Annotated in this window: 50 protein-coding genes and 2 pseudogenes (1 of these 52 cut by a window edge); 21 read left to right on the forward strand and 31 right to left on the reverse strand. The window is 56.5% G+C overall.

Annotated elements, in window-relative coordinates:
* Positions 1-128, reverse strand: the beginning of a protein-coding gene (rpe, locus tag VRY85_RS01675; protein ID WP_414596857.1) for a ribulose-phosphate 3-epimerase. The gene continues 571 nt to the left of window position 1, outside the view; 128 of the gene's 699 nt are visible here — the first part of the coding sequence; it begins with the start codon at positions 126-128; its stop codon lies beyond the left edge, outside the window.
* A 34-nt stretch (positions 129-162) separates the two neighbouring features.
* Between rpe and VRY85_RS01680 the strand changes: the two genes are divergently transcribed.
* The 3 genes from VRY85_RS01680 to VRY85_RS01690 are packed head-to-tail and all read left to right on the forward strand — an operon-like array spanning position 163 to position 3,536.
* Positions 163-1,539, forward strand: coding sequence for a murein transglycosylase A (locus tag VRY85_RS01680; protein WP_414596858.1), 1,377 nt, complete (start codon positions 163-165; stop codon positions 1,537-1,539).
* Positions 1,536-2,705, forward strand: a complete 1,170-nt coding sequence (locus VRY85_RS01685) for an FAD-dependent monooxygenase (protein WP_414596859.1) — start codon at positions 1,536-1,538, stop codon at positions 2,703-2,705. Before VRY85_RS01680 ends, VRY85_RS01685 begins: the two co-directional genes overlap by 4 nt.
* Before the next feature lie 45 nt (positions 2,706-2,750).
* Positions 2,751-3,536 (forward strand): DsbC family protein, encoded by a 786-nt coding sequence (locus tag VRY85_RS01690; RefSeq protein WP_414596860.1) that lies wholly within the window; start codon positions 2,751-2,753, stop codon positions 3,534-3,536.
* Positions 3,537-3,582: 46 nt separating this feature from the next.
* Here VRY85_RS01690 and VRY85_RS01695 read toward each other — a convergent pair whose 3' ends face one another.
* A complete protein-coding gene (locus VRY85_RS01695) occupies positions 3,583-4,290 on the reverse strand; it encodes a tellurite resistance TerB family protein (RefSeq protein ID WP_414596861.1) in 708 nt (235 codons plus the stop codon).
* A 21-nt stretch (positions 4,291-4,311) separates the two neighbouring features.
* Positions 4,312-5,007 (reverse strand): GntR family transcriptional regulator, encoded by a 696-nt coding sequence (locus tag VRY85_RS01700; RefSeq protein WP_414596862.1) that lies wholly within the window; start codon positions 5,005-5,007, stop codon positions 4,312-4,314.
* 152 nt (positions 5,008-5,159) lie between these two features.
* Between VRY85_RS01700 and VRY85_RS01705 the strand changes: the two genes are divergently transcribed.
* Positions 5,160-6,512 (forward strand): FAD-dependent oxidoreductase, encoded by a 1,353-nt coding sequence (locus tag VRY85_RS01705; RefSeq protein WP_414596863.1) that lies wholly within the window; start codon positions 5,160-5,162, stop codon positions 6,510-6,512.
* A 75-nt stretch (positions 6,513-6,587) separates the two neighbouring features.
* Here VRY85_RS01705 and VRY85_RS01710 read toward each other — a convergent pair whose 3' ends face one another.
* Complete coding sequence (locus tag VRY85_RS01710; RefSeq protein ID WP_414596864.1) at positions 6,588-8,111, reverse strand: CoA-acylating methylmalonate-semialdehyde dehydrogenase; 1,524 nt, start codon at positions 8,109-8,111, stop codon at positions 6,588-6,590.
* A gap of 168 nt (positions 8,112-8,279) precedes the next feature.
* On the opposite strand from VRY85_RS01710, the gene VRY85_RS01715 reads away from it, so the two are divergent.
* Positions 8,280-9,212, forward strand: a complete 933-nt coding sequence (locus VRY85_RS01715) for a LysR substrate-binding domain-containing protein (protein WP_414596865.1) — start codon at positions 8,280-8,282, stop codon at positions 9,210-9,212.
* A 105-nt stretch (positions 9,213-9,317) separates the two neighbouring features.
* A complete protein-coding gene (locus VRY85_RS01720; protein WP_414596866.1) occupies positions 9,318-10,508 on the forward strand; it encodes a multidrug effflux MFS transporter in 1,191 nt (396 codons plus the stop codon).
* A gap of 96 nt (positions 10,509-10,604) precedes the next feature.
* Here VRY85_RS01720 and VRY85_RS01725 read toward each other — a convergent pair whose 3' ends face one another.
* On the reverse strand, positions 10,605-11,306 hold the full coding sequence (locus VRY85_RS01725) for a nitroreductase (RefSeq protein ID WP_414596867.1): 702 nt from the start codon (positions 11,304-11,306) through the stop codon (positions 10,605-10,607).
* A gap of 63 nt (positions 11,307-11,369) precedes the next feature.
* Positions 11,370-12,317 carry a LysR substrate-binding domain-containing protein gene (locus tag VRY85_RS01730; protein ID WP_414596868.1) on the reverse strand — a complete coding sequence of 316 codons (948 nt, stop codon included), beginning with the start codon at positions 12,315-12,317 and terminating at the stop codon, positions 11,370-11,372.
* Positions 12,318-12,450: 133 nt separating this feature from the next.
* Here VRY85_RS01730 and VRY85_RS01735 point away from each other — a divergent pair, with 133 nt between their 5' ends.
* From VRY85_RS01735 to VRY85_RS01745, 3 genes are all read left to right on the forward strand, one after another.
* Entirely contained in the window at positions 12,451-13,443 is a 993-nt protein-coding gene (locus VRY85_RS01735; protein ID WP_414596869.1) for a Bug family tripartite tricarboxylate transporter substrate binding protein, read from the forward strand.
* Between the two features lie 32 nt (positions 13,444-13,475).
* A complete protein-coding gene (locus VRY85_RS01740) occupies positions 13,476-15,032 on the forward strand; it encodes an acetolactate synthase large subunit (protein ID WP_414596917.1) in 1,557 nt (518 codons plus the stop codon).
* 102 nt (positions 15,033-15,134) lie between these two features.
* Entirely contained in the window at positions 15,135-16,157 is a 1,023-nt protein-coding gene (locus tag VRY85_RS01745; RefSeq protein ID WP_414596870.1) for an META domain-containing protein, read from the forward strand.
* 109 nt (positions 16,158-16,266) lie between these two features.
* Here VRY85_RS01745 and VRY85_RS01750 read toward each other — a convergent pair whose 3' ends face one another.
* Positions 16,267-17,604 carry an MATE family efflux transporter gene (locus tag VRY85_RS01750; protein WP_414596871.1) on the reverse strand — a complete coding sequence of 446 codons (1,338 nt, stop codon included), beginning with the start codon at positions 17,602-17,604 and terminating at the stop codon, positions 16,267-16,269.
* A 219-nt stretch (positions 17,605-17,823) separates the two neighbouring features.
* Between VRY85_RS01750 and VRY85_RS01755 the strand changes: the two genes are divergently transcribed.
* Complete coding sequence (locus tag VRY85_RS01755; RefSeq protein ID WP_414596872.1) at positions 17,824-19,350, forward strand: amidase; 1,527 nt, start codon at positions 17,824-17,826, stop codon at positions 19,348-19,350.
* A gap of 116 nt (positions 19,351-19,466) precedes the next feature.
* Here the strand turns inward: VRY85_RS01755 and VRY85_RS01760 are convergent, their stop codons facing one another.
* From VRY85_RS01760 to VRY85_RS01835, 16 genes are all read right to left on the reverse strand, one after another.
* Positions 19,467-20,216 carry a class I SAM-dependent methyltransferase gene (locus VRY85_RS01760; protein WP_414596873.1) on the reverse strand — a complete coding sequence of 250 codons (750 nt, stop codon included), beginning with the start codon at positions 20,214-20,216 and terminating at the stop codon, positions 19,467-19,469.
* 139 nt (positions 20,217-20,355) lie between these two features.
* Positions 20,356-20,679, reverse strand: coding sequence for a hypothetical protein (locus VRY85_RS01765; protein WP_414596874.1), 324 nt, complete (start codon positions 20,677-20,679; stop codon positions 20,356-20,358).
* Between the two features lie 225 nt (positions 20,680-20,904).
* Complete coding sequence (locus VRY85_RS01770) at positions 20,905-22,143, reverse strand: hypothetical protein (protein WP_414596875.1); 1,239 nt, start codon at positions 22,141-22,143, stop codon at positions 20,905-20,907.
* A gap of 11 nt (positions 22,144-22,154) precedes the next feature.
* Positions 22,155-23,573: a DUF6844 domain-containing protein gene (locus tag VRY85_RS01775; protein WP_414596876.1), complete on the reverse strand. Its 1,419-nt coding sequence runs from the start codon at positions 23,571-23,573 to the stop codon at positions 22,155-22,157.
* Positions 23,574-23,579: 6 nt separating this feature from the next.
* Positions 23,580-24,200, reverse strand: coding sequence for a penicillin-binding protein activator LpoB (locus tag VRY85_RS01780; RefSeq protein ID WP_414596877.1), 621 nt, complete (start codon positions 24,198-24,200; stop codon positions 23,580-23,582).
* 20 nt (positions 24,201-24,220) lie between these two features.
* Positions 24,221-24,658, reverse strand: a complete 438-nt coding sequence (locus VRY85_RS01785; protein WP_414596878.1) for a hypothetical protein — start codon at positions 24,656-24,658, stop codon at positions 24,221-24,223.
* Positions 24,645-26,141 (reverse strand): COG3014 family protein, encoded by a 1,497-nt coding sequence (locus VRY85_RS01790; RefSeq protein WP_414596879.1) that lies wholly within the window; start codon positions 26,139-26,141, stop codon positions 24,645-24,647. The genes VRY85_RS01785 and VRY85_RS01790 overlap by 14 nt, the downstream gene beginning before the upstream one ends.
* Before the next feature lie 97 nt (positions 26,142-26,238).
* On the reverse strand, positions 26,239-29,547 hold the full coding sequence (locus tag VRY85_RS01795; protein WP_414596880.1) for a PAS domain S-box protein: 3,309 nt from the start codon (positions 29,545-29,547) through the stop codon (positions 26,239-26,241).
* 120 nt (positions 29,548-29,667) lie between these two features.
* The gene (locus VRY85_RS01800; RefSeq protein ID WP_414596881.1) at positions 29,668-30,054 is read right to left on the reverse strand and encodes a response regulator; all 387 of its coding nucleotides are present in this window, start codon (positions 30,052-30,054) and stop codon (positions 29,668-29,670) included.
* Positions 30,051-32,024, reverse strand: a complete 1,974-nt coding sequence (locus VRY85_RS01805; protein ID WP_414596882.1) for a methyl-accepting chemotaxis protein — start codon at positions 32,022-32,024, stop codon at positions 30,051-30,053. Before VRY85_RS01805 ends, VRY85_RS01800 begins: the two co-directional genes overlap by 4 nt.
* 299 nt (positions 32,025-32,323) lie before the next feature.
* The gene (locus VRY85_RS01810) at positions 32,324-33,328 is read right to left on the reverse strand and encodes a Bug family tripartite tricarboxylate transporter substrate binding protein (protein WP_414596883.1); all 1,005 of its coding nucleotides are present in this window, start codon (positions 33,326-33,328) and stop codon (positions 32,324-32,326) included.
* Positions 33,329-33,421: 93 nt separating this feature from the next.
* Complete coding sequence (locus VRY85_RS01815; protein WP_414596884.1) at positions 33,422-34,582, reverse strand: CMD domain-containing protein; 1,161 nt, start codon at positions 34,580-34,582, stop codon at positions 33,422-33,424.
* Between the two features lie 26 nt (positions 34,583-34,608).
* The gene (locus VRY85_RS01820) at positions 34,609-36,066 is read right to left on the reverse strand and encodes an FAD-dependent oxidoreductase (RefSeq protein ID WP_414596885.1); all 1,458 of its coding nucleotides are present in this window, start codon (positions 36,064-36,066) and stop codon (positions 34,609-34,611) included.
* Positions 36,067-36,188: 122 nt separating this feature from the next.
* Entirely contained in the window at positions 36,189-36,899 is a 711-nt protein-coding gene (locus tag VRY85_RS01825; protein WP_414596886.1) for a Crp/Fnr family transcriptional regulator, read from the reverse strand.
* A 137-nt stretch (positions 36,900-37,036) separates the two neighbouring features.
* The gene (locus tag VRY85_RS01830; protein WP_414596887.1) at positions 37,037-38,941 is read right to left on the reverse strand and encodes a heavy metal translocating P-type ATPase; all 1,905 of its coding nucleotides are present in this window, start codon (positions 38,939-38,941) and stop codon (positions 37,037-37,039) included.
* Positions 38,942-39,013: 72 nt separating this feature from the next.
* Entirely contained in the window at positions 39,014-39,235 is a 222-nt protein-coding gene (locus VRY85_RS01835; RefSeq protein ID WP_414596888.1) for a heavy-metal-associated domain-containing protein, read from the reverse strand.
* A 286-nt stretch (positions 39,236-39,521) separates the two neighbouring features.
* On the opposite strand from VRY85_RS01835, the gene VRY85_RS01840 reads away from it, so the two are divergent.
* The 5 genes and pseudogenes from VRY85_RS01840 (at position 39,522) to VRY85_RS01860 (ending at position 43,639) form a co-directional block, all read left to right on the forward strand.
* The gene (locus VRY85_RS01840) at positions 39,522-40,022 is read left to right on the forward strand and encodes a hypothetical protein (RefSeq protein ID WP_414596889.1); all 501 of its coding nucleotides are present in this window, start codon (positions 39,522-39,524) and stop codon (positions 40,020-40,022) included.
* Positions 40,023-40,281: 259 nt separating this feature from the next.
* Entirely contained in the window at positions 40,282-41,481 is a 1,200-nt protein-coding gene (locus tag VRY85_RS01845; protein ID WP_414596890.1) for an MFS transporter, read from the forward strand.
* Positions 41,478-41,555, forward strand: a pseudogene (locus VRY85_RS01850) (transcriptional regulator); the annotation flags it as partial. The gene VRY85_RS01845 and the pseudogene VRY85_RS01850, both read left to right, overlap by 4 nt.
* 9 nt (positions 41,556-41,564) lie before the next feature.
* On the forward strand, positions 41,565-42,851 hold the full coding sequence (locus VRY85_RS01855; protein WP_414596891.1) for an arsenic transporter: 1,287 nt from the start codon (positions 41,565-41,567) through the stop codon (positions 42,849-42,851).
* A 119-nt stretch (positions 42,852-42,970) separates the two neighbouring features.
* Positions 42,971-43,639: an RNA polymerase sigma factor gene (locus VRY85_RS01860; RefSeq protein ID WP_414596918.1), complete on the forward strand. Its 669-nt coding sequence runs from the start codon at positions 42,971-42,973 to the stop codon at positions 43,637-43,639.
* Positions 43,640-43,645: 6 nt separating this feature from the next.
* Here the strand turns inward: VRY85_RS01860 and VRY85_RS01865 are convergent, their stop codons facing one another.
* The 3 genes from VRY85_RS01865 to VRY85_RS01875 all read right to left on the reverse strand — a co-directional run bounded on the left by VRY85_RS01865 (position 43,646) and on the right by VRY85_RS01875 (position 45,597).
* Positions 43,646-44,176, reverse strand: coding sequence for a plastocyanin/azurin family copper-binding protein (locus tag VRY85_RS01865; RefSeq protein WP_414596892.1), 531 nt, complete (start codon positions 44,174-44,176; stop codon positions 43,646-43,648).
* On the reverse strand, positions 44,173-44,598 hold the full coding sequence (locus tag VRY85_RS01870; RefSeq protein ID WP_414596893.1) for a DUF5602 domain-containing protein: 426 nt from the start codon (positions 44,596-44,598) through the stop codon (positions 44,173-44,175). The genes VRY85_RS01865 and VRY85_RS01870 overlap by 4 nt, the downstream gene beginning before the upstream one ends.
* A gap of 231 nt (positions 44,599-44,829) precedes the next feature.
* Entirely contained in the window at positions 44,830-45,597 is a 768-nt protein-coding gene (locus VRY85_RS01875; RefSeq protein WP_414596894.1) for an IclR family transcriptional regulator, read from the reverse strand.
* Positions 45,598-45,674: 77 nt separating this feature from the next.
* Here VRY85_RS01875 and VRY85_RS01880 point away from each other — a divergent pair, with 77 nt between their 5' ends.
* A complete protein-coding gene (locus VRY85_RS01880; protein ID WP_414596895.1) occupies positions 45,675-46,880 on the forward strand; it encodes a M20 family metallopeptidase in 1,206 nt (401 codons plus the stop codon).
* Between the two features lie 32 nt (positions 46,881-46,912).
* Positions 46,913-47,929, forward strand: coding sequence for a tripartite tricarboxylate transporter substrate binding protein (locus VRY85_RS01885; protein ID WP_414596896.1), 1,017 nt, complete (start codon positions 46,913-46,915; stop codon positions 47,927-47,929).
* Positions 47,930-48,055: 126 nt separating this feature from the next.
* Here the strand turns inward: VRY85_RS01885 and VRY85_RS01890 are convergent, their stop codons facing one another.
* A complete protein-coding gene (locus VRY85_RS01890; RefSeq protein WP_414596919.1) occupies positions 48,056-48,499 on the reverse strand; it encodes a DUF2061 domain-containing protein in 444 nt (147 codons plus the stop codon).
* Positions 48,500-49,191: 692 nt separating this feature from the next.
* Between VRY85_RS01890 and VRY85_RS01895 the strand changes: the two genes are divergently transcribed.
* Together VRY85_RS01895 and VRY85_RS01900 are read left to right on the forward strand one after the other, a co-directional pair.
* Positions 49,192-49,617 (forward strand): sugar dehydrogenase complex small subunit, encoded by a 426-nt coding sequence (locus tag VRY85_RS01895; RefSeq protein WP_414596897.1) that lies wholly within the window; start codon positions 49,192-49,194, stop codon positions 49,615-49,617.
* A gap of 11 nt (positions 49,618-49,628) precedes the next feature.
* Positions 49,629-51,257, forward strand: a complete 1,629-nt coding sequence (locus VRY85_RS01900; protein WP_414596898.1) for a GMC family oxidoreductase — start codon at positions 49,629-49,631, stop codon at positions 51,255-51,257.
* A gap of 35 nt (positions 51,258-51,292) precedes the next feature.
* On the opposite strand, the gene VRY85_RS01905 is transcribed toward VRY85_RS01900, so the two are convergent.
* From VRY85_RS01905 to VRY85_RS01915, 3 genes and pseudogenes are all read right to left on the reverse strand, one after another.
* Entirely contained in the window at positions 51,293-52,048 is a 756-nt protein-coding gene (locus VRY85_RS01905) for a type IV toxin-antitoxin system AbiEi family antitoxin domain-containing protein (protein WP_414596899.1), read from the reverse strand.
* Between the two features lie 670 nt (positions 52,049-52,718).
* A pseudogene (locus VRY85_RS01910) lies at positions 52,719-52,829 on the reverse strand (transposase); the annotation flags it as partial.
* A gap of 528 nt (positions 52,830-53,357) precedes the next feature.
* The gene (locus VRY85_RS01915; RefSeq protein WP_414596900.1) at positions 53,358-53,606 is read right to left on the reverse strand and encodes a hypothetical protein; all 249 of its coding nucleotides are present in this window, start codon (positions 53,604-53,606) and stop codon (positions 53,358-53,360) included.
* A gap of 113 nt (positions 53,607-53,719) precedes the next feature.
* Between VRY85_RS01915 and trkA the strand changes: the two genes are divergently transcribed.
* Complete coding sequence (gene trkA / locus VRY85_RS01920; RefSeq protein ID WP_414596901.1) at positions 53,720-55,105, forward strand: Trk system potassium transporter TrkA; 1,386 nt, start codon at positions 53,720-53,722, stop codon at positions 55,103-55,105.
* A 100-nt stretch (positions 55,106-55,205) separates the two neighbouring features.
* A complete protein-coding gene (locus tag VRY85_RS01925) occupies positions 55,206-56,603 on the forward strand; it encodes a TrkH family potassium uptake protein (protein WP_414596920.1) in 1,398 nt (465 codons plus the stop codon).
* A gap of 170 nt (positions 56,604-56,773) precedes the next feature.
* On the opposite strand, the gene VRY85_RS01930 is transcribed toward VRY85_RS01925, so the two are convergent.
* Positions 56,774-56,968 (reverse strand): hypothetical protein (locus VRY85_RS01930; protein WP_414596902.1); only part of this gene is annotated, 195 nt, incomplete at its 5' end.

Raw genomic sequence — 56,968 nt, forward strand, 5'->3', positions numbered from 1 at the left:
TGGTTGTCCATTACATCGAAGTGGATCCAATCGGCGCCTGCATCAACAACGTTGCGCACTTCTTCCCCCAAACGGGCGAAATCGGCGGAAAGCAGGCTGGGAGCAATACAGATGTCTGGTAGGGTCATAGCAGAGGAACGATAAAAGGAAATGACGGCAACAATGAGTGTATTGCAGTTTGACCCCAGGCCAGAGCACACGCTTCGTTATTTGCGGCGAGAAACGCCGCGAAAACCGCAAGGGGCGAGGTGGCCGCGTTCACTACGGGCGCTCGGGCCGGTTGCTGTAGCGGTTCTGCTGGCCGCGTGTTCTTCAGTGCCGCTGGATGAGCCGAGTGAAACGCCGGTGGCGGATATCGACATCCTGCAACAGCCTTTAAGGGTTCCGGCGCTTGATGCCATGCGCGATAGTGCGCCGCGTAAGCTTGAGGGTGGGTTTGTGCCGGTCGGCTGGGGCGCCTTGCCCTCCTGGGCTGACGATGACCTCTCCCAGCTGTGGCCGGTGCTTATCAATAATTGCAAGGGCTTGATGCGCCCTACCGGCGGTTCCCTGGTGCAGCAGGCCCGCGCCACGCCTCGTGTCTGGCAGCCAGTGTGCGCGGCGGCAGCGCAGGCCCAACCACAGGGCAGTGCGCAAGTGCGCGCTTTTATCGAACAGCACTTGCAGCCTTGGCGCCTGCTCGATGAACAAGGCAAGCCCGCCCGCAATACGGTTACTGGTTACTACGAGCCATTGATTCACGGAGCCCGCACGCGCGGCGGCGACTACCAATGGCCTTTGTATCAGCCCCCCCACGATCTGCTGACCATCGACTTGGGCAGCGTGTACCCCGAACTGGCGGGTAAACGGGTGCGCGGCAAGCTTGATGGAAAACGCGTGGTGCCTTACGACACACGCGCAGAAATCGCCGCCTCTCCCGGCCGCCAGCCGCCAGCCATTGTGTGGGCGAACGACCCAGTCGAAGCGTTTTTCTTACAGATACAAGGGTCGGGAAGGGTGCAATTGCCTGATGGAAAAATGATCCGTCTGGCGTACGCTGATCACAATGGTCGGCCTTATGCATCCATTGGCCGCTGGCTGGCCGACAAAGGTGAGCTGCCGCTGGCACAGACTTCCATGCAGAACATCAAGGCGTGGGCCAAGCGCAACCCGCATCGGGTGCAAGAAATGCTGAACGCCAATCCGGCCATGGTGTTCTTCCGCGAAGAGGCGGTGGCAGGCTCTGAGGCGGGTGCAGATTTTGGCCCTAAAGGCGCTTACGGTATACCGCTAGCTGGTCAGCGGGCCATAGCAGTTGATACCCGTTACGTGCCCTTGGGGGCGCCTGTATACCTTGCCACCACCATGCCCTCAAGCTCACAACCTTTGAGACGGCTGGTTTTCGCTCAAGACACTGGGGCCGCAATAAAGGGCGCCGCGCGCGCCGACTTCTATTGGGGGTTTGGCGATGAAGCAGGCGCTTTGGCAGGCAGGATGAAACAAAACGGTGAAATGTGGGTCTTGTGGCCCAAACAGGCAGGAGCTCCCTCGGCAAGATGAGTAAGCAAGGAATACTGGTTTGTGGCAGCGGTGTAGCAGGTCTGGCCACGGCGCTGGGTCTGGCGCGCAAGGGGTTTAACGTTGAGTTGCTTGGGCCGCCTCCCCCGCGACCGCCGCTGGGGCAAGACGACTATCATCCGCGTGTGTATGCAATTTCTCAATCCAGCCGCAGCCTGCTTGAATCCTTGGGGGTTTGGCAGATGATGGAAGCCAGGCGGGTCACCCCGGTGGAAGCCATGGAGGTGCATGGCGATGCGGCGGGCATGGTGATGCTGAATGCCTGGCAGGCAAGCCAAGATGCTTTAGCCTGGATTGTCGAGTCTGGCGAAATGGAACGCGTCCTGCAGCAGGCCATTCAGGTGTACGGCCTGCGCTGGTGGCAGGAAAAATTCACCCACCTTGAAGGGCGGGTGGTCTGTACGGAAAGTGGCCGCCGGCTGCCGTTTGATCTGCTGGTCGGTGCGGACGGCGCGCGCTCACCAGTGCGTCATAGCGCGGGTATCTTTCATGAGTCGCGGCCCTATGGCGATAGCGGGGTGGTCGCGCATCTTGATGCAGAGCTTCCCCATCAGAATGTCGCGGTGCAGTGGTTTACCGGCGATTCCATTCTCGCCTTGCTACCCATGCCGGATACCGCCAATGGGCATCAGGTGTCCATGGTCTGGTCCTTGCCTGAACAGGCGGCTAACGAGCTCATGGCGATGGAGCCCGAAGCACGTGCCGATTTCCTGGAGAAAAGGCTGGCGGCAGCAACGGGTGGGCGGTGGGGCCGCCTGAAGCTGCGCAGCACGCCCTTTGCCTTCCCGCTATTCCTGGAGCGTAGCGGCATGATAGGCCCGGGCATTGCCTTGGTCAGTGATGCCGCGCATCGGGTTCACCCATTGGCCGGCCAGGGGCTTAATCTTGGCTTGGGCGATGTGCAGGAGTTGCTGAACATCCTGTCGAACAAAGAAAGCTATCGCAGCGTTGGCGATGAGCGTGTGCTCAAACGTTACCGGCGCGCCCGGGCTCAACCGATTTTGGCCATGAGCGTGGCGACCGATGGCCTGCACCGGCTGTTCGCTTCGCAGGCGGCGCCCGTAGTGGCATTGCGCAATCTGGGCATGCAGGCGGTTGATCGTTTGCCCATGATTAAGCGGTTTCTTATCGGCGGCGCAGCGGGTTAACTATGTAAGCTGGCGGGCGGGCGTCGCCCAGCATCAGGAGTATTCATGTTGTTTTGTATCGATTTTCGTCGCATCCTGGCAGCGGCTGTACTGATCTGCCTGGGGGCCATTCCCGCGTTGGCGGTCGCGCAGGATAAAGTTCTTTCCACTGAGGGCAACGACCCACAAGGCGCGGTGGTGATCTCCACCGAACAGGTCAGAAAAGGCTTTGAAGAGCGTTTCCCTGGTTTGGGCGTGAACGAGATTTCCACCACACCGTTTCCGGGGCTGTTCGAGATACGCATAGGCAGTGACTTGCTCTATGTGGATGGCGAAGTGAACTACGTGTTGCAAGGTTCACTGATTGATGCTAAATCGCGCCGCGATCTCACGGCTCAGCGTCTCGAAGCGCTGTCGAGGGTAGACTTTTCTTCTCTGCCTTTTGAAGCTGCCATCAAGCAGGTAAGGGGCGATGGCAGCCGCCAGATGGCCGTTTTCGAAGACCCTAACTGCGGCTATTGCAAGTTGCTGCACAAGACGCTGGAAAACATGGACGATGTGACGATCTACACGTTTCTTTTCCCGATATTGTCAGAAGACTCACATAGCCGTTCGCGCAACATTTGGTGTGCGGAAGATCGTGTCGCCGCCTGGCGCGGCTGGATGCTGGAAAACAAACACCCAGCCACCGCGGAATGTGACACGCCGGTTGAGGCGAACTTGGCTTTGGGTAAAAGCCTGATGGTGACGGGTACACCGGCCATCTTCTTTGCAGACGGTACCCGCGTGAATGGTGCTTTGCGCCAAGCAGACCTGGAAGCCAAGCTGTCGGCAGCGGCACAGTCACAGTAAAACGACTACTGTCCCGTGCCGCCGCACCGGATTTGCTGCGCCGCGCTTACTGGGTCACCTGCAAGGCCTGAGCTTCCAGCTCAGCCTTCAGGGATGGGTCCAACCGCAACGAACGAGCCAGTTCATCCAGGTAGGCGCGCTCCATGAAGCTGTCCTGTTCGGTGACCAACAAACTGGCTAAATAGATTTCAGTCGCCATTTCCGGCGATTGCGCCATTGCCGCGACGGCGGCGGGGTCGGCAGGCTTTTCCAGTTCAGCGTGGAGCCAGCGCTGGTCGGCTTCATTCACCGCCAAACGCTGTACTTCGGCCTCGATCATGGCTTTTTCTTCGGGGCCAATATGGCCGTCAGCCTTGGCGGCTGCGATCATAGCCGACAACATGGCTCGGCTATGTTGCTCCATCAAAGGGGTTTCGACATTGGTCAGGCGCAGCGGCGTGGCCGCCGCTGGGGCCGCATTAGCTGTTGCACCGGGCTGAGGGCTGGCCTGACGGCTTTGCCAGTCCTGGTAAGTCTTGAGCGCCAGGGCCCCTACCGCCGCCGCTCCACCGTAGCCGGCAAGCTTGCCCCCCATCTTGCGGAATTTTTTATTGCCCAGCAGCAGGCCGAGTGCGCCTCCCATGAGCGCTCCGCCCCCGAACCCACCTAAAGGATTTTGCGTGGACGACGACTGCTTACTGAGGGCAGTCCCCGCGTCTTGAGCGAGCCCTTTGCCAGACTGCAGAATTTGTTGGAAGAGGTTCTGTATGGACATGTTGGTACTCCCGTTCGGGGCTTATTCAAGGGTGGAATTAGGGGGCGCCGCCTGCGCATGGGTGTCGAATAACTGATCAAGGCGTATGCGGTAGGCGGCGATGATGTGCGCGCGGGCGGCTTCCTCAGCGGCATCGGGGTCGCGGCGGGCCAGAGCATCAACGATGGCGCCGTGTTCGGCGCGTGAAGTTTCTGCGCGTCCCGGCGTGCTTAAGGTGGTGTGGCCGAGCAGCATCATGGATTCTTGCAAAGAGTTGAGCGTTTTAACCAGGTAGCGGTTATGAGCGCAACGATACAGGGTTTCATGGAAAAGCCGGTTGTTGGCGGCCAGCGCCTCGGCGGTGGTGAACTGTGCGTCGCGCACGTTGATCTCGCGCAGGAAGTCGATCTCCACATCGGAGGCGTGACGGGCGGCCAAACGCGCGGCAGTGCCCTCCAGAACTTCTCGCATCGCGTAAAGCTCGCTGGTCATGGAATGGTCGAGTTCAGTGACGATGAGACCGCGGGCGGCATCCATCGTCAATAAACCTTCCAGTTGCAGACGGCTGAGCGCTTCGCGTATGGGCGTGCGGCTCAAGCCGGTTTGTTCGGCCAGCTCGGTTTCCCGCAAGCGGGTGCCGGGGCGAAGCTGATTCGACTGGATGCCCTCCACAATGAACCGGTAGGCCTGGTCGCTGCGGGAAATGCCGCGTCGTTGTCCTGTGTCGAGTTCATCCATGCGTGTCTGTCCTTTTTCAAATGAGCATTCTATCTTGAATAGCGCTTGTTTTATCACAGTGCCCTAGGCCAATATACTTCTGTATACAAATGTATTCATAGCGTAGGTTTGTGGATGGGCCGCATTGCGCTTTCTCAGAAATGGAGATCATCGTGAGCCAAGCTCCGACATACGACGTTCTGGTCATCGGCGGGGGAAACGCCGCTTTATGTGCGGCGATCACCGCTCGTGAAAATGGCGCCAGCGTGTTGATGCTTGAAGCCGCTCCCAAGGAGTGGCGCGGCGGCAATTCCATGCATACCCGCAATCTGCGGTGCATGCACGATGCGCCACAGGATGTTCTGGTTGATGCCTACCCCGAAGAGGAGTACTGGCAAGACCTTCTGAAAGTAACGGGTGGCCTTACGAACGAGGCGCTGGCCCGCTTGCGCAGCGGGGAACGCATTGAGGCCAGGGCCTGTGTGCTGGCCGCCGGCGGGTTTGAGTCCAACCGCGAATGGCTGCGTGAGGCGTGGGGGCAGAACGAACGCGGCGAATGGCCTGCCGATAACTTCCTGATCCGGGGTACCCGCTTTAATCAAGGTGTGCTGCTGCGCTACATGATGGATGCAGGCGCCGACATCACTGGCGAGCCATCGCAGTCACATTGTGTGGCGATCGACGCGCGCGCACCTTTGTACGACGGCGGCATCTGCACACGTATCGACTGTGTTTCGCTAGCGTTAGCGGCCGCACTTGCATTGTTTCTGCTGCTGGTTGTCGCCATGAACGGTTCACTGCTGCATGAGCCGCTGCAGGGCGACTTCTACGCCATATTTCCTCATAACCTGTTAGTGGCCATGTTTGGAACGGTTTTCATGTTGGCCGTGCTGGCGTTGGGTGTGAGTGTGGTGCGTTTTTGGCGGCAGTCGGTGCCCGGCCCCCATCAGGGGGAAGCCATTGTCGAGGCCGCTGCCAATGTGCTGACCTTGAAGTACATGGATGGAGGGCATGGCAAAGGCTGCAACAATGAAGATGACGCCTACACGCTCTGGCGCCGTCGTTTCCATCATTTCACCTTTTATGGCTTCTTGCTGTGTTTCGCCGCAACCAGTGTTGCCACCATCTACCACTATGTATTCGGTTGGGCTGCACCTTACGCGTATACCAGTTTGCCGGTGGTACTTGGAACGGTGGGCGGTATCGGCCTGTTAATTGGTCCGGCAGGGCTGTTCTGGATGAATCTGCGCCGCCACCCTTTGCATGGGGATATGGCGCAGCGCCCCGTGGACCTCGGTTTCATCGCCCTGCTGTTTTTCATCAGTCTTACGGGGCTGGTGCTACTGGCTTTTCGTGATACGGCTTGGATGGGCGTTCTTCTGGCTATCCATCTAGGTACGGTGATGGCGCTGTTTCTGACCATGCCTTACGGTAAGTTCGCACATGGAATCTACCGCACGGCGGCTTTGCTGAAGTGGAATATAGAAAAGCGTCAACCCTTGGATCTCAAACTCGGCGCTGACTGATTTCAAGCGTTCTGACAGAAACGGCGGGTGTCGCTAGTGCGGCACCCGCCGTGGGTTTTGCGAAAATGGCGAGGCTTACTTCGCGGTAGGCATCACGAATTCAGCGCCTTTGGCAATGCTGTCGGGCCAGCGTTGCATAATGCTTTTCTGGCGGGTGTAAAAGCGCACGCCTTCTTCCCCGTAAGCATGCATGTCGCCGAACAGGCTGGCTTTCCAGCCGCCAAAGCCATGCCAGGCCATGGGTACGGGAATGGGGACGTTTACGCCCACCATGCCGACCTCAATGCGGCGGCCGAACTCACGTGCTACACCGCCGTCGCGGGTGAAAAGGCTGACGCCGTTAGCGTATTGGTGTTTGTTGATCAGTTCCACCGCATCGGCGAAGTTGGCGACACGCACGCAGGACAATACCGGGCCGAAAATCTCTTCCTTGTAGATACTCATCTCGGGGGTGACATGGTCGAATAGCGTTCCGCCCATCCAGAAGCCGCCTTCGCAACCTTCTCCGGTGGTGCTGGCATCAAAATCACGGCCATCCACGACCAGCGTGGCGCCTTCCTTCACGCCCTTCTCGATGTAACCGGTGATGCGCTCGTGTGCGCCGGCATGCACGATGGGGCCCATTTCGGCTTCCAGATTCATGCCGTCCATGACCTTGAGTGCGCGGGCCCGTTCAGCCAGCACCGGCACCAGACGGTCGCCGACATCGCCAACCAGCACGGCAACCGAAATCGCCATGCAGCGCTCGCCGGCTGAGCCATATCCCGCCCCGATCAGGGCGTCGGCGACTTGTTCCAAGTCGGCGTCAGGCATGACGACCATGTGGTTTTTTGCGCCGCCCAGGGCCTGTACACGCTTGCCATGGCGGGCGCCGGTTTCGTAGATGTAGTTGGCGATGGGAGTGGAACCCACAAACGATACCGCCTTGATGTCCGGGTGGTGCAAAATGGCCTCGACCGCTTCCTTGTCACCTTGAACAACGTTAAATACCCCATCAGGCAAGCCTGCCTGTTTAAGTAAATCGGCCAACATTAAGGAAGCGGATGGGTCGATAGGGCTGGGCTTGAGAATGAAGCAATTGCCTGCTGCGATGGCCAGGGGGAACATCCACATGGGCACCATGGCCGGGAAGTTGAAGGGCGTAATGCCCGCCACTACGCCCAGCGGCTGACGCAGCGTCCAGTTATCCATGCCGGTGGAAACCTGATCGGTGAAATCGGATTTCAGCAGTTGGGGGATGCCGCAGGCAAATTCCACAATATCAATGCCTCGGGCCACTTCGCCTTGTGCATCGGTGAAAACCTTGCCGTGCTCTAGGGTGATGCAGCGCGCAAGTTCGTCTTTGTGCGTGTTGAGCAGCTCCAGGAAGCGAAACATCACGCGCGCCCGACGGATGGGGGGCGTATCGGCCCAGGCGGGGAAGGCGGCTTTAGCGGCTTGTACCGCCGCCTCTACTTCACCGGCGCCCGCCAAGGCCACATAGCGGCTGACTTGGCCGGTGGCCGGGTTGTAGACAGGGCTGTTGCGCTGCGAGTTCCCAGTGGTAGGCGTACCTGCGATCCAATGGCCTACGTCAGTTTGTTGAGCAAGATTATCCATGCATTCCTCCGATATTCAGATAGGTGAACCCTTGAGCCGGCAATCAGGATGACCTAGAGCGCTCAGGGCGGCGTGTCTTTTCCACCCAGTCTATTGCAGACAAGCCGGTTGCATCTACGGGGTAGTATTCAATACAGTGTTCAATAATTTCTACGAATGGATAGGCTTATGCGCACAGGATCTGCGACACCTTTTTCGGATATGCATCTGCTCACGGTGCTGGCAGACACTCAAAGTTTTGTGAAGGCAGCGGAACGTCTGGGAATTTCCCGCTCATCGGCCAGCATGCGGATTGTTGCGCTGGAAAAAGCGGTGGGCGTGCCGCTGGTTCGACGTTCGACCCGGCGTGTGTCCCTGACTGAGGCCGGCCAGCAGCTTGTTGATGAAGTCGCTCCTGCTTTTGAGCGTATAACGTCCAGCTTCCATGCCGCGCACGATTTGACGGGAGTACCGCGGGGCGCCTTGCGCGTTACTGCACCTGTGGCTCTGGGGCGCCAGCATATCAGCCCTTCACTGGGCGACTTCCTGCTGCGCTATCCGGAAGTCCGTTTGGAGCTGGAACTGACCGACCGCCTCGTTAATCTGGCGCATGAAGGTTTTGATCTTGCCATCCGCCACGCACGGCATATCCCGGACGACTACGTGGTCTGGGAGCTCGCGCGCAGTGAGTCGGTGTTGGTGGCCAGCGAAGCGTATCTGACTCGTCGTGGGCGGCCGCTGCATCCCGTAGATTTATCCGAACACGACTGTGCTTTGTACACAGGCAGCCCCCGCAGCCTGGCGTTTCTGCGCGGAGAGTCTGGTGATGCCCCCGTGTATGTGGACGTCCTGCCCCGTTTCACGGCCAATAACAGCGAGATCCTGCGTGATGTGGTGCTATCTGGGGCTGGCCTGGGGTTGCTGCCGGATTTCAGCTTGAGCGGCGGTGACGGGCGGCAGTTACAGCGGGTACTGCCGGATTGGAATGTGCAGGGCTATTTCGGCGACCACATCATTGCGGTGCGCCCGTTCTCGCCCAGCGTGCCGTTGGCGGTGCACTGTTTGGTGGATCACTTACGGGCCGTATTCAGCCGTTCGAGGGATGGTGTTTATCCAAAGTAGATCTGCCGGCTAGTTGGGTCAGACTGGGGAGATTGCAGGCCGCCGCGTGGTAACATGGATTGACCCCTCGCCTGGCCCTGGCGCAACCGCAGTCCGAATGTCTGAATGTCCAATATCCGCGTCTTGACCCTGATGCTTGCAGGCTTGGCAATGCTTGGTCCGTTTGCCATCGATACCTACCTGCCGGCTTTCAATAAGATAGCGGACGATTTTGGCGTAGAAACCGTACTCATGCAGCACACGCTCAGTGTTTATTTGCTGAGTTTTGCGTTCATGAGTCTTTTCTGGGGCACGCTGTCCGATACCTTCGGCCGTCGCCCCGTCATCATCGCAGGGCTGGTCATTTTTCTGATCGGCTCAGTGGGCTCGGCCTTCGCGCCCTCCTATGGCTGGTTATTGTTCTTTCGTGGTTTACAAGGGTGTTCTGCGGGCGCCGGGCGCATTGTGGGACAGGCCCTTGCACGCGACCGCTATCAGGGCGCTGAAGCGCAACGGCTGTTTGCGAATATCGCCATGGTTTTTGGTTTGGCGCCAGCGATTGCGCCGATTGTGGGCGGCTACCTCAGCGCCTATGTGGGCTGGCGTTCTATCTTTGTCCTTCTCACTTTGCTCACCTTGCTGCTGATTGCAGCCAGTTGGCGTTACCTGCCGGAAACCCTGCCGGCCAAGGCACGTCAGCCCATTGATTTGCGAGCCATCCTGCGCAATTACTTCCATGTGGTGCGCAATACCCGTTTTCTCCTTGCGATCACTGCGGTGGGGTTGGCGTTCTCGGGGTTCGGCCTGTATATCGCTTCGGCCGCCCGCTTCATTCTAGACATATTGCAGTTGCCGGAAACCGCTTTCGGCTGGCTGTTTGTGCCGTTTATCATCGGCACCATCAGCGGCTCCATGCTGAGCTCGCGCCTTGCGGGGAAGGTGGACGCTGCCAAGCTGATCTTGATCGGCCAAGGCATTATGGGGCTGGGGGCACTGAGCAATGTTCTCTACAACACGTTTTTTGTCGCTACCGTGCCATGGGCGGTTATCCCCATCACCGTTTACGGCTTTGGAATGTCCACCGCGTTGCCTGGTATGACGGTGGTTACGCTGAGCATGTTTCCCCGCCTGCGCGGCATGGCGTCATCGGTGCAAAGCACCATGCAGATGCTGGTGTTTGCAACCGTGGCGGGTTTTGTAGCGCCGCTTTTGTTTGGCAGCGCCTTGTTGCTGGCCTGCGGCACCGTGGGCAGTGCGGTTCTGTGCGCCGTGCTGTGGCAACTCAGTGAGCGGATGGGCAGGCGTACCGTTCAATGAGGAGGTAAAGGCAACGACGTCTGGGAGTCGCCCAATCTGCCGATCGTTGCCCGAACCTCTTTGCATGCCATGCCGCAATCGACGGCGCCAGTGGGCTTAGTCGCGGTGATACGTGACGAACTCGTCCAGCGTCATTCTGTCGGGCTGGAATTCGTTCACTTTCTGGCTAGTGTCTTCATAGCCGATCGCAATATCGCATACGACGATTTTGTCGTCGCCAATGCCGAGCTGTTCCTTAACGATGGCAGAGTAATTCGCAATGGCGGCTTGGGGGCAGGTATGCAGACCGTATCCGCGCGCGCCAATCATGATGTTCTGCAGGAACATGCCGTAGTCCAGCCAACTGCCTGTTTGCAGGTCCTTGTCTATGGTGAACACCAGGACGACCGGGGCGTCGAAAAATTCGTAATTGCGACCATGTTGGCGCGAGGCGGCTTCGCGATCACCTTTCTCGATACCCAGCAGGTTGTACAGGCCCCAACCGGTGGCGCGACGCCGTTCGATATAGGGTGTACGCCAGGTCAACGGGTAATACTGGTATTCCCGTTCCGCCGGTTGTCCCGCTTCGTGGGCGGCTAACAAGGCAGCTGAAAGCCGGTCGCGGGCCGCGCCTGACACCACATGCACTTGCCAGGGCTGTACATTGCTGCCGCTGGGTGCCATGCCTGCCGCCAGCAGCAGCTCATCAAGCAGTGCGGGGTCGACAGGTTTGGGCAGAAAAGCCCGGACGCTTTTTCGGGAAGTGATGGCTTCAAGTACGGGTGAGCGTACAGGGATGGTGCTTGTTGAATCTTTCATGTGTGACGAAGGTGTTGGATGAATGGATGCGTCAGCATACTGCAGATAGGTGGATTTTCCGATTCACGTTCGCGATGGAGAACCGGCTGCGGGGGCAATCGCTGCTCTTCGTTCCCGCAGGTAATGAGCATGGCGCCTGACAAGGGTGGCAAAGAAGTCAGCAGTCGCCAGTAACGGCGTATCGTCCCGTTTCAACAGGCAAATACTATGAGCGGGCAAAGGGTCGAGCAGGGGTAGGGCGCGTAGCAGGGGCTTAAACGCGGGTTGCTCAACGATGAGCCGTGGCAATATGCAGAGGATATCGCTATTCAGAAGCAGGTTCTGCAATGTCCAGTTCAGATCACACTGCACCACTCTGGCAGGAGGGGGCAGCTGTTGCTTCTTGAACGCCTTCAGGATCGCAGTGCCAGGACCATCTTCTACAGCGCCTGTAAGTGCCCACGTGGCGTGTTGCAGGTCGGCCAACCGCTTTGTGGCAGCAAGCGGGTGGCCATGGCGACAGGCTACGACTAAGTCGACATCGAACAGATGCTCAGACTGTATGCCGGGTTCCGTCTTGTCCACTGGTGCGGCGAGAATAGACATGTCCATCTGGCCTTGCCTGAGCGGTGCGACATGGTCGTAGTACAAGCCCCCCACCAAGGCGATACGTACATTCGGATACCTGCGCTGGAACTCGTTGACCACCTCTGGAATGAAAGTCGCACCTGGGCTGGGCCCAACGCCAACGGTGATCATGCCTTCCTGCTTGCCCCTGCGTTGGGCAATGTCTTCTGCTGCGCGCTGAGATTGCGAGACGATCAGCTGCGCATGCGCCAGAAGAGCAGTGCCATATTCCGTGAGCCGGGTGCCACGAGCATGCCTTTCTACCAACCGCACATGAAGTTCATCTTCCAGCGCCCGAAGGCTTTTTGCCAAAGCGGGGCCGGTTACACCGCGGCTGCGTGCTGCGGCCCGTAGGCTACCGGCTTCAGCGAGAGCGATGAAGTCCCGAAGTTGTTGGAGAGTCATAGGCGGCGCAGGGGCTGACTGAATACTAAAAGTAATCGCTAGTGCTTCCAAGCTTACCATGGGGTTTATGACAAGCCTTACCATATTGAAAGGCAGGCAGACACTGCATCGTTAAGTAAATCCAGGAGACGACATGCTGAAAACTCAACTTCACTCGGTAACCCGCAAAGTGTTCGCGGCAGCGGCCATCAGCCTGTTTGGCATGATGTCTGCACCCGCCATGGGTAATACCTATCCTCAGAAACCCATCACAATCGTGGCGCCCTTTCCTCCCGGTGGAGCAGTTGACCTGTTAGCCCGCGTCGTGGGCGAGCATTTGAGCGCCGAACTGGGGCAGACGGTAGCCGTAGAGAACAAAGCGGGTGCAGGGACGGTCATTGGTGCGACCTATGTCGCCCGGTCACGTCCGGATGGCTACACCCTTTTGTTGGCGACAAACACGACGATGGTCACCAACCGTTTCCTGTTTAAGGAACTGAGCTATGAGCCCGATGCGTTCGAGCCCGTAGGCATGCTGGGGCAGGTTCCCATGGTGCTGATCACCAGCAAAAAAAGCGAGTTTGACAGTTTTGAGGCAATGATCGACTTGGCTAAGAAGCGCCCAGGCGATCTCACCATGGCGTCGGTAGGTATGGGCACCACTTCGCATCTAGCCCTGGAAAACCTCAAACAGATGGGCAATGTCGATGTGACCCACGTTCCTTTTAACGGGATTGCGCAGGTGCTTCCAGCGTTGGTGAATGGTGACGTCGATGGTTTCTTCGATACGGTTTCGACCGGCATGAAACATGTGCAAAGCGGCCATGTTAATGCGGTGGCCCTGACGAGCGCAGACAGAGTGAAGGCGTATCCCGAACTGAAAACCATTGCCGAAATGGGTTACCCGAATTTCGATATGAGCATCTGGTTCAGCTTGGTGGCTCCCGCGGGGACGCCGGACGACGTGTTGAAGACCTTGCGAGATGCTTTGCGTGTCGTATCAACAAAGGAAAGTTATCTGGAAAAGCTGAGCTTTTCCAATATTGAACCGACCGATACCGATCCGCAGTTCCTGAAAGATCAGATCGCCAAGGAAGCTCAGGTGATCAAGGTTTTGGTTGAAAACTCGGAAATTGAACAGCGCTAAGCGCTTGCAGGGCGAATCAGGAAGGATAGATGATGAATGGTGCGGATATTCTGTGTGACACCCTGTTGGCGCACGATGTGGATGTGTGCTTTACCAACCCGGGTACGTCGGAAATGCACTTTGTGGCGGCCCTCGATAAGAAAGAAGGGATGCGCTGTGTGTTGGGCCTGTTCGAGGGGGTGGTGACTGGTGCGGCGGACGGCTATGGGCGCATGGCAGATAAGCCCGCTGCCACCCTGTTGCACCTCGGGCCAGGGCTGGCAAATGGTTTGGCCAGCCTGCACAACGCCCGGCGTGCCGAAACTCCGATTCTGAATATTGTGGGCGACCATGCGGTTGGCCACTTGCAGCATGATTCGCCCTTGACCAGTGATATAGACAGCTTGGCGCGGCCGATGTCCAGCATGGTGAGGCGGGTGCGTAGCGCCGATGAGGTTTCCACCGCTACTGTGGAGGCCATTGAGGCGACGCGGGCAGGGGCGGGCGCGATTGCAACCCTGATTTTGCCGGCTGACGCATCATGGAGCCCGGCTCCTCCAACAGTGCGTCGGGCACGGCTCCCGCAGCGCACTGCTGTGTGTGACAACGCACTTAAACATGCCGCTGATTTGCTGCGTAATGGCAAGAGTACTTTGTTGCTGCTGGGGGGAAAGGCGTTGCGTAGCGGAGCGCTTGCAGCAGCCGACCGGATCGCGCAAGTGACGGGGGCCGAACTGATGACACCCACAGCGAACGCCAGAATTGAACGTGGCCGGGGAAGGGTGGCGATTGACCGGCTGCCATTCAATGTGGACCAAGCAGTGCAAAGAATGGCCGGGTTCAAACAGGTTATTTTGGTCGGGGCGCCGTCGCCATCAATTTTCTTCGCTTATCCCGGTAAACCGGGGACCCCTTTGGCTGATGGTTGCGAAGTTTTTGCACTGACGCGGGCCTCAGACGATTTGCAGCAAGCCTTGGAATCGCTTGCGGATCTGTTAGGAGCGCAGGCTCTGCAGGCGCGTCAGGAAAGCGGTGAGCCGAAACTGGCGCTGCCTTCAGGGGCGGTGGATGAATTCTCTGGCACCACCGTGATTCAGACCATTGCTGCGCTAGCGCCGGATAACGCCATTATTTGTGATGAGTCAGTATCGGCGGGAAGATTGATGTATGGTGCGTTGTCGCAGGCCGCTCCGCATGATTATCTGCAACTGACCGGAGGCGCAATCGGGTTTGGCATTCCCGTAGCAGCGGGTGCCGCGATCGCCTGCCCCGATCGTAAGTTGATCTTGATGCAGGCAGACGGCAGCGGAATGTACAACATTCAAGGCTTGTGGACTCATGCGCGCGAACAGCTCGATATCGTGACGGTTATTTTCGCCAACCACAGCTATGCCGTCCTTCACAACGAGTTGCGTATGGTTGGCGCGGGCGAAGCGGGGCGTAACGCACGCCGTATGCTGGACATCGTTGATCCAAAATTCAACTGGGTGTCTATGGCCGACGCCGCAGGCATTGAAGCGGCCCGCGTGGCGGATTTAGACACATTTATTGATGTATTTAAAACGGCGCTGGCCAGAAAAGGCCCGTTCTTGATTGAGGTGTCCCTGTAAAGGGGGGGCGGTGCAGCCCCTGCATTTTAGGATTCAGGGCGCTGTGCTCTATAGTGCGGTGTGGCTAAGCTTTAGCCTGCAAACCACCCACTGGAGCACAGTATGCAATCCAATCAGTCCTTCCCTATCCGTGCACTCAGAGGTCGACATCAACGGTTGCGCGATACCGGTTGCGCCGTTGCTTTGAGCGCCATCCTCCTTTCTGGCGCAGGAGTTGGTGTGGCCAATGCCCAACCGCACAGCGGTTTGCAGCTAAGCGAAATCAATGAGGCGAGCCACCCTTACAGCACTTGGAATTGCGCCAGGCAGCCCATCAAGACGCGCATGGTGGGCCGGTCACTGGAAGTCCGGGTGGGTGAAGAAAGCCGTTTTCTGCTGCCTGCCGTATCGGCTTCGGGGGCGCGCTACGTGGCGCCGGGTGATGCCGATACTGAATTCTGGAGCAAGGGCGGGCAAGCCAATGTCACATGGTCGGGTGTTGCATTACCCATCTGCGCACAAGAGGGCACGCTTGTCACGCCAGTGCGAGCCAGCGGAAACGAACCGTTTTGGTCTATTGATTACGATGGCTGGCAAATTACGCTGAGTGAGCCCGGCCGGCCTGAGCAACAATTCACCCAGGTCGAGCAAAGTCCCAGTGCTTATGGTTGGACGTTGCAAACCACAGAAGGCCGGCCTTCCGTGCGAGTCAACATCACCGAGGCCGTTTGCCAGGACAATATGAGCGGGCAGCTCTACCCTTACACAGTGACTTTGAACATGAACGAACAGACGCATCAAGGGTGTGGCGGCGACCCGGCACGGTTGCTACAGGGTGCAACCTGGCAATTGAAAACTGTGGGTGAAACGGCTGTGACGGTAGCCGCGCACTTGGAGTTTCTTGCTGACAATCGTCTGGCGGGCTCTGACGGCTGCAATCGTCTTATGGGGCGTTACGAGCTCAGCGGTGAAGGCATCCGGTTTTCTCAACTGGCGGGCACACGCATGGCGTGCGCACCCGAAATCATGAAGCAAGCCGATACGATAGGGCGGTTGTTAGCCGATGTGCATCGTTTCGCTTTCGATGATTCCGGCGCTCTGCTGCTGGAAACGAGTGCGGACACTTTGCGCTTAGTGGCGGAATAACAGTTTCGGCGTAGGGGCCTCACGCCTCGCAGTCGTTGTTGCTCTTGCTTTAGGCAAAGTGGGCCGCGCTCACCATCGCCTTCAAAGCGCAGGCACGGGGCAATCCGCCTTAGCTTCTTGCTGAGTTCAGTGGCGCAGTGACAGCCGGTCGTAAAGATAAGGCCAGGCTCACACCGCGCAGGGCGTTGAAAATCAGGAATGACAGCCACAGGCCATGGTTGCCCAGCCATGGCAGCAGAGCGAGCGACAGGGCCAGAAAGGCCAGCGAACACCCCAACATGACCAGCATTAAAGGCCGGGTGCGGGTCGCGCCCATGAAAACGCCGTCGTACAAGTAGGCGGGCATGGAGATTAAGGGGGCGAGAATGGCCCAGGCTAGATACTGTTTGGCCAGCGTTCTGATGTCGGGCTGGTCGGTCAGCAGGTCGATCAATTGGGTTCCCGCTACGGCATAGACCAGTGCATACAACAATGAGCCTAACAAACCCCAGGCCATGCACACGCGAATTACCCGCGTCAGCCGCTTTGTGTCGCGCCGGCCCACTGCAGAACCCGTCAGGGTTTCGGCTGCGTGCGCGAAGCCATCCAAACCATACGATGTGAAGCTCAAGAAGTTCAGCAAAATGGCGTTGGCCGCCAGCAAGGCATCGCCTTGGCGGGCGCCCAGATGGGTGAACCATGCCATGGTGGCCAACAGACAGGCAGTACGAATAAAAATATGGCTGTTGATCTGAATCAGCCGGCGCATGGCTGCGGTTTCAATCAGTTCGGCCCATTGTGTTCTGTCAATTTGCGTGCGATAGCTGCGCCAAATCAGCCAGGCACCCACGGCCGTGCCGCTGATATCCGCGACTGCTGTCGCCCGGCCTATTCCACTCACTCCCCACCCCAAGCCATGGACAAAACTTAAGACTGCAACCAGATTCACCAAGTTGATGAGTATCTGAATGGCCAGGGCGACGCGCACGCGTTGGCAGCCGAGCAGCCAACCGAGAATGACATAATTAATTAGCGCAAAGGGGGCAGACCACACACGGCCTTGCGCATACAAGTGCGCTTGTTCTGCTGCTTCCGCCGAGGCGCCCAGCAAGGTCAGGCCCCCATGGATCAATGGCTGCTGGAGCAACAGAATCATCAGCCCCAGGCCGCCGGCCATCAGCACGCCGCGACTTATTGTCAACAGCACGGACTCTGTTTTTCCGGCGCCAAAATATTGGGCGACCACACCGGTTGTCCCCATGCGCAGAAAGCCGAAAGCCCAGAATATGAGGTTGAACAGCAGGCTGCCCAGCGCCACGCCTGCCAAGTGTTGCGCACCAGGCAGATGGCCGGCGACGGCGGTATCAACGGCCGACATCAAAGGCTGTGTCAGATTGGCCAGAATGATGGGTATGGCCAGGAACAGGACTTGGCGGTAGCTGAGGTCGGACGACGAGGTGGAGCTCATGAGGTGTGGTGCAAATGCTTTGGAACGGAGCCGGAAAACCGAGCTGGACGGAAGCCAGGAGGATGGCATGCCGTCAATCATGTGGTGCCTATTGTGCCTTACTGCGCATCAGTTGTTTGATAAGGCAAATAATTTTTATATGATGTCGGACAGGCGCCTCCACGAACTCTTCCCAATTACCCGGCCGCAGCCTTCGGTCGGAAAATATGTGAGCCCAATATGAAAAACCGTGAATTGCTCAGCCTTTCAGCAGTAGAGATGCGTCGCCAGATCGGCGCGCGCACGATTTCGGTACCCGAGTTGGTGGATGCCTGTATCGAACGCATAGAAGCTGTGAATCCGGCTGTCAACGCGGTCACGGCAACGTGCTTTGAGCGCGCTCGTGAAGAAGCCCAGACAGCGCAGCGGCAGGTGATGCAGGGTGAACCGCTGGGCCTGCTGCACGGCCTGCCACTGGGTGTCAAAGATCTCGAAGAGACGGCAGGGTTGTTGTCCACTTACGGTTCGCCACGCTTCCGGGGCCATATTCCGGCTCATGACAATAGTTTTGTCGCCAGTTTGCGCCGTGCCGGTGCAATTGTGCTGGGCAAGACCAATGTGCCTGAAATGGGCGCCGGTGCAAATAGCCGCAACCCAGTCTGGGGGGCGACCGGCAACCCGTTCAACCCCAGCCTTAATGCCGGAGGCTCCTCAGGCGGTTCGGCAGTCGCGTTAGCACTGGACATGATGCCGGTCTGCACGGGCTCTGATACCGGTGGTTCTTTGCGTATTCCGGCAGCCTTGAACGGGGTAGTGGGTTTCAGGCCGTCGCCCGGACTGGTACCGGTGGATCGCCGCCAATTGGGCTGGACGCCCATCTCTGTTGTCGGCCCTATGGGCCGTAATGTGGAAGATACCTGCCTGCAATTAGCCGCCACCATTGGGCTGGATGACCGCGACCCCCTCTCGTATTTGCCTCAAGCCACCGGCGCGGTTTTTTCGCAGCCTCACCATGTTGATCTGGCCTCTTTGCGCGTCGGCTATACCGAAGATTTTGGCGTATGCCCGGTGGATGATGGTATTCGCCAGGTGTTTCGCGAACGCATTGAAGCGATCCGCCATTTGTTCCGTAGTTGTGAGCGCGTAGAACCGGACATGGCCGAAGCCGACCGTTGTTTCGATGTGGTGCGCGCCATGGGTTTTGTGGCCGGCTTTAAAGAAGCTTATGAGAACGAGCCGGAATTACTTGGCCCCAATATCCGTGCAAATTACGAGATGGGTGCGGGAATGTCGATGGCTGACGCCGCCTGGGCTCATCTTGAGCAAACCAAGATTTTTCGTAATTTCCAGCAGCTTTATAACGATGTTGATATCGTGATTTCACCCACCACGCCGGTATCGCCATTCCCCTGGACGCAGCTTTACCTAGATGAAATAAACGGCCAGAAAACCCGCAATTATTACCATTGGCTGGGCCTGACGTATGTGATTACTCTGGTGACCAACCCGACGATTTCCTTGCCCTGCGGCGTCGACCAAAACGGCATGCCTTTTGGCTTACAGATTGTGGGGCGGCATCGCGGTGATTTTGCCTTGTTGAATATTGCTTACAGCCTGGAAGCCGCGTTTGCCGCCAACCCGGCGACTGCCCGGCCGCTTCCCGATTTACAGGCTTTGCTTACGCCGCGCCCCGAACTGCAGTCCATCGTCACCCACCCGCCTATTTATGGTGGTGAGGCAGGGGCCGAAGCGCACGCGCCGGTATAACGGATAGGAAGACAGCTGGCCCGATAACACGGGCCTGCTGCAGGCTATGCGGGGTGTGGCGGGCTTGGGTCGTTCCCTCAACTGCGACCAATTTCGTGCCTATGGCAGGCAGGTTGCTAACTTTCTTGCACTGAGTGCAGTTTGTTGTTTTTGAAATTCAGTGTGAAATACGTCAGCGGTGCGGCGGCGTCAGCCTGAATATCGAGTTCCAGGCGGTTACCCTCAAGCTTGGCGTTTTTCAGTTGCACCGCCTGGCCCGCCTTCCAGACGTCGGCTTCGACTTCCTGGAATTTTTGGCGAAGTTCCATACGATAAGGGGTGCCGTCCCAGCCTTCCCATTCCCACGTGCCGGCGATCTGGGCAGGCACCACCCACTTGTATATTTTTACCCCACTCAGTTCGAGCAGTTCGTCAGGCTTCCAGTCTCCCATGCTGAATGCGTGAGACACAATGCGGGTGCCTGGGCGCAATTCGTTAAGGAGGCGAGGCCGCAGTTGAAGATTGACGGAATCCAGCAGGTAGAGGGTGACGACGGTTGCTGCGCTGATGTCGGCGGTGAAGATGCTGTCTTCGATAAAGTCGACCATATATTCAACGCGCGTCAGGCCTGCGTATTCCATGGCGTCGGCGATTCTGTATGGGTCGATTTCTATACCAATGCTACGGGTGTTGTAATGCCGGGCTGCGGCGACGACGATGCGGCCATCGCCTGCGCCCAAGTCATAGAGCAGGTCTTGCGGGCCGACGCCCGCCAGTTCCAGCATGGCCTTGATCACGCCTTCGTCGGTAGGGACAAAGGGGACGTCCAGGAAAGCATCCTGTTCCAGGGAATAGTTGTCAGGGTCGTCGACCAGATCTCTGAACAAAGCTTATACCTGCAAAGAAGGTTAGATGTTGGATAGCGAATCGCCGCCGTGTTGTGGCGGAGAAGCTCTGGCCGAGAAGGCCGGAGCGCTACGTGGTTACTGAACAACCGTTGATCGATTATAGGGGAGAGCAGGCTGTTCAGCGGCGATGTCGATGGTTGCGGCTATGTGAGCGGCGGTCGTGGCGGCCTTTGGCGCTATGGCGCGACCGCCCATTATTGTCCCATTTTTGCGAGTGCCGCCTATCGTCGCTGGTCAGGATATTTCCCAGCAAGCCGCCGGCGGCGGCGCCACCGATTGTGTAGCCGACGTCGCCGCCCGAGACGACAGCTCCGGCCGCTGCTCCGAGCCCGGCTCCCATCAGGGTGTTGTTGGCTCTTCGGTCGTGGTGCGTGGCACAGCCTGCCATAACCAAGGCCAGCAGGCTGATGGAAGCCAGTTTGATCACGCGTGTTTTGAACATGAGGTGTGCTCCGGTTGCTTAAGATGTGCTTGAGGTTAAGCAACAGAAGCGAGGGCTGCCAGCGCTTTAGCCTGCTTTGCAGGCGTTTGAAATAATTACGCGCAGCCCATGCTTTTCTGTAACGGTTTAGCAGTCATTTGCCACGGGTTTGTGACCAGCAGCCTGTGTGCAGGCTGCGCGGTTCACCATTGCCCCTTGTTATTTTTATTAAGGGGCATGGCTGGCTCAATTGTTCAGGAAGGCATCCTTGCGGGAAGGCTCCTGGGGAGCGCGCCTGGGTGATGCAGCGCGTTTAGGTGGGGCGGGCTTCTTGACTGCTTTGCGCAGAATGTAGCTGCCATCGGCTTCCAGGTTGCCAGAGGACATTTTCAAGTAAGAGAACTTGGGTTTGACTTCGGTAACCGTGCCCACGCCGACCTCGACCTCCATTGAGCCCAGTGATTCGCCGCTTTGCGGGTCGATGAGTTCCTCGCCTTCCAGGAATACGGCGTAGGTTTCGCCCTTGGAAACTGCGCCTTCACCCCTATTGATAATGGCGGTGTCCCCCATGGCTTTGACAACCCGCATGGGGTAGATGCTGGCAACCATTTCGCTGACGAGTTTATCAGCGGCATTGCTGATGAGCTTGGACAGTGCGCCCGCCCCTACGTGGCTGACGCCGGGGTAGGTGGCGCCAAATTTTTGTGTGCCGGACCACTTTAGCTTGCGTGACGCGAACTCAATAATCTTGACCTGCAGGGTGCCGCTGACCGAGCTTTTAACTAATTCTTCACCCGTCATGCGGATGACTTCCCGGTTGTTGTTGCTGATACCCAGGCTGGTCAGTTCGGCAATGACGATGTAATCGGCCCCGCTGGCTTGAGAAAGGCGAGCCAGTTCGGCAACGGCTGCATCGCCTCCGAGAATGAAGTCTTTTTCGTTTTCGAAAATATCCTCGTTGTCCCGGTTAAGTACGTCGAAGCGCCTTGACCCAACGATGGCGTCGCTGACCGTCTGCCTGAGCAGGCTTCCGTATTGTTTATGGCTTCCGACCACAACGATGCTGCGCCGGTTGGTGTCTGCACCCATGCGCTCAAACTTCGCGTAACGCAAAGTGACGACGGCTTCCCAGCCCGCTTCCGACAGGGCATAGGCATCGTCGACGCTATAGCCAAGAATGGGAGCGTTTACCGGGCTGCGCAACACTTTGACGATATTGGAATTGAGCGCGGTGACCATCAACGTGTCTTCCTCGCCGTTCGCCAAGATATCGGTGGCAAGGTTGGTGGATTCCATGCTCGCTTGCAGGTCAACGCCGAAGGCCTGCCCCGCTGCGTTCACCAAAGCAGATTGAATCGCTGCCTCGCGCGTCAGGCCGGTACCTTCGGCGGTGAGGCTGGCCTCGGTTACCTGGGCTGCCACCTGCGCGGGCAGGCCGGCGCCCAGAGCCAGAACGAAAGCAAAGACAGCAAATAGCTGGTTCATGGTCGGCCCCTTCAAAAGTCACTCTTATCGTTGACCATCCGTGAAGAGCGCGATTGGTCGACTGCCGTGCCTGGGGTGTTTTGCTTGCTTGTAGTCGCTTGGTTGCGGCCTTGCGCATCAATGGCGTTGGCGTTATCAAGCTGCCCGTATGTCCAGGCCACTACCGAGCCAACGTGCAGAACACCGTTTTCGTCTTTTTCTTCCCAGCGCTTTACAACCGTTGTGCCGCGCAGGTCGCCTTGAGCGGTTGCCCGGCCTGACCGGGTAAAGGTGCTGATCGCTTCGGAGATTTGCCTGCGGGTGTCTTCGACATCGCTCTTCTTGCCCGCATCGAAATAAGTGATGCGTTCCAACTGCTCTTCTTCGACGGCGCCGATGGAATCGGTTTGTTCCACCTGGATGTTGGTGTTCATGAACTCGACAATGCTGCTTTCAGCCAAGCTCTGGGCTTGTTGCGTCGCGTTCTGCCGTGCTTGGAAGGCGCGAGAAGGGCCCCAGTCTGGGGCGATGGAGACGGACGTCCGGCCATAAGACAGCAGCATGGGGCGGCCTTGCTCATCGTAGGTGAAGCGCAGGCCGATTTCGTCCAGATAGCCTTTGGAGTCGGCGGGCAGCAGGTCGCTGAGCGAGCGAGGGTTACCGGTGACCAGAGACGGACGCTTGCGGCTGATATCGCGGGCAAATTGCTGGGTTTTGTCCGAACGCACGGCGATCACGCCGACGATGACAACTTTGCCGTTGGGAGAGTCTTCGGTAAAGATGCGGGTCTGTACGGGTACCAAGCCCTGCATGCTGTGCACCGCCCGTTTGACGGTGTTCTTGTGCAGGTTGTTCTTGTAGAGCGTTTTTTTCTGGTCTACCGACATACGCTGGACTTCTTCAGCCGGTACGCCGTCCTCAATCAGCTGATCGTCCAGATTTTTTTCCGTTAAGGATTGCAAGGCTTTGTCCAGCCATTGGGCCAGGCGACTGCCGCCAGCCTGTATGACATCGAGTTCGGCTTCGGGGAAGTCATCGCGATTGCTGGAGTCGTCCTGAAACTGGCTGCGGACGGATTCGACCTTGAGCCGCCCGTAGTTCTGCATGACGAAGTCGGCACGCATGTCGAACATGGCCTGCTCATAGGCCAGTGCCAATTGCCTGCCGAAATGGGCATCTAGGGGGCTGCCGATGACTGCCGCTTGGCCCACGAAAAAACTGCGGCCGCCTTCGGCAATACCGATGGGCTGAAACTGTCGTTCAAATTCGCTTACCCAGTCAGAGAAAGTGATGCCGGCTGTGCTGTTGTCGGCTGAGGCTGGGGTGGCGGCTTCCACTACGCTTTCTGGAGTGGTGGGCGTGACCAGTTGGTCGTCGGGGACCTGTGCATGCAAGGGGGCGACGGCCAAGCAAGAAAGCAAGGCCAAACGATAAGCGTGTTTCTTCATCATGACGAGTTACCAAGCGAAGTTCTTGTTTGAGCCAAGCTTTTCAATAGGCACGAATGCCTGGAAGATCTCCAGACCCGTGTCGCGTTCTACTACCCGGAAGTCGAACTCGTATTCAAGCTGTTGTTGGCGGTTATCCATGCCTACCAGTGTGCGCTGGCGGATAGCGCCCAGCATCTCCAGGTCGGGAGCCACGACGGTGCCATTGCGTGCAACGGTGGATTGGTCAAACATTCTGGATTTGCTCAGTTGGCGGGAATCAGCGACAAAACTGGTGCGTTCGCGGCCAGTGGCGCCTGTGAAGATGAATTCGCCCGACTGCATCATGGCGCGCTTCATACGAGATGTCATGCTGGCCGTATCGATGCGATAGGTAGTGTCGTTGATCACTTCACCCATTTGTACGACCCAGCGGCCTTTTTTCGGCTTGTTGAGCGCGAAGGGCGACTCAAGAAATTCCTGCACCGCCTGCTTGGCGGCATATTCGAAGTCAACGCTTTGCAGGCCGAACGATACGAAACCGGGCTTGCCTGTACGGCTGAGTTCAGCATTGGGGTTAGAGCTGGTTGGCATGGTCTCGCAACCCACTAGCGCGACGGATGTGAGAATCAGGACGGCGATTTTTTTCATGATGGTGTTTCCTGAGGAATTCAATCTACGACATAGATGCGCAGAGCCGCATGCGCCGCGTCGCGATGCATGGCGGTGGACTGTACGATTTCCTGGCGCTGCGGGTTGAGAACAAGCCCTTGGACGCCGGGGCTGCCGACCTTGATGTGGCGCCCGCAGAGGTCGGTCCAATCCACGGTGTAGCGAACCTTGATGATGTTGGGGTGGAAGTCGGGAGAGCGCCGGGCATGCCGGACAGAGAACTGCACGGCCTTCATGCCGTTGCTCAGCGTGATGAGAGTCGGGTTCTCGACGACTGCGCCTTTGTGGGAGGCTTCATCTTGAACAGTGAAAGGAGATTGCTGGACGGCGGCAGTGTCGCAAGTGACGACGCGAGGTGTCGTTACGCCTTGCGCCTGTGCAGTAGACCAGGCGCCCAACGTCACAGCGAATGCGAGCAGGAGCTTAAGTTTTTTCATTGGGTGTTCCTGGGGTAGCGAGCAGGGATGCCGGCATAACGGGGGTCGTGGCCGGCAGGGTTTGCTGATAGATGGCCGGCGAGCCGAGCGTGCCGTGGGCTTTCACCAGAACCAGGGTGTTGACGTCCTTAGGCAGATCAAGCGTCTCGAGCACCTGGCCGCCGGGGCTTTTCAGGAGTAGCTTGCCGTCTTTGGGGCGGTCAACGACGGACATCTGAATCGTGTTGGGTAGATTGACCCAGGAACGCGTGTCTGCGCGAGTCAGTGCCGCCTGGCCCAAGCCGGCGCCGATTTTGATCAGAGCGCCCAGCAGGGGGCTGGCATGCTGGTCTGCCTGATTGTTGATGGCGACCTGTGCTGTGGTTTTGATAATGGTGGAAATGACCGCTTTGGCGACAATCCCTTTGTAGGCGGCATCGAACTCAAGGGCCGCCAAAGCATTGATGTCGGTCAGCGTGGAGGTTTCTCCGGCTGCCTTACCCTCGCCGATGCTCAGGTGCCCGAAGGCCGCCTGCCCAGGGACGAACTGTGGCAGGGCGATACCTGTGTAGGTCACGTTGCTGCTTACCAGGAAGAGAGGCAGGTCAATACGGAACTCGTTGAAACTGGGGCCGATGCCGTCTTCATAGACAACAATGACTTTATTTTTGAGTGCGCCTTTCCCCTGGCGTAATTCGCGATCAAGGTAAGTAATCATGGCGCTGCCGCCCTTGGTTGCGCTAGCCTCACGGGCGCTCTTGAGCATGTCACGGCTCAGGTTGGAGCTTTTATCCGCTTTTGCTGCGGATGTGGAGCGAAATACTGCGCTCATGACGTCGCCGGAGGCCAAACGGATTTTGGAATGGCTGAGCCCGGCGGGCAGGTCTTTAATACCGTCTGCGATTTTCGGGCCGACTTCACCCAGGCTCTTGGTGGCGCCTTCGTTGCTGTCGTCCTGCAAGCCTTTCTTGACGGCGCCGTTTACGCTTTCTGCGTAAGCGCCTAGCTGCCGGACGGCATTGCTTTGGCGCACTTGCAGGCGGTTGAAATCGACACGCGCGTCGTCTTCACGGCCCAACATCAGGTGGTTGATGGCCTGGTAATAGTCAATCAGCGAGCCTTGGTGGATTTTCCCCTGGTAAGAGCCAAAGGCGTCGCTAGTAAGGGTTGTGCCGAGTAAGTTGGCGACTTCCTCAGGTGTGTCGACGGTGTCTTCCTTCCATGCCAGCATTTTGCTTGCAGCATCGAATGCATCACGACTGAGTTCCCACATCCCCGCGTCATTGAACGCTTTTCCTGCTTCCAGGGAGTCAAGCAGTGAGGTGGGATCGTAGGTGGGTTGCCCCTTGCTATCCAGGTACCGAGCGGCATAGGCTTGGTAGTCTGAAGTGGAGAGCATGGAGAGCGCGGATTCTTTGTCGACAGTTCGTGTGCCCGCGCAGCCGGCCAACGCGATAACAAGGGCGCACAGGCCTAACCAACGGCCCCATAAAGGCGTGTTCATTTTTGTCCCCCCCTTCTTTAATTTTTTTGAACCTTATTGTGGTGTTGTAATTAATTGGGCGTTTTGCACGCACTTTATTACATTTTTCATTTATTTACTATTGTGCGGTGGATGCGAGGCTAAGCGCCTCGCGCAAAGCTGCAACGATCACTAGCGCTTTCTCCGTGTCGAAAGCGTCGATTGCGCGTTGCAAATCTCGCAAGGCGGGAAACTCGTTGGTGTCGCACACGGCCATAAGCTCGTCGCATAATTCCAGCGCTTGCATATCTTGGTCGAGCAAGGCGGCCTTGAGCGCAGCCAGGACTTCAGATGGATTCGTGTTGCCTTGTAACTGGGCGGTTGGCGCTGCTTGGAGTTGTGATTGAAGCCATTCTTCCTGTGCCGACAAGGCACGCTCCAGCGTGGGTTGTAGCGTTTCTATAGTCGCGCGAAGCGTTTGGGGCTGTTGCAGGGCGGCTTTTTCCAGCTTGGCGCACAGGGTGGACAACTCTTGTGCGCCGACAGTGGCTGCTGTGCTTTTAAGCTGATGTGCGGCGGCATGAACCTGTTGGCTGTCATCCTCCAAGATGGCTTGGGTAATTTGGCGCATAAGCCGTCGGGCAAGAACCGAGAAGTCCTTGAGCAGTTGAATATAAAAATCCTGATCATGCTCCAAACGGGCCAGTGCAATCTCCGTATTGAGTGTTGTTGTCGTGGCCTGTTCCGCAGGCGCGTCTGAAGGCAGGCGTGGCGTGGGCGCTGCGTTGGTTGGGTGGCCTTTTGTTAGCCGGAGAATGACTTCCAACAAGTCGGTCAGTTCAAAAGGTTTACCAATGTGCGCGTTCATGCCGGCCTTGATGCTGGCTTGCTCGTCTGTCTGCTGCACGCCGGCGGTCATAGCGACAATGGGCAAGGTGGCAAAGCGTGGTAGGCGCCTGATTTCTTGCGTCGCCTGCAAGCCATCCATAATGGGCATTTGAACGTCCATCAAAACCAGATCGTAGGGCTCAGAGGCAGCCAGTAGGGCGTCCAGCCCTTTTTGGCCATTTTCTGCCACATCAATGGCGGCGCCTTCATTTTCAAGCAGTCGGACCGCCACCATCTGGTTGATTTCATTGTCTTCCACCAGTAGCAGACGCAGGCCGCGCAGGCGCTGCTGGGCATGCACCGTCTGCTGATTGGAGGGCTGAGGTTCCTCAGCGCGGCGCAATGCGCTGTGAACCCTGGAGAACGTCAGCGGCTTTCGCAGGGTAGGCAGCCCGGTGGGGGTGAAGCGCTGGCGGGAGGTGACCAGCAGTATCAGAGGAGACGGTGTATTTGCTGCTAGGGCATGGTCGCGCAGCATATCTATTAAATGAGAAAAGCCGTCCACATCGGCATTCACAACGGCCAGGTTAGGTGCCAGGCCCGCTCTCACGGCAGCAACGCTGGTTTCGACATTGTCGAAGGTGTGTATTGCAGCGCCCAGGCCGTGGCGTAGCATCTTGCCGATGGCTTGTTGAGACGCTGCGTGGGGTTCCATAAGTAGCACGCTGGCGACTTTAAGTGCGGGCGACGGTTTACGTTGCGGGGAGGTCTTGTCTATCGGTAACGTGATGTCGAAATAAAAACAACTGCCGCGCCCAGGTTCACTCATTAGCTCCAGGCTGCTGCCCATAAGCGTAACCAGGCGTTGGCTGATCGCCAGCCCCAAACCCGTGCCGCCATAGCGACGCGAAGTCGAACTTTCTGCCTGGCTAAAGGCGGAAAACAGGTCGGCGAAAGACTCTGGGTCGATGCCAATACCGCTGTCTACAACAGAAAAACGTAGGCTGACCTCCTGTGCAGTGCGTTGCAACACGCGCAGCATGACCCGTACTTCACCCTGTTCTGTAAATTTAATGGCGTTGCCGCCCAGGTTGATGAGTATTTGTTTCAGCCTGACCGGGTCGCCGATAAGGGCGGAGGGGGCGGAAGGATCAATGTCGTAAATCAGTTCCAGAGAGGGCCTTTGCGATGCGCCGTACAAGATGGTGGCCAGGTCGTCGAGCAGGGAATCCAGCTTGAATGGTTGGATGTCCAGGCTCATTTTTCCAGCTTCTACTTTGGATAAGTCCAGCACGTCGTTCAAGATCGCAAGCAGCGAACGCGCGGCGCCTTCTGTATGCGAGAGCAGGTCTTGTTGTTCGGCGTTAAGGCTGCTTTGTTGCAGTAGCTGCAGCATGCCCAGAATTGCGTTCATGGGCGTGCGTATTTCATGGCTCATGTTCGCTAGGAACTGGCTCTTACTCAGAGAGGCCGCATCAGCAGCTTCCAATGCCAGTTGCAGGTCGGTCACATCGACGCGGAACATGGCCAGCATGCCGTCCGGCGTGACGAGGCCAATACTCTTGACCCAACGACCATTAGTCAGTTGAGCGCGCTGTTGGTAGCTGGGCTGGCGCCACAGGTTTAGTTGTTCGTTCAGCCAGGCTTCCGGGTTCTCGGTGGCGGCGACATACGTTTTCTCCGCGATGGACATGCGCAACACCTGTTCCGCCGATAAACCCACCACGGTCTCCTGTTTATGTTCGGGGTCGAACAGAGCGCGGTATTTATCATTGCAAAACACCAGACGCTCGTGGCGGTCATAAAGCGCGAAGGCTTCATCCAGAGCGTCAATGGCTGAACGCAACAGACGCTCGCTTGCCTGCGCCTGTTTCTGTGCTGTCACCAGTGCAGTGATGTCGGTGCGTATGGAGACGTAGCTCAATGGGCGGCCATCCGTGCCAAGCATGGGAGCAATGACGCTGTCTACCCAATACAAAGACCCGTCCTTAGCCCGGTTACAGATTTCGCCACGCCAAATCTGCCCTTGAGAAATGGTTTCCCATACGGTTTTCCAGAACTCAGAGGAATGGGTTTTGGAACTGACAATATTGTGATTTTTTCCCAGCAGTTCCGCTTCGGTGTAGCCGCTGACATCCATAAAACGTTGATTAACGCGTGTGATGGTGCCAGTTAGGTCGGACTCGGTAACAAGGGCGTGATGGTCGAGAATGTTGAGCACTTCCTGGCGGTCGCGCAAGGCTTGCTCGGTGAGTTTGCGCTGGCGGCGCTGGTTGTCAATGTTGATCTGTACGACTGCGTATCCGATCAAGCTGCGGCGTTGAGGATGGAAGATGGGGTGCAGTTCAATAATGGTCCAGAAAATGCTGCCGTTTCTTGGCCGCAGCTGCGCGTCGATGCGTAGTTCACGTGCGTCCTGCATGGCGGTGTGAAGCGCTTCTAAGGTGGCGGAATCATCGATATGGCGGCGCGATAGCTCGTGCAGAGAAAGGCCTAGCAATTCCTCTTGCACATACCCGGTCAGTTCCTGATAGGCGGCATTTGCCCATGTAATGCAGCCTTTGGCGTCCAGCAAACAAACAGGATCGTTGCTCAGGCGTGTGGATTCAACGATGTGCACCAATTCGCCGAGCCCAAGTTTAGTTCGCCCGCGCTTTGCTAGTCGCCAGTACAGTGCTGCGCAGGCCATCAACAGTATGACGGTAAGGAAAAGGGCCCAGGGCAGAGTTGTTGGCATGGTTTACAAGCGTTTCAGACGTTGCAGACGTTCTAATTCATTTGACAGCGCAGCAACACTTAACGGCTTGCTCAAAAAGCCATCGGCGCCAGCTTCTGTGAAAAAGTTGCAGGTGCTGTCGTCATATTGGCCCGACAACATCACAACAGGCAGCCTGGGCTGGCCCGGTTGCTCGCGACGCCGTAGTTCCAGTAAGGTGTCTTGCCCGCTTAGCCCTTTGGGCATGTTGATATCCAGCAGCATCAGATCAAAGGGTTTCTTGGTCAGCAAGCTCAACGCGTTTTCACCCGTGGGGGCCAGCGCACCGCCATGCCCCAGGCTGCGTAACAGCCTGGCAGCGATGCGCAGGCATAAAGGGTCATCGTCTACAACCAAGACGCGTAAGCTCATACGATGGCAGCCATATTGCGCACAGCTTTTGTCAGTTTCTGACCGGTTGTATGTAGCGGTTGGCCGGATTCCAACTGAGCCGTGGCTGCGCTAAAACGTTTTTGATTAATGTTAAGTGCTACGCGGCCCAATTCACGGTGGTAAGCGGCATGTATGGTGTGCAGCTCTGCGTGCTCAGGCGTTTGTCCGTGGCGCTGATGCCCGGGGCCGGCCAGCCAGACACCCAGTGCGCAGCAATCGTCGCGGCCGATATTCTCGTTCACCTGTAGTTTGCGATTAATGGCATTGCGCAACATGACGCGCGCTTGCTGGTGCTTGCTGAGTTCGTGTGAAAAATTGATGTGGCCATCTTCGTCAATGAATTTATCGCCTTGTGCCTTGCGCAAAGCGACGGCATCCGACTCCGCCAAAGTGGTGTCCTTTTCGGTTAAGCGGAATACACGAATGGTGTTATGAACCGCGCCCACCTGGCTATTTAGAGAGTGCGCAGCGGAGGCCAGCTCGTCTACCATGGACATATTCTGTTGAGTGATGAGCTCAAGTTCGTCAAAGCCATGCTTGATATGCTCTACGCCACGAGTCTGCGCTTGCGCAGCGGCGTTGATCTGGTCGAGCACGGCGGCCATCTGTTTGACACTGTCCATGACTTCCGCCATGCGCTGGCGGGCTTCAACGACCCGATGCTCCCCAGCGGATACGCGTGCGCCTGACTCCTGAATCAGTTCGCGAACTTCCCTTGCGGCACCGGTGGTGCGTTGCGCCAAGGCCCGCACTTCAGAGGCAACCACCGCAAACCCACGCCCGTGTTCACCGGCGCGCGCCGACTCGACCGCAGCATTCAGCGCCAGGATATTGGTCTGAAAGGCTACGCTTTCAATCACGGCAATAATGTCGTGAATGCGTTCTGAGGATGTGGCGATTTCTTGCATGGTGTCAGCGACATGCTGCACGGCGGTGTTGCCGCGATCCACAACCTGGTACGTGGCAGTCGCCTGTTGCGCTCCTTGTTCAGAAAGCCGAGACGTTTGTTGAATTGTGTCGTAGATTTCCTCTATCGCTGCTGCGGATTGCTGCAGGTTATTCGACTGCGTGTCTGTGCGTGCAGCAAGGTCCTGATTACCACTGGCAATTTCCTGGGTGCCGCCCAGCAGATTGGCGACTTCGTGCCGCACATCTCGTACCACTGTCCGAACTGAGACTGCAAGCTGCGCCAGTGCCAGTTGTACCTGTCCGAACTCGCCGCTATCCGTCACATTGATGAAGCGAGTAAGGTCTCCGCTAGCTAGCAGATTGGCGGTTTGCACCACATGTTGCAGGGGGCGTATGGTTATCCTATGCAGCCCAATGCTGGCGACCACAGTGCCTATAACGCCCGCCAACACGCCGCCCCACATGGGCGCGCCAGCGCTCATGGCAGCGATGGGCAGGGCGGCTGCGAATCCGGCTAATAGGGTTTGCCGCCCTGCAAGGCCGGGCTTACTCAGGGCGACCAAGCGGCCGAGCAACGTGCGTCTGACTACGCGCCCGCGATGCAAGACGGTTTGTCGCTTGCCCGCTTCCGCCTCTGCACGCATGCGTGCATACAGTTGTTCGGCCCTTTCTATTTCGTCGGCCGGAGCATACGTGCGCACCGACAAAAACCCGACAACCGTGTCGCCGTCACGTACCGGCGTGGCGTTCGCTCGCACCCAATAGTGATCGCCATTTTTGCGCCGGTTCTTGATCATCCCAGTCCAGGGCAGACTGTTTTGGATGGTGTCCCACATATCCCGGAATGCCTCTTCCGGCATATCGGGGTGGCGCACAATATTGTGCGGCTGGCCGAGTAACTCTTCACTGGTGAAACCGCTGACCGCCACAAAGCTTGCATTGCAGTAAGTGATTCGGCCTTTGAGATCAGTGATGGAGATAAGAGTCTGGTCGTGCGGAAATGTATAAACGTTCTGAGTAACGGGTAGATTTTTGCGCATGGGTGTAGACGAGTGTCATTGTGATAGCGCAGTGCCATGGCGAAGCCTATGGCACTGCGCTATCACAGTGCGACAAACGCAAGAACGATGATGGGATGACATCCGTGGCGCTGCATGTTGCAGCAGCAACCCACAATTTTACCTGACGAATGTTTCAGTTTATTATTTAATGTTACAACTAGCCTTGTACAACCGGCAATTGCGCAAGCTTGCCGGTTCCCATCTCTGGGTTCCCTTCTCTGATTAAGGCGCAGCGGGGTCTGCGCCGTGCTACTTCGTAACCGCTTTTGGAACGCTTATTATTGAGGCGTCAAACCGGCTTTTTCAACGACGTCCGCCCATTTTTCACGGTTTTCGCGAACAATTTTCTGGAACTCTTCAGGCGTGCTCAGACGGATAGCATTTCCGGTTGATACAAAGCGTTCGGCAACAGAAGGCTCTTGTAATGCCTTGTTGACCGCAGCGTTGATACGTTGTGTGAGTTCCGGGTTCATGCCTTTGGGCCCAAAAAGGCCGAACCAGATGTAGCTATCGAAGCCAGGAATCACTTGTTCGGAAATCGTCGGGATTTCTTCCACCACATTCACGCGCTTAGCGGTCGAAACGCCCAACAGCCTGACCGTGCCTGCCTGGTATTGGCCAAGAACAGTTTGGACTTGATTGAAAATGCAGCAGGTCTCGCCTTTTACTACGGACTGCAACGCTTCGGGGCCGCCCTTGTAGGGCACATGAACCATTTTCAGACCCGCCCGGGCGTTGAACTCTTCGAAGGCCAACTGTGTGCCAGTGCCTACACCGGTGGAAGCGAAATAATATTTATCCGGGTTGGCTTTCACCTCGGTGATGAATTCTTCGACCGTGTTGACATCGATGACCTTGGGGTTGACTGTCAGCACGTTGGAGACATCAACCAAAGTAGCGATTGGGGTGAAGTCTGCCTCGACGTCAAAAGGCAGTTCCTTATAGATGGCTGGGTTGATCCCATGGGTGGCAGCGGTGCCTAACAGCAAGGTATAGCCATCCGGTTCGGCCCGAGCAACGACGGAGGAAGCCAGATTACCCCCCGCCCCGGCGCGGTAGTCAATAATGACAGGCACGCCCAGTTCTTTTTCCAGCGGACCCTGTATCCCGCGAGCGATCACATCGACGCCGGAGCCTGCTGGAAAACCCATCATGATGGTGACGGGATGCGCCGGCCATGCGGCCAGTGCAGCACTGCTTGCCAGGGCCAGGCCGGCACCCACGGCAAGACGACGAACGCTTGCGACCAGGTGAGAAAGAGGGTTGAGGGTCTGGTTTTTCATTTGGAGAATTTATTCAGGGATCAAAAGTCTAAACATTAACAACCCACTCTCAAAACGGCGACTACTTATTTCCTTTTTGTTTATTTCCTCAGGCTATATAGAAGGATGGACTTCTTTGCCCAGGTTCAACATCAGCCGATTGGCCCACGCGAAAATAGCGGCGGAGCCGATAATGTCGCGTACCTGTTCTGGGGTGACGCCACTGCTCAACAACGGTTGAACTTGCTCAGCGCCGAATGTTGCGGGAGCCTGGGTAAGAGCGATCGACATCTGCACGATGGCACGCTCTCGTGCTGAGGTTCCTGCTGTCGAGGGCGCTTCGAACAACTGAACGATGACATCGTTGCGTTTGGCCAGTTGCTCAAAGCGCTGGGCATGGACGGATGCGCAATATACACAGCCATTGACGCGCGAGACCGCTGTCGAAGCCAGCTCGCGTTCGGCTCGGGAAGCGCCTCCCGGCGCATACATGAGCGCATTGAAAACTAGGCTGCGCTGTTCCAGCAGTTCTGGCGCCTGAATCAACAGCATGTAATAGTCGGATTCTTTCGCCTTGGGGTGGCTGGTGGCCAGAATACGTTCCTGCGCTTCCGTCAGCGTGTTTTTGTCCTGTATCGGCAGCCAGCTCGCCCAGTCCAGCGTGGCGTTGGTAAACCCTTCAATCTCAAAGATTTCACCCGGAGGAGGCAAGTGCGCTGGGTGAACAAAATCTTCGGCTTCTTCGCTATCGACGTCTGGTCCTGAGGTCACATCCGCCGCATCTTGTAGTGCTTTCAGGCCAATGATGGTGCGGGTCTGATAGCTTACATAGCCGATTACCTGTGCCAAACTGACAATTTCCGGTACGGACCAGCCTGCGGCTGTCAGGCCCAACAGAGCGTCGCGGTCGGCTGTTGATGGGTGAATGGCGAGCGCCCGAGTGTAGTCGGCCAGTGCGTTTAACGCAGGAGAAGATGACTGCCGCCCCTCCAATACCTCGACATGGTCGGCAGATGGTTGTAAAGCAGCTAATTGTTCACGGTAGAGATCGGCCAAGGCCTTGGGGCCGGTGGCCTCTGCTAGCAGTGTCGCTACCAGAAAACGATCTTGGCGTTGCCTGGCACTCAGTTCCGGCGCATAGAAAGCCAGTTCATGAAACGCCTGTGTGGCGTCAACAACTTTAGTGCGAGCATGGCGCAACGTGTGAAGCGCATCACCCGGGCTGATGCCGAGAATCTGGTCGATGACGTCTGCCGAGCTGTGTGTGGTTTGCATGCTGGTACTCTGTGTGAAATTTCCGATTACTCGCGCGGCAAGGGGACTTCCACCCATTCGTCGCCATCAAGTTCGGGTTCGGAATAGGCCTGGAGTTGTGAGAAGTGTTCCTCAATGTCCTCGTGCAAGAATGAGGCGCACAGGGCGCGGGCCAGCCGTTGCGCCCCATCGCTGATCTGCGGGATGTCGCCGGCCACCGTGCCATGGCTAAGTGTCGCGGGGTAGCAGAAGCAGTGGATTCTTTCCAGCCCGGGCAATGTATGGCCGTCTCTCGGTTGGAATTCAAACGCCTCGCCAAGGTCTGGCGAATCAAATAACTCAATATCGGCTTCGTCGCTCGAAGGTTGGTATCGATCACCCCAACGCCGTATCGAAGCTGAAAAAGCGGAAAATTCCGGCCGCTGCTCCAAGTTGATACGAAAACCGGTGCTGAAAATGACGATGTCGGTTTCCAGCGGCCCTTGATTGGTGATTAGCCGTACCGAGCCATCGGGGTTGATAGACACGGATTCAACCCAGACGTGGGTATGGAAATAGGCGTTTGGAAATTTGGAAACGCGCAGCGTACTGCCTTTTGGGGGCGGCACTTGAGCCTTGTTGATGTAATTCCGAATACGCCACTTCCACTCGTCAGGTAATTTCCAGAAGCCGTGAGCCATGCCCGGGCTGCCGGCCCCCTTGGACTTGTTCACGCGGGGGATCTGTGCGCGGCGGGCTAGCAGGTGTACTGCTGTGGCGCCGTTTTCCAGTGCTGTGGCAGCGCAATCCATAGCCGAGGCGCCTGCTCCAATCACCACGACGCGTTTGCCTTTGAAACCCTTGTCATCCCATAGATCGGAAGAGTGAAAGCGACGGTCGGCAGGAACCTCTTGCGCCCAATCGGGCATCCAGGCGCCGCCCAGGCCATCACGGCCAGTAGCGAGGATCACACGGCGTGCCAAAACTTGGCTGACCTCTTCACTATCCAGGTTCTTCAGCGTCAGGCGAGCATACCCATCGGCTGTGGGTTGAACGTGTTCTACGCGCAACCGGTTTTGCACGGTGACGCCGGTCACCCGCTTCATCCAGTGCAGGTATTCGGCCCACTGTGGGCGCGGGATCTTATCGAGTTCGGCCCAGGCCTGTTCACCAAACTGAGCGGTGAACCAAGCTCGAAAAGTGAGGCTGGGAATGCCCAAAGCGGGGCCGGTCAACTCTTTGGGAGACCGAAGCGTTTCCATCCGTGCCGATGTCAGCCATGGGCCTTCGAGTTTGTCTGGGGCCTGATCGTAAACGACAGCTGGTATGCCACTGTGCAGCAAGGCGGTCGCCACGCAGATTCCGGCCATGCCGCCTCCGATGATTGCGACGGGTAGAAGGGGCTGCTCACCGATTCTTCGCTCTGCCACCCAGACATTGGCGGGCAGGTTCAAGTACGAGAGTTCTGTGCGCAACCGCTCTTCGAGTTGCTGGAGACCGGTGGGCGTAGTTTGACTGGATTGCATGATGAAAATTGCGACGGTAAACGTCGCATTATCCGATACTCTCTTAAAAACTATAAGTAACGTTAGTTAATATGCATATTACTTATAAGCATAGGTTCTTTGTGTAAAAGGTGTGATTCCGCTTATTCCACTAACAGCAGAGCATCCAGGTCAAGAATGGTGATCTTGCGCTGCCCGCTTTGCTGTATCCACCCTGCTTCTTCAAACTCGCCCAACCTGCGGCTGACAGTTTCCGGGGTGGTGCCAAGATACGAGGCAAGATAACGGCGGCTCATGGGAAGGTTGAAGCTAGGGGAGCCTTGCTGCTCTCCGAGGTTGGCAAGGTACTGGGCCAGACGTGCATTGATAGACGCTGTTGCGATTGCCGTGGTCTGCTTTTCGCTAGTGCCCAGGCGCCGCGATAACTCAGCCAGCACATGAAGGCCGATGTCAGGGTATTGGAGCAGAAGCTCACGTACATCGGCCTGATGGATCGTACAGACTTCGGAGGTCTGCATGGCCTCGGCATAAGAGTCGTGAGCTGTAGCCGAGAACAGGGCCAGTTCTCCTGCAAAATCGCCCGGGCTCAGAATACGGACCAACTGCTCCTTACCCGTATCGGAAAGTCGGTACACCTTCACCTTGCCTTTATGGATGATGAAAAGCTTGTCGGAAGGGTCGCCCGCGCGATGGATGAACTGCCCTCGCTCATAGGTGCGCATCGCCGCTTTAGAGGCAATGACGGCAAGCGTTGGGGCGGGCAAATGGTTGAAGATTGGCACCCGTGAAACGCATAGTGCGGGTACGTGTTCGTGGCTTGCATCAGGCGGTGAAGATGAAGGGGTAGAGTTCACGTTGATCCCTCATATGGAAGGGGTTGTACAACAATGGACACTTCTGGCTTTTTGCCGGAGTGTCCATCATTCAGGCGAGTATCCTGTTGGCCGGGTACGCATACTCATCGAACAAGATACTAGAGTCTCGCCGAGGTTCAAGCTGCCTGGCAACGCCTGTGGCGCCGGCCGGGTTCGTCGAGCGCTTGGCCGGCCTGCCCACGAGCCCGGTAACGTATCAGGCGGACAGCGTTGAGCGTTACCGCAAGTACGCTGAGTTCGTGGATGAGCATGCCGGAAGCCAGGAAGATTTTGCCCAGCAGTACACCGGCCAGCAGCACAACCACTGTTCCTACGGCCAGTATCGTGTTTTGCTGCATATTGCGCACTGTGGCCTTTGCCAGGGTGTAGGCGTGAGCGAACTGATCCAGCCTGTCGGACATCAGGACGATGTCTGCCGTTTCCATTGAGATGTCGGTGCCCCCGACTCCCATGGCCAAGCCGACATCGGCAGTCGCCAGTGCGGGCGCGTCGTTGATGCCGTCGCCCACCATCGCCACGCGATAGCCCTGATCCTTCAGTTTGGTGACCCAGGCCACCTTGTCCTGAGGCAGCAGTTCGGCGTGTACCGCATCCAGGCCCAATTCGTCGCCCACCAGTTGCGCGGTATGGCGGTTGTCGCCCGTCAACATGATGGCTTGCTTCACACCGGCTTGGCGTAGTTGCTGGATAGCCAGTTTGGCTTCGGGTTTGATTTGGTCGGCAATCGAGATAACACCTGTCAGTTGCTTATCAATGGCGACCAGCACGGCGGTATTGCCGGCCTTTTCGCGCTCAATGGCATACGCCTCGATGGGTTCGGCGATGCTGACGCCTTGGTCCGCCATCAGCTTACGGTTACCAATAGCCAGGTGCTTGCCTTCGACGGTCGCCACCATGCCGCCGCCCTTGATGATTTCCACCGCTTTCGGCTGGCGTTCCAAAGGCAGGCCGCGCTTCTTGGCTTCGCTCACAATCGTCTGGCCAAGATGGTGCTCGGAGACGGTTTCAGCGTCGGCCACAATGCCCAGCAAGGCGTTTTCCTCCAACCCCCAACTTTTGACATCAGTGACTTCGGGCTTGCCCTTGGTCAAGGTGCCGGTCTTGTCGAAAATGACCAGCTCAATCTTGGAGAGTTTTTCCATGATTTCGCCGCCTTTGACCAGCACACCATTACGTGCGCCGTTGCCAATGCCGGCAACCATCGACACCGGTGCGGAGATCACTAGTGCGCCCGGACAGGCAATGACCAGGAAAGTCAGCGCCAGTTCGACGTTGCGAGAGACTGCATACACAAGAACGGAGAGCAGCACGATGGCAGGTGTATAGATCTGCGCGAAGCGATCCAGGAATTTCTGTGTGGTGGTTTTGGTTTCCTGAGCCTCTTCCACCATCTCAATGATTTTGGCAAACGTGGTGTCATCCCCTACACGATCGGCAGTGACTTCGATATAGCCATTGTCGATGAGAGTGCCACTAAACACGCGGTCGCCCAGTGTTTTTCCGGCAGGCACGGATTCTCCGGTAATGGCGGCTTCAACAATCAGTGCCTGGCCCGACACGATGACGCCGTCAACAGCGACCTTTTCGCCGGAGCGGATCAACACTCTGTCACCTTCGACCACCTCTTCGACGGGCAGTCTAACGTGCCCTTCTGGGCGAATTACGGTGGCTTCGGTCGGAGTCTGGTCGATCAGCTCACGCAGGGAAGAACGCGTTTTCTCCAGGGTGCGTGATTCTAGATAGGCCCCGAAAATAAACAGAAAAGTCACTACGGCCGATTCGACATACTCGCCAATAATCAGAGCGCCAACGACGGCGATGGTTACTAGCAATTCGATGCTGAACGCCTTCATGCGCAGCGCTTTGAAGGCTTTGATGGCAATAAAGTAGCCGGCGAACACGGAGGACGCAATCAAGACGTAGTCCTTCCATTGAGAGAGCCCGGCCAGATGCAACGCAAATGCGATCAGCAGCATCAGACCGGTGGCGCCGGCGATATGGGAGTTTTTAAGCTTGTTCATGTCATGCTCCAGTTCACCCGGGTTGAGTAAAGCGGATATGGGTGGTGTCAGCCGACCCATATCCGCGCGTATTTACGAGACCTTCTTCGATAGCACCGGATAGCCGAGTCGCACCATGGTGTCCTGCAGCGCGTCGGCATTCGTCCTGGCTTCATCGAACTCGACCCGGACTCGCCCCGAGTTGAACATCACCTGCACTTCTTGCACGCCATCAACCCTGCTCACTGTACTTTCAATTTTCTTTACACAGGAGGGGCAGGTAAACGGTTCCATATTAAAAACGGCCTTAGTCATATGATTTCTCCTTAAAACGTTGAATGAATGGTTTCATATTAATGGGCGGAGAAGGCTTTAACCATTGACCGGTGACAAGTTTATAAATTCATTAATGAAGATGCGGGTCATTCTCATTTATTGTTTTTTTTTGATAATCTCATTTTCAGCATACTGACTAAGAATTTTTTTAAAAGTGACGACCGTCAATTTTTTAATTCACCGTGCTGGTTAGCATGATTTCCGTTGTCCACCCTGTTGCGATACGCATTAACGGACACACCCTTTATTTAATATGGAGTGAATCATGAAATTACCCGCACACTTAGCCATTGCTGCTTTGCTGGCCTTCCCTCTAGGCTCCCTGAGCGGTACAGCTATCGCCGCAGACACCGCGCATAGCCATAGTCATGCTCACGCAGTACATGGCACGATGGAGTTGAACCAAGGAAAGAAATGGGAAACCGATGCAGCGCTTCGCCAGGGCATGGGCGAGCTGCATCAGATCGTCTCAATGGGCTTGGAAGGTGCTCACACACATTCCCTGAAACCGGGCGACTATAAAAAAATGTCGGAGCAAATCATGACTCAGTTCACCTATATTGTGGAGAACTGTGATCTGGAACCAGAGGCCGACGCTCAGCTTCATATTTTGCTTGGCAATATCGCTCAAGGCGCCGAAATCATTGAAGGTAAAGTATCCGGCGAAGAACCGGAAAACGGGCTTATAAAGATGGCTGAAGCACTGAATAGCTATGGTTCGTATTTTGATCATCCGCAGTGGCGTAATTTGGATATCTCACACTAGCTTTGTGCGCTGTCAATTACGCTATTACTAACTTTCACGCCCCTCGCTCAATTCTCGTAAAACTGCTTTCCAAGCACGCTAATCATAATCAGAACTTACAGCGTGCTTGCCGGTAGAGGTGGTGCGGGGGGCTGTTCCGTCCTCTTCGCTAAGTCTCCTGCAATATGGTCGTTGGCGCTACATATGAAATCTGTTCAAGTATTATGCATCTAGCGACGCATCAAGCGTTATAGCCGGCTTCTACAACTTCACAGGTTTCGTGCGCAACGTTCTGCTCCTTCTCTCCGATGCGTCGGTTCGCCTGGTTGGCATACTGGGCCTCACACAGATATTGGCGTGGGGAACGACCTTCTATTTGCCCGCCGTCTTGGCCGCACCCATTGCTCAAGACAGCGGATGGCCATTGAGTGCTGTCGTCGCGGGGCTTTCTTGGGGTTTTTTAGTGGCGGGCGTGTGTGCGCCTCGAGCAGGGCGGCTCATTGATCGGTTCGGTGGACGCCCGGTGCTGGCCAGCAGTTCCCTGCTTCTGGCGACCGGCCTGTCGTTAATGGGAGCCGCTCCCAATATCACGGTGTATTTCTTTGCGTGGACCGTGCTTGGCTTAGCCATGGCTGGCGGCTTGTATGACGCCGCCTTTTCCACGTTGGGCCGGTTGTTTGGAGAGGACTCACGCACTGCCATGACTGGCGTGACACTGTTGGGCGGGTTCGCCAGCACAGTGGCTTGGCCAGCCATCACCGCGCTCGAAGTCTGGTTGGGTTGGCGAGGCACCTGCCTGGTGCTGGCAGGCGTGCATTTAACTGTAGGGTTGCCACTGTATTTGCTGGTGATCCCCCGCGAGGCGCAGCGTAGTGTCACAGATGAGCCCATGCTACCAGCAGACCGGCACCCGGCGACGGTAACGGCTACGGCACAAGCCCGCCTTATCTTTGTATTGGTTGCAGTACTGTTTACACTTCAGTCCTCAGTGATGTCCAGTGTGTCCGTCCTGCTGCTCGACACGCTCGCCCAATTGGGTTTTGCAGCATCCGTGGCACTCGCCGTCGGAATGATGATAGGGCCGTCGCAGGTGGCGGCCAGGCTGCTTGAGCTCTCCGTTTTGGGGAAACTTCACCCAACGTGGTCTGCACGTGGAGCCGTGTTCCTTTTTTTCCTGGGGCTGGCTTTGCTCATTCCGGCGCATCCGGTTCTCGCTTTTATCGCCATGGCCCTGTATGGGGCAGGTAACGGGCTGATTACCATCGTGCGCGGAACCCTTCCATTGGCTTTGTTTGGTAGTCATGGATATGGCACGCGCATGGGGTTGTTAGCGCGCCCTATGCTGATTGCTCAAGCCATTGCACCGCTGGGCATGGCAATGGTGCTCAGCGAATTTGGGCCGGTCATGTTAATAAGCACGCTTACGGCTTTGGCGTTCATGGCGTTTCTAGTCACGTGGCGTTTGCCATTGTCTGCATGAATTCCCTTTTGGCATATCTCACTGAAAACTGTTGCGGCGGTAATCCATGTTCGCCGGTCAGCATCGAACAATAAGGATTTACTGTGGTCGTCGCCCTGCTCATTTTCCTATTCACGATTGTGCTGGTTATCTGGCAGCCAAAGGGCCTCAATATTGGCTGGAGCGCCTCATTGGGTGCGGTGCTCGCCCTGGCCTTTGGCGCTGTCAGCTTTAGTGACATCCCAGTCGTTTGGGCCATCGTATGGAACGCGACGGCCACTTTTATTGCCATCATCATCATCAGCTTGTTGCTGGACGAAGCAGGCTTTTTCGAATGGGCGGCTTTACACGTGGGGCGTTGGGGCGGTGGAAGTGGCCGTCTGTTGTTTGCACTTATCGTCTTGTTAGGCGCTGCCGTATCTGCCTTTTTCGCCAATGACGGAGCAGCCCTGATTCTGACGCCTATTGTGATGGCTATGTTGCTTGCGCTGGGTTTCACACCGGCGGCAACGCTGGCATTTGTTATGGCAGCGGGCTTTATCGCCGATACCGCCAGCTTGCCCTTTATCGTGTCGAACTTGGTCAATATCGTCTCGGCTGATTTTTTCGACATTAGCTTCGCGCGCTATGCGGCCGTCATGGTGCCGGTCAACCTCGTGGCCGTGGCCGCCACGTTGGCTGTCCTTCTGCTCTATTTTCGCAAAAGCATTCCCGTGACTTACGATGCCTCTCAGCTCAAGGCACCGAACGATGCCATTCGCGATGTTGCTACGTTTCGGGCGGGTTGGTATGTACTGGCTTTGCTATTAATAAGCTTTTTCTTTCTGGAAGGCTTAGGTATTCCGGTGAGTGCGCTCGCCGCATCGGGCGCAGCCGTTCTGTTGCTGGTTGCAGGGCGTGGTCACGTTATCAGCATTCGCAAAGTGGTGCGCGAAGCGCCCTGGCACATCGTGGTTTTTTCGTTGGGTATGTATCTGGTTGTCTATGGCTTGCGTAATGCGGGTCTGACAGACATGATTGCAGGCTGGCTTAACGCCATGGCAAGCGAAGGGTTATGGGTAGCCACTTTGGGCACCGGCTTCCTCACCGCCTTGCTTTCTTCCATTATGAATAATTTGCCTACCGTGCTGGTGGGGGCGCTTTCCGTTGACGCCAGCCAGGCGACAGGGCCTATTCGTGAAGCCATGATTTATGCGAACGTGATTGGCAGTGACCTTGGCCCCAAAATCACACCTATCGGCAGCTTGGCAACGCTGCTGTGGCTGCATGTTCTCGCACGTAAGGGCGTGAAAATCACCTGGGGCTATTACTTCCGGGTAGGGGTCGTGCTCACTGTTCCCGTACTGCTTATGACTCTGGCGGCTTTGGCGGTGCGCTTGGGTGGGCTTTGATCCGAGGCTGTTTGGACAAATCTCACTCCCTTTCTGGAACGTTACTCACACTACAAGCATCTAAAACTAAACAAGCAGGAGTACGAGGAAAGGAGCGAGCGATGAGTGTCACGACTTCTATGCAGGAAGAGGCAGATGATGATGCGAGGCTGATCGAAGACATACTTAATGGAGACGCCCCGGCCTTTGAAATCCTTATGCGCCGCTATAACAGGCGCTTGTATCGGGCGGCACGCAGTATTCTGAAGGACGATGCCGAGGCTGAGGACGCGCTACAGGAAGCGTATTGGAAGGCGTATCGGGCGATGGCCACCTTCAATTTTGATGCGCAGATTTCTACGTGGCTGACTCGCATTGTCATTAACGAATCCCTCGGCCGCTTGCGCCAATCCCGTCGCAGGGGCCAATTCCTGGAGTCTTATGAGGTACGGGTGATGGACACACTGGACGCGAGAAGGCAAACCATGGATGCGCGCGATCATCATCCTGACGCCCAGGCCTGGCGGGCAGAAATACGGGCGTTGATTGAACAAAAACTCGATGGTTTGCCCGACGCCTATCGTGTGATCTTCATGTTGCGTGCCGTCGAAGAAATGTCGGTGGCAGAAGTGGCTCTGGTGCTTGAAATCCCCGAAGCCACTGTGCGAACCCGCTTCTTTCGTGCACGCCGTCTCATGCGTGAGGCACTTGAGCATGAAATTGATGCGAGCTCCGGTGATGCATTTTCGTTCGACGGCGCTCGCTGTGATCGTATTGTGGAGAATGTACTGGCGCGGTTCAGGCAGTAAGCCGCTTCATTCGACAATTTTCTCTTTGAGAATCGTGGCGATAGGTGGAAAAGAGCGTAGAGCAATTTCGGGAGGAGGCCGGCCACCGCCCCGGCCCGGCTCTTGCACGTACTGAGTGCTTGAGTCACCCTCCACAATAATGCGTCCGACCATGCCCGCATGCTCGTGTGGCAGGCAGTAATAGTCATAGACGCCCGGAACCGTCAGCGTGACGGAAAAGCTTTGCTCTGGCAGCAAAAAGCCTGAATCCCAAGGCGTGGCGTTTTCTGGGATGCGTTGCTGCTTGCCGTATAAATCAGGGTGGTACACCGTAGCCGTATGTGAATTACCCGCATCATGATTCGTCCAGCGCAAGGTCTGGCCGGGCTGTATCAGCAGGCCGGATGGGCGGAACCACACATGGGCTCCGCCAGTGGTGCCGCCCATTGAGATATCAATGACGTCGGCTGCCAAAGCGCGCCGCCACAGCGCTGGCGCGGCCATACCGCTTATCATCAGCCCGCTGGACAACACAAAGTGGCGGCGTAGCACGTTCATTTTTCCACCCTCGCTTCGCCGTCCACCGGGACGTGCCACAGAATGATGTGAATATGCGGTTCTGGCACTCCGGGGTGGCCCGCGTTATACATCATATCTACATGATCGACGTGGCCGCCCGGAGCGAGCAGATTGTCCAGATGCATTTGTGGCGTCATCTGCGCAGTCGGAATCATGTAAATCGTGCTGACCAGTTTACCGTCGCGGTCATAAGCCAGGAACGGCCCTGCCGGCAGCGTGCTTGGGTCAACGAAAAGCTGACCCATGCCTGGAATGAAGGACGGCAGTTGAACCAGTGAACTGACTTCTTTATAGGGTTCAGCAGGGGGAGCCTTGGAGACAGCTGAAGCGGTGTGTGCATAGGCTCCGAAAGCAGGCGCCAGGGCAAGAACGGCTGCGCCAAGAAGAAGGGGCTTGTTCATGTGCAAATCTCCGAAACAGTAGTGGTACATCTCAAGTGGCGTGTATCAACCCATTAGATGTGCGTTCGGAGAAAAGCGTTTCACGGTGAGTGCGCGCTGCTTTGCTTGCGCAGGTGGTGTATTCCGTTCAATGTGAAACTGAGGCGTACCCGATACGGTACGACCGATGAGCAAGACATGCTTCCTGCGCTCAATGAAAATAATAACGATCAGCCTGTGGTTGCGTGAGCATTAATAATGGTTGCGCCTTTCGAACTGACCGATGGCATCGAGCAGCATGGGGGCGAACGCCTGTTCGTATGCCTCCAGGCTCCATTCGTTTGAGGAGCCGGACACATGGAGAGCTCCATAGGGCACACCTTTTTCGTCTCGTACTGCGGCGCCCAGGCCGATCTCTCCCATGATGAACTCGTCCAGAATCGTGCTGTAGCCCTTTTCCCTGGAGATGTTGAGCTCGCGGCGTATTTTCTGCGCATCCGTGATGGTGCGGGGCGTGAACGAGACCAGCGGAGTCGTTTCGAAGAACACATCCAACTTGTCTGGCGTGAGTTGGGAGAGCACCGCCCGCCCGCCCGCTGTGCAATATAGCGGCACGCGCCGGCCAACGAGCGAGGCATGGAAGTGTTCCGTTTTCGTCTGGTGCCTCATGGCATAGACAAGTTCGTTACCGTCGAGCAGCGAAAGGCTGATTTTCTCGCCTGACGCTTTCGACAAATCCAGCATGAGAGGGTTGAAAACCTCTACCAAAGTGTGTGAGCGGAGAAAGTGAAAGGTGAAATCCAGCACTCTTTTCCCGAGCTGATATCGCCGTGTGACTGGATTCTGTTCCAAATAGCCCTCTGCGCACAGCGTGTAGGCGTAACGTTGTACTGCGCTTTTGCCCATGCCGCTTCGCTCGACGAGTTCAGACAGGCTCAAATCACCCGGCGCACTCTTGAAACAATCAAGGATTTGGAAGGCCTTTCCAACGGAAGCCACATATAGAGGGCTCTCAATCATTGTCTCTCGCAACATTATATCGATATAATCTATTAAATAGTGATAGTAAGTATTGTAATGCAATGCATGGAGGTCGTGTGAGTTTGGAGCAATCTATCCCCGCCGTTCAGTGGCTGGAAAACAAACGCGAGGACATGCTCGCGTTATTGGAAGACATCGTCAATATTGATTCCAATAGTGCAGATAAACCTGGGGTGTCTCGGGTGTTCCGTCGTCTGGAAAGCTTTTTTCAATCGCAGGGCCTGACGGTTTCGTCTCATTTTGTAGACGGCGTTGAGGCTGCGATCTCGGTAACGGCGAATCCTGGTCGCGGAACAGGGCAGCCCGTGCTGCTGATGGGGCACTGCGATACGGTCTTTCCGGCGGGAGAGGCTGCTCGCCGCCCATTCCGCATTGAGAACGGCAGAGCGTATGGCCCGGGTGTGGCAGACATGAAGTCTGGGGTCGTGATGAATGCTTTCATTATTGCTGCCGTGGCGCAAAGTCGGGAGCCACTACCCGAAGTGACTGCCTTGTTCACCTGCGACGAAGAAATTGGCTCACCTCTGAGTAAGGATGTGATCATCCCCTTTGCCCGAAAAGCCGCCTTTGTATTCAATGGCGAACCGGGTCGTCCGTCCGGCAATGTAGTCACCTCCCGCAAAGGCGGCGTGTTCTTCGATTTGGAAATCACGGGCAAGGCGGCTCATTCCGGTGCCAACTTCGCAGAAGGGGTCAGCGCCATTTCTGAACTGGCCAACAAGATTGTGGCCCTGGATGCGCTCACCGATCTGGACAAAGGTGTCACGGTTAACGTCGGGCTGGTCTCTGGCGGGCTGTCCGTCAACACGTCGGCACCCTCGGCGAAAGCAGGGATCGACTTGCGGGTGCATAACCATGAGCAGCGCGAAGACATGGTGGGGAAGATCCGTTGCATCTGCGATCGTTCCTTCATCAGAGGTACGTTCTCCAAATTGGGCATCGTGGGCGAGTTCAGGCCTTTTGTGCCATCCGCGCAGTCGCAGCGTCTATTCGAACTCTACCGTGACCAGCTTTCTGAGCTCGGCCATCGTGCAGAACAGGAGTCGAGTGGCGGCTGTGCAGACTCGGGCGTGGCATCCAGCGAGGGAGCCATCACGCTATGTGGTACCGGCCCCGTAGGAGGAGGTTTCCATACCCTGGATGAATACTGTGAAGTCGACACCATGGTGCCTCGCGGGCAAGCCGTGCTGGCAACGATGGCGCGCTTGCAAGAGGTTGACTGGGCGGCCACTGATGCGCAAAGCCCCGATAGCCTTCGCTGATTTTTTCCTTAGCAAACACGTAGACAATAATCATGAAAAACAAGACATCGTTCGAGACACGACGTTCGCTCCTTAAAGCAGCAGCCGCGGCAGCTGTGGCGCCGGCCTTTATGCTGTCGCCGGCCATTGCAAGTACTTATCCCCCCAGCACAGTGAGTATGATGGTTCCGTATCCGGCGGGCGGCCCCAGTGATACCGCCGCTCGCATTCTGGCGGTCCCCGTCGGTGAGGTGTTGGGCGCCCATGTTGTCGTTGAAAACGTCGGTGGTGCAACGGGGACGATCGCAGCATCAAGAGTGCTTACCGCCAAGGCCGACGGCAGCATCTTCTTCCAGGGCACGCAGAATGAACTCATTATTCCGCCGCTAACGAATAAAGCTGTTCGCTTTCAGCCGGACGCCTTTGAGAATTTGCTGCCAATCTCGTTTACGCCCATCGTGCTGCTCGTGCGGGCAGACCTGCCGGTCAATACCATGGAAGAGTTCTTCGAGTACGCACGCAAGCAAGACGAATCGTCATCGCTCACGTACGGTTCGGTTGGGGTCGGTTCGCTCTACCATTTGATTACCGATTACATGGGCAGGCGGATGGACATCCCCTTTACCCACGTTCCGTATACCGGTACGGCGCCAGTGGTACAGGCTCTCATCGGGCAGCAGATCGACTTCTCGCTGATGCCGTTCCAGGCATCCATGTTGGAAATGGTCAAGGGTGGCCGATTCAAGGCGCTAGCCGTGGCATCGCCCACCAAACCGGCAGTGCTTGAACACTTACCCAGCATTTCTACGCTGCCACAGCTGGCGGATTTTGATTTCGCTAGCTATGCCGGATACTTCGTGAAGAAGGGTACGCCAACGGAAATCAAGGAAAAGCTGAATCACGCTATCGGTTCGGCGCTTCTGGACGATGAAATTGTGTCGCGCTTGGAAGCCGAAGGGCGCATGATGCTGAAGCCGATGACGCTGGCAGAGGCGGCAAAGGCTTACGAAAGTGAAGTCGCGCGATACCGTGAATTGATCCGCGTCACCGGTTATACGCAGGACGAGTGATCGGCCGGTGGTGTGTGCATGCACCACCTATTCTTTTCTAACGATGTGAACAGAAAGGGCGTTTGCCTCTCGAAGCCTTCTAGGGCGGTGAGGGTGACGCCCGCTTTAGCTTCACTGGTGGGCAAGCTAGGAGTTTGCAGGGTTCAAACTTACGGCCATCTGCCCCGCAGTTTCACGCGCGGCGTTACGGTCCCAGATCTTTTCGTGGACGTAGAAGAACGCCATTTGCACAGTCGGCTCCAACAGGCTCAGGGTCAGCGCAGCGATCAGATCGCCCGTGACTACATAGGCAACTCCGGTTGCGATAATCAAATGCACTGCATAATAGCTGCCGGTCTTGATCAGCGTGCGAAGGCGCTGTAAACGCAGGCGAGCCCACACTTTGTCATGGGCGAAATAGGCGAATGCCTGCACGGTAGGTTCAAGCAAGCTCAATGTGAGCGCCGCTAACCAGTCGCCGGTGACGGCAAAAGCCACGCAGGCGGCAACGACGATGTGCAGTGCGTAATAGCTGAGTGTCTTGACGAACGTGCGGCGATTGTTGCGAAGAACGAGCTTGATGTGTGACATAAATTTATCCATTTGAATGGATAAATGATAATTATTATTATTCATCTTGTGTTTTGGTTTTTTGTATCGGGCTGATGCCTTAAGGCTATGGGGTTTGCTCAGCGCTTTTGATACTTTCTTGATGCTTTATTGATATCTGCTTGTTGACGCCGGACCTATGCTGACGCGGTTGCCCAGTGCTTCTACCGCCTTTATGCTGTACAGCCGCAGGGCGGTTTCCGTCTTAGGCGTAGTTGTCGATCGCAAGCGTTACATGCATGAAGTATTCGAATGGGCTGGGCTTGGACAAACTACGATCGAATATGAAAGGCAGCCGCGCATAGCGGGTTCATCTACTTGGAGCTTTGTAGAACTTCTGGGATATTCACCCCGGTGTTTGTCAACAAAGATGTCGGCTTTGTCATACAACGTAATGACCCCACTGTCCCGTTGGTGTACCTATCGAAACCTCCATTCTCAGCACAATTCTATTCAGGTGGGCACGTTATGGGGCTAGTGCTGCCTGACTGATGTGGATATATTCGTCCACATCAGGCAAACGATTCAAAACGTCGGGGGCGATCTGTGCGGACGGGGTGCGAATTGGATAAGTTTCCATGCTCCTGGCCGCGCGGTAGGCTCGACGCGTCGCCAAAATATCCTCAATGTAATAGTATGTTGCATATTGATGGCTCGCCAACGACATCCCAACTATGCCTGATCGACGCACGGTATTGTTTGCAGGCCTTGCAGCAGCTTCGGTCTGCCTGCCTCTTCGCCTGCAAGCGCGGGAGAGATTTTCTCTTGACGATTTCATCGCACTCTCGTCCAGACTCACAGGCGCCCCAGTCGCAGCACTTGATCGTGAGGCGGCACGCATCATGTACGAGGCCTTCGATAAGCGCGGCTTGCTGCCGGATATCGCCACGCTAGCCCGGCAGACTCATCCCCAGGACGCGCGATCACAGTTTGAAGATGAAATCGTCGCCGCATGGTATTCAGGCGTCTGTCAATCGGTACATGGCCCGGTAGTGGCTGCCTATACTTCGGCGCTCATCTGGACTACCACATCATTCTTGCACCCGCCGGGTACGTGTGGCGGGCCGACCGGCTATTGGGGCGACCCACCCACTGTTTAAAGGGCCGTGTCATGTCCTCAACCATTGCTACTGAAGTCGTCGTTATCGGGTCGGGCGTAGCTGGAGCCCTCATCGCATCCCGGCTGGCCAGTGCCGGTGTGCGTGTTGTCGTTTTAGAAGCGGGCGGCGAAGTGGACCGCGCTACAGCCGTTCAGACCTTCCATCAGGCGTTGGTTAAGGTTCCCGAATGTGCCTATCCGCCAGTTCCCGAAGCAATGCATCCGGTCACTGACCGGTTGACGCAATGGTATCGCCAATCCGGTCCAGAACAATTCAAGAGTACTTACCTCAAGGTATTGGGCGGCACAACCTGGCATTGGCTGGGGTCGTGTCCGAGACTGCTCCCGTCTGATTTTCGGCTTAGGACGCAGTTTGGCCGCGGCGTGGACTGGCCAATTTCCTACGACACCCTGGAACCCTATTATCTCCAAGCGGAAAGTGAGCTTGGCGTCGCGGGCGACTCCGAGGAACCGCTGGGTTCGCCGCGCGGTGGTCCTTATCCCATGCCTCGCATCCCGCCTACCTGGCTGGACAAGGTCGTCGCACGGGCGCTAGAAGGCAGCCGATTCGAAGTCCGCTCCACGCCGCAAGCCCGTAATTCCGTCTTCCGTGACCAGCGTATTGCCTGCTGCGGCAGTTCCAGTTGTATTCCCGTCTGTCCGGTCCAGGCAAAGTACGACGCCACCGTTCACCTGAAACGGGCCGTCGCTGCCGGCGTCTCGGTGCTGACTCGCTCGCCCGCGGTGCGCCTGGAGTTGTCGCCGGAAGGCGAGATTGCCGCCGTGCGCTACCGGCGTTGGGATCAAACCGAAGGTGTCATACAGGCCAAAATTTTCGTGGTCGCCTGCAATGCGATCGAGACGCCGCGCTTATTGCTTGCCTCACGCTCCGCAACACTGCCTGATGGCATCGCCAATCGCTCGGATCAGGTCGGCCGCAACCTCATGGACCACCCTATACAGCTATCGTGGGCGTTGACGGACGTACCGGTATACCCCTACCGGGGGCCGGGCTCCACATCTGGTATCGAAAATCTGCGCGATGGCGAATTCCGTAAAACACACAGCGCGGTACGTATAGAAATCGGCAATGACGGGTGGTCGTGGCCGACTGGGGCGCCGATTTCCACCGCAACCGATTTGGCCAAACAAGGCTTGCGGGGTAAAGAGATGGCTGACGCGTTGGCGGCAATGACATCCCATCACATTCGTCTGGCTTCGCTCACTGAACAGGAGCCCGACCCTGAAAACCGCATAAGCCTGGACCCGCACGAACACGATATGTATGGTGTGCCCTTACCGAATATCCGGTATCGACTCAGCGATTATGTTACCGAGGGAATGGCATGGGCTCGGAAGCTCCACAACGAAATTTTCCAAAAGTTGAACGCAACGCAAATCAGTCACGCGCCCGAGTTCTTCGGTGCGGGCCATATTCTGGGGACAACCCGTATGGGTACGGATCCCGAAAGGTCTGTGGTGGATCCGCAGCTGCGCAGCCACGACCACTTTAATCTGTTTATCGCTGGTGGTAGCGTCTTTCCTACCGTTGGAACGGCAAACCCGACCTTGACCATTGCTGCACTAAGCTTACGCGCAGCGGAAGCTATCCAGCAGCAACTGGCTGAAATGCCGGAGTAACGGCCAGCAGCAGGCGGACAGTGTCCGCGTAAGTTTTATCCATGAGGTTTCAGGCTCAGTAAACTGCCATCGGGAAGCCGGCTCATCCAGCGTTTGTTGCTACCCGTGTGTATCGAGTAGCGTGTTAGCAAATCATCGACATCCACCACTCCTGTCTCTCGCGCCCAGGTAAGGAAAAGACGAACGGTTTTGATGCTGGTGCAGCACGCCAGCAGCTGGCCGAGCAGTTCCTTGCGAGGTGAGCGCAGGCCGTCAAAAAGATTGCGTGCTTCTTCCAGGCTTTGTTTGGTTCCGGCGTCGTACAGCATTTCCAGTACGGCGCGTTCGGCGACAGCTACACAGAGGTGATCCGGTAAACCGGGAGGGGTTCCCAATGTTTTGGTGGGCAAGCTGTTGTCCGGCCAGTTGAATAGGCTTGCATAGACATACCGGGCCGGAAAACGCGACGTGAACCAGGTGGGCAGGGTATAACGGGTGTCGCCCCACAGCACCAGCGTGTCGCGGCCCAGATTGTGCCTGATACCGTGCAGCGTCAGCGCGCTTTTCCCCCCGACATGTAGTCCCTTTACGTGTCGCTGAAGAAACAGCAATGCGCCATAGACATCAAAGTCGTCATTGGGGAAGGCGTAGACGCCTTGAGCCAGACGCACGAGCCACCCGTTCTTGGCATAGTCGGCAGCCAGTTTGGGAGACACACCGAGTTCCCCCAGGGTGCTGAGGTCAAACGGTGCCCCGCGCGGGAGGTCAGATTGCACACGTTTGATTAGATTGTGTCGTGAATTTCCTGTCATGAGTTAAAGTTAACACGAAATTCAATCGTTGTGTGTGTGAGAATGACAGGTGTACCTTTTTTGAGAAGATCTGGATTATGCGCGTTTTGATTGGATGTCGGTGTGTTTTTAACGCTTAGCGTTAAAAGTGATTCCGAATCTAATCGATTCCCCCGGTAGGCACGGCATACACACTGTACACGGAGCTGTGAGCGGCACACCCGGAAATAAAAAAATCAGCTGCGACGGGTTACCCCTGTCTAGTGAATGCCCGTCCCTCGTTTATGGAGTACAGCCCCGGGTTGCACCAAGCAATAGAAAAAGCCCCTGATCTCTAATGAAATCAAGGGCTTAGAATCCTTGGTGGCCTGGGGCGGAATCTAATTGGCGCTGCGAAAGGCCCGTATTCGTTCACATCTCACCGCATACTTGAACTAGAGGGTACAACGTGGGGTACAAGTGCAAAAAAGCAACAAAACCAGTCCGTGGTTCGATTCCTTTGAATTTGGTAGTTGCCGGCGCCGACCAGAATAGCAGCGTGTGTCATTTCGGGTCTGAGAATGCTCACGGTATAACCCTCCGTCCGGAATTTGTAGTCGTTCTGCGGACAGAGGTATGAATTATTTGACCGGCAAACAGGATCAGGTCTAACTGATAAGTGCTTTGTTGCGTTGACCGGTTGAATACACACACTCACTCCCAACCGCTCAGCAACATCGGTCACTCTGTGCCCACGCTCAGTCACCTGGCGAACGGCTTCGATCTTGAATTCTTCGGTAAATCGCTTCGGTTGTGCGCTCATGCTCATGACACCTCCAGATATCCTCATTATGAGGCAAATGGGTGTCTAGGGTAGCCGGGCCGATTCAGAACATTACGTTAATGCCCCGGCCCTGGGATATCTTTCCCGATATGGTTGCCGTTCAGACTCCCGTTTTATGGCATGAAGGGCTTCCTGCGTCGGCACCGGCCATATCCCTCATGCTCGCCTCCCTTGCCTGGAAGCATGTTGGGCATCAAGCGAGGCGGTGGCTGACCGTATATGCAGCAGCCGGTTGCGGATTGAGTGTCGTTTCAGGTGTGAATTGGCCCGTGGAAATTGCAGCCGGTGCGCTTGTCGGCTGGGTCGGTGCCAAAATCGGCGAATGGTATTTGGCTTTTACTCGGCGTGTCATCGCGCGTACGCTTTAAAAGTCTAGCGAATAAGTAGTAGTTGCTAGGCGGCTTAGCTACTACGGATAGCTGATGATCCTGGCTGTGCCTGGGCGCCGTCGCGTGACGGCACGACATCAGGCGCTCGCCGCTCGCCAGTGTTCCGAGCGCTAGGATGCTAGTCTGAGCTTGTCCACTTGGCGACGACATGGGCAGCTGGCATAACAGTGCTTTCTTGTTCGCCTCCACGTGTTGCAGGCGTCGGCTTGTGGTGCACGCAAATGACGGTCATGTAATGCACGTTATCGTTATAATGGGCGGCAATCCGGTCTCCCGGGGAGGGAAGCGCGACGAAGGTGTAATCGCCCCAGTCCTGCGAGGCATCATGTATTGATCCACGTTCGACAAGCAATTTGGCGGTGATCATGTGTGTTGCCCTCTCTGATGAGCTTGGAACCTCAAAAAAATGAACCCTATTATCGCGCGTATCTGTCTCGATCAGTGGGCTGATTTCTACAAAGACATATAAAACGAACTTCGATGAGAGTGATTGTTTGCGGCGCTGGTCAAGTGGGAACCACCATAGCGAAGCATCTCGCATCGGAAGGAATCAGCGTAACGGTCATCGATGTGGATTCACAGCTAATCCGTCGGATTGACGAAAGCTATGATGTGCGGGGTGTTGTGGGTCACGCGTCGTACCCCGCTACTCTGAAGAAAGCGGGTGCTCGAGACACCGACATGCTGATCGCGGTCACACGGTCAGATGAGGTGAACATGGTGGCTTGCCAGGTCGCGTATTCTCTGTTCGGAATCAAAAGACGGGTAGCTAGGATTCGCCACACCGGCTATCTGGGCCATGATATTTCCGGACTATATTCTGCGGATCACCTTCCCGTGGATATTATTATTTCACCGGAAATCGAGATCGCCGAGGGTATCGCGTGGCGCTTGCGCACGCCTGGCGCATTTGAGATGGTTCCCATGGCCGGGGGCCTAGTGGAGTTACTTGGAATACATGCTGATGCCAGGAATAGCGTCGTAATGGGAGAGCGCGTCGGCGATATTCGGCAAATGCGACAATTTGAAGGGGTGTCGATCATCGCCTGCGTACGGAAGGGCCGCAGTTTCGTTCCGGATGATCATGACAGGATAGAAATCGACGATGACGTTTACGCCATCGTTCGGGCGGACTGCGCAGACGAAGTTATGGCTGCGTTCGGTCATCGTGAGCGGGAGGCTAGAAATCTCGTTGTCGTCGGCGGGGGTAATGTCGGCCTGCATCTGGTGAAGAAAATACGGGAATCGTCGCGCAATGTGAACATCAAGATTATTGAGCAGAGTCTTGAGCGCGCGAGACTGATCTCCGACGAACTAGGGGCTGGGGTCATCGTATTGCACGGAGATGCTTTGGATCGTGACATGCTTGATGAGGCCCAAATCGGGCTTGCGGAGACCATTGTCGCCGTGACCAACGATGACGAAACGAATATCTTCGCGTCCGTTCTGGCGAAGCAAGCAGGCTGTAAGCGAGCAATTACTTTGATCAATAAACGTAATTACGAAGCGCTCACGCCTTCCCTAGGTATCGACGCCGTTGTCAGCCCCAGTGCAGTCACGATTTCCACGGTTTTAAGACATGTTCGTCGAGGATCAATCGCTGCGCTTCATACGCTTAAAGAAGATTTCGGAGAGGTTATTGAAGCCGAATTAACCTCCGAATCCAGGCTTGTACGTCGGCCAATTGGCGAATTGGGTCTGCCTCCCGGTATGAAAATCGGGGCGGTGGTTCGAGACGGGCAGGTGATTATTCCCCAGGCTACGACGCAACTGCTCGTTGGTGACCATATCGTGGCGCTCGTTACCTATAGTTATCTCCGGCTAGTAGAAGCTCTGTTGGGGACGCAGAGAGAACGAATTGGCTGAGCCGTATCGGCATCTACACTTTACGCATCGGGCTAAATCGACGCCTGGGATAAGGGCTGTACTTCATCTGGTTGGGCTTGTACTGTTGGCCACTTCCGTGATGATGCTGTTTCCAATGGCTGTCGATATCTACCACGGCAGCAATGAGTGGAGCGCATTTGCTGTGGCTGCAGTAGCGACCGCAGTGACTGGTGGGGCTCTGGCCCGTGGCACTAGGGGAGCTTTAAAGGCCGGGCTTACCATTCGTCAAGCTTTCACATTGACCCCGTTGAGCTGGTTCAGCGTTGCAGCTGCGAGTGCAGTTCCCTTCTATCTTGCAGAGTACGACGATGTCAGTGGGCATGTATCCAATGCAGTCTTTGAGGCCGTGTCGGGTATCACCACGACAGGGGCCACGGTGCTATCGGGTCTCGATTCCGCACCGCCTGGACTGCTTTTATGGCGAGCCCTTCTACAGTGGATGGGTGGGGTCGGCATTATTGCAACTGCCATTGCGATTCTTCCAGCCTTGGGAATTGGAGGGATGCAGTTATTTCGTACTGAATCTTCGGATCGCTCAGAAAAGGCGATGCCTCGTGTGAGGCAGATTGCTCTGACGCTTGGGTCTGTTTATTTGGGGTTGACGGTCCTGGCCGCATTGGTCTACTGGTTCGCAGGTATGCATGCCTTCGAGGCAATTGCGCATGCATTGACCTCGGTCGCCACGGGTGGGTACTCGACTTCCGATGCGTCATTTGGGAACTGGGAGAAAAACGGAATCCAATGGTTCGCAACGGCGTTCATGCTATCCGGAAGCATCCCGTTTGTTTTGTATGTGCGTTTTATCGCGGGGGAAAGCAAGGCTCTGTGGGATCGGCAAGTCAAAACGCTGCTCGGCGTTGTAGTCGTGCTGACGTTAGTGGTTGGCGTTTGGTTGATCATCTCGGGACAGTATGGTTTTGAGGCGGCCTTTCGGCACGCTGCTTTTAATATAGTGTCTGTGATTACAACCACGGGCTATGCGACAGCAGACTACTCACAGTGGGGCAACGCAGCAGTTGGACTTTTTTTCGCTCTTCTTTTTATTGGAGGTTGCACAGGTTCCACGTCAGGCGGTATAAAAATATTCAGATTCGAAGTAGTGGCTATCATGCTGAAGACCCACTTCATGCGCTTGCTTTACCCCAATGGGGTGTTTCCGCGCACCTACGGTAGTCGCATGCTGGATGATGACGTTGTGGGGTCCGTTGTGGCGTTTTTAACGGTTATCTTCTTGTCGTATGCGGTAGTGACGGTCATCCTCATGGGCTTTGGGCTTGATTTCCTTACTAGTGCCTCTGGCGCTGTAACTGCTCTATCCAATGTGGGGCCAGGGTTAGGAGACATTATTGGGCCGGCTGGCAATTTTTCGACGTTACCTGACGGGGCTAAGTGGGTCTTATCCCTGAGTATGCTTCTTGGCCGTCTTGAGCTATTCACCGTCTTGATTCTATTTGTTCCGAGGTTCTGGCGGGGGTAGCGCTGGACGCGCGATACGAAGCCTCTATGGATCGTCATTTTCCGGCCCAGCTACACATCAAGCCGTCTGCTTGTCATAGACCGTCGCGGACTTCCCATCCCTGATGTAAAAGACCGCGGCACTCTATGGCTGCCTTGCTTCAGGGGCTCAGGCCATCTCGTTCTCAATTCCTACGCCGACGACGGTGGGCCGTCTCCGACCCCTGCAGCCTGTGCTGCGCCAACTCTTCGGGTATTCGGTAAGCGTCCGCCCAACACACATTGACCAACGGCCGCGTTAGCGGCCGTCAGTGTTTTGGGCTTTGGGTTGGCTGCGTTGGCTACGCCGTTTCGGGCTGCCACCGATGCGGCAGCAGTTCCTCTATC

It is taken from the genome of Achromobacter sp. F4_2707, from assembly GCF_047501535.1.
GTDB lineage: Bacteria > Pseudomonadota > Gammaproteobacteria > Burkholderiales > Burkholderiaceae_B > Yanghanlia.

Coding starts and splice junctions, on each gene's coding strand:
- VRY85_RS01875 (WP_414596894.1), bottom strand. CDS start 45,597: ATGATTGAGAGCCCTCTATATGTGGCTTCCGTTGGAAAGGCCTTCCAA.
- VRY85_RS01790 (WP_414596879.1), bottom strand. CDS start 26,141: ATGAACACGCCTTTATGGGGCCGTTGGTTAGGCCTGTGCGCCCTTGTT.
- VRY85_RS01700 (WP_414596862.1), bottom strand. CDS start 5,007: ATGGATGAACTCGACACAGGACAACGACGCGGCATTTCCCGCAGCGAC.
- VRY85_RS01740 (WP_414596917.1), top strand. CDS start 13,476: ATGAATGGTGCGGATATTCTGTGTGACACCCTGTTGGCGCACGATGTG.
- VRY85_RS01805 (WP_414596882.1), bottom strand. CDS start 32,024: ATGCGCAAAAATCTACCCGTTACTCAGAACGTTTATACATTTCCGCAC.
- VRY85_RS01775 (WP_414596876.1), bottom strand. CDS start 23,573: ATGATGAAGAAACACGCTTATCGTTTGGCCTTGCTTTCTTGCTTGGCC.
- VRY85_RS01710 (WP_414596864.1), bottom strand. CDS start 8,111: ATGGATAATCTTGCTCAACAAACTGACGTAGGCCATTGGATCGCAGGT.
- VRY85_RS01890 (WP_414596919.1), bottom strand. CDS start 48,499: ATGTCACACATCAAGCTCGTTCTTCGCAACAATCGCCGCACGTTCGTC.
- VRY85_RS01755 (WP_414596872.1), top strand. CDS start 17,824: ATGAAAAACCGTGAATTGCTCAGCCTTTCAGCAGTAGAGATGCGTCGC.
- VRY85_RS01870 (WP_414596893.1), bottom strand. CDS start 44,598: ATGAACAAGCCCCTTCTTCTTGGCGCAGCCGTTCTTGCCCTGGCGCCT.
- VRY85_RS01745 (WP_414596870.1), top strand. CDS start 15,135: ATGCAATCCAATCAGTCCTTCCCTATCCGTGCACTCAGAGGTCGACAT.
- VRY85_RS01685 (WP_414596859.1), top strand. CDS start 1,536: ATGAGTAAGCAAGGAATACTGGTTTGTGGCAGCGGTGTAGCAGGTCTG.
- VRY85_RS01905 (WP_414596899.1), bottom strand. CDS start 52,048: ATGACAGGAAATTCACGACACAATCTAATCAAACGTGTGCAATCTGAC.
- VRY85_RS01690 (WP_414596860.1), top strand. CDS start 2,751: ATGTTGTTTTGTATCGATTTTCGTCGCATCCTGGCAGCGGCTGTACTG.
- trkA (WP_414596901.1), top strand. CDS start 53,720: ATGAGAGTGATTGTTTGCGGCGCTGGTCAAGTGGGAACCACCATAGCG.
- VRY85_RS01830 (WP_414596887.1), bottom strand. CDS start 38,941: ATGAACAAGCTTAAAAACTCCCATATCGCCGGCGCCACCGGTCTGATG.
- VRY85_RS01860 (WP_414596918.1), top strand. CDS start 42,971: ATGCAGGAAGAGGCAGATGATGATGCGAGGCTGATCGAAGACATACTT.
- VRY85_RS01865 (WP_414596892.1), bottom strand. CDS start 44,176: ATGAACGTGCTACGCCGCCACTTTGTGTTGTCCAGCGGGCTGATGATA.
- VRY85_RS01735 (WP_414596869.1), top strand. CDS start 12,451: ATGCTGAAAACTCAACTTCACTCGGTAACCCGCAAAGTGTTCGCGGCA.
- VRY85_RS01885 (WP_414596896.1), top strand. CDS start 46,913: ATGAAAAACAAGACATCGTTCGAGACACGACGTTCGCTCCTTAAAGCA.
- VRY85_RS01915 (WP_414596900.1), bottom strand. CDS start 53,606: ATGATCACCGCCAAATTGCTTGTCGAACGTGGATCAATACATGATGCC.
- VRY85_RS01785 (WP_414596878.1), bottom strand. CDS start 24,658: ATGAAAAAACTTAAGCTCCTGCTCGCATTCGCTGTGACGTTGGGCGCC.
- VRY85_RS01900 (WP_414596898.1), top strand. CDS start 49,629: ATGTCCTCAACCATTGCTACTGAAGTCGTCGTTATCGGGTCGGGCGTA.
- VRY85_RS01925 (WP_414596920.1), top strand. CDS start 55,206: ATGATGCTGTTTCCAATGGCTGTCGATATCTACCACGGCAGCAATGAG.
- VRY85_RS01840 (WP_414596889.1), top strand. CDS start 39,522: ATGAAATTACCCGCACACTTAGCCATTGCTGCTTTGCTGGCCTTCCCT.
- VRY85_RS01695 (WP_414596861.1), bottom strand. CDS start 4,290: ATGTCCATACAGAACCTCTTCCAACAAATTCTGCAGTCTGGCAAAGGG.
- VRY85_RS01835 (WP_414596888.1), bottom strand. CDS start 39,235: ATGACTAAGGCCGTTTTTAATATGGAACCGTTTACCTGCCCCTCCTGT.
- VRY85_RS01680 (WP_414596858.1), top strand. CDS start 163: ATGAGTGTATTGCAGTTTGACCCCAGGCCAGAGCACACGCTTCGTTAT.
- VRY85_RS01810 (WP_414596883.1), bottom strand. CDS start 33,328: ATGAAAAACCAGACCCTCAACCCTCTTTCTCACCTGGTCGCAAGCGTT.
- VRY85_RS01780 (WP_414596877.1), bottom strand. CDS start 24,200: ATGAAAAAAATCGCCGTCCTGATTCTCACATCCGTCGCGCTAGTGGGT.
- VRY85_RS01895 (WP_414596897.1), top strand. CDS start 49,192: ATGCCTGATCGACGCACGGTATTGTTTGCAGGCCTTGCAGCAGCTTCG.
- VRY85_RS01750 (WP_414596871.1), bottom strand. CDS start 17,604: ATGAGCTCCACCTCGTCGTCCGACCTCAGCTACCGCCAAGTCCTGTTC.
- VRY85_RS01730 (WP_414596868.1), bottom strand. CDS start 12,317: ATGACTCTCCAACAACTTCGGGACTTCATCGCTCTCGCTGAAGCCGGT.
- VRY85_RS01725 (WP_414596867.1), bottom strand. CDS start 11,306: ATGAAAGATTCAACAAGCACCATCCCTGTACGCTCACCCGTACTTGAA.
- VRY85_RS01770 (WP_414596875.1), bottom strand. CDS start 22,143: ATGAACCAGCTATTTGCTGTCTTTGCTTTCGTTCTGGCTCTGGGCGCC.
- VRY85_RS01815 (WP_414596884.1), bottom strand. CDS start 34,582: ATGCAAACCACACACAGCTCGGCAGACGTCATCGACCAGATTCTCGGC.
- VRY85_RS01820 (WP_414596885.1), bottom strand. CDS start 36,066: ATGCAATCCAGTCAAACTACGCCCACCGGTCTCCAGCAACTCGAAGAG.
- VRY85_RS01720 (WP_414596866.1), top strand. CDS start 9,318: ATGTCCAATATCCGCGTCTTGACCCTGATGCTTGCAGGCTTGGCAATG.
- VRY85_RS01765 (WP_414596874.1), bottom strand. CDS start 20,679: ATGTTCAAAACACGCGTGATCAAACTGGCTTCCATCAGCCTGCTGGCC.
- VRY85_RS01800 (WP_414596881.1), bottom strand. CDS start 30,054: ATGAGCTTACGCGTCTTGGTTGTAGACGATGACCCTTTATGCCTGCGC.
- VRY85_RS01715 (WP_414596865.1), top strand. CDS start 8,280: ATGCGCACAGGATCTGCGACACCTTTTTCGGATATGCATCTGCTCACG.